The organism is Lysobacter terrae (assembly GCF_054782215.1).
Genome location: NZ_BAAGSX010000008.1, coordinates 508,748 through 566,418, shown reverse-complemented (window position 1 = coordinate 566,418; position 57,671 = coordinate 508,748). Strand labels below are relative to the sequence as shown.

Here is a 57,671-nt window from a genome sequence, read left to right as displayed (position 1 = left end):
GTCTTCGCCTTACTCCGCCACCGCCCCCGTCTGGCACGTCGCCCTGCCCGTGCCGCTGCCGCGCCTGTTCGATTACCGGCCGGGCGAAGGCACCGCGGAAGCAACCGATATCGGCTGCCGCGTGCGCGTGCCCTTCGGTCCCCGCGAGCTGGTCGGGGTCATCGCCGGGGTCGGCGCGCCCGAGGCAGGTGCCCCCGAGCCCAAGACCGGAACGCGCCTGGACGACTCGCCGCTCTTCCACGGCGAACTGCTCGACTCGCTGCGCTGGCTCGCCCGCTACACCCATGCGCCGCTGGGCGAGGTGTTCGCCACCGCCCTGCCGGCGCCGTTGCGACAGGGCGATGCGCTCGCCGACACCCATGCCTGGGCCTGGCGCCTGACCGAGGCCGGCCACACCGGCTTGCCACGGCTGCGTGGCAAGCCGCGGCGGCTGGCCGAGCTGCTGGCGCAGGCACCCCAGGCCGAAGACGTTTTGTCCGAACAACTGGAGGACTGGCGAATTGCGGCACGCGCGTTGGCCGGCCGCAGCCTGGCGGAACGCTATGCACTGCCGCCGACCGCGACGATCGGCATCGCCGCGCCGCCACCGCGGCTCAACGCCGAGCAGCAGGCGGCCACCGAAGCCGTGCTCGCCGCGCGCGGCTTCGCTCCCTTCCTGCTCGACGGCGTCACCGGCAGCGGCAAGACCGAGGTGTATCTGCACGCCATCGCCGATTGCGTGGCGCGCGGCCGCCAGGCGCTGGTGCTGGTGCCGGAGATCGGACTGACGCCGCAGACCCTGCGGCGCTTTCGCGAGCGCCTGGGCGTGCCGGTGCATGCATTGCACTCCGGCCTGGCCGACGGCGAACGCGCGCGGACCTGGGCCGCCTGCCTGCGCGGTGAAGCGTGCGTCATCGTCGGTACGCGCTCGGCGGTGTTCCTGCCGCTGCCCAAGGCCGGGCTGATCGTCATCGACGAGGAACACGACGGCAGCTTCAAGCAGCTCGATGGCATCCGCTATCACGCGCGCGACTTCGCCCTGGTGCGCGCCAAGGCCCTGGACGTGCCGATCGTGCTCGGCAGCGCAACGCCTTCGCTGGAATCGCTGCGCAACGCGCAGGCCGAGCGGTACGACCATTTACGCCTGCATGCGCGCGCCGGCGTGGCGAAGCCGCCACGGGTACGCGTATGCGACGTGCGTAAGCGTCCGCTCGACGCGGGCATGTCGCCGGAGATGTTCGAGGCCATCGCCGCGACGCTGCAGCGCGGTTCGCAGGCGCTCGTCTTCAAGAACCGGCGCGGCTACGCGCCGGTGCTGCTCTGCCACGACTGCGGTTGGAGCGCCCAGTGCACGCGCTGCGACGCACCCATGACCGTGCACGCCGGCGGACGCCGCCTGCAATGCCATCACTGCGGCGCGCGACGCCCGGCGCCGGATGCGTGTCCCGACTGCGGCGGTCTCGCCCTGCAGGCCCAGGGCGCCGGCACCGAACGAATCGAAGAGGCACTGACGAAGCGGTTTCCCGATGTCCCGGTGCTGCGCATCGACCGCGGCACCACGCAACGTCGCGACGCGCTGGAAAAACTCCTGCACGACTTCGGCACACAGCCCGGCATTCTGGTCGGCACGCAGATGCTGGCGAAGGGACACGACCTGCCCAACCTGACGCTGGTCGCCGTCGTAGGTGTCGACGAGGGATTGTTCAGCGCCGACTTCCGCGCGCCGGAGAAACTCGCGCAATTGCTGATCCAGGTCGCCGGCCGCGCCGGCCGCGCGACTCTGCCGGGCGAAGTACTGCTGCAGACGCACCATCCGCAGCACCCGCTGCTGGAAACCCTGCTGAGCGGCGGCTACCACGCCTTCGCCGAAGCCGAACTGGCGCAACGCGAAGCCGCAAGCTTTCCGCCATTCGCGCATCTCGCGCTGTTGCGTGCGGAAGCCAAGCAGTTGGAGGTGACGCACGCGTTCCTGCATGCCGCGCGGGTAGCGCTGCGCGATACCGGCGGATCGTTGGAACTGCACGGTCCCTTGCCAGCGCCGATGCCGCGCCGCGCCGGCTATCAACGCGCACAGCTGCTGCTGTCGGCGACGGAGCGGCGCGCGTTGCATGCGGCGCTGGATGCGGCGCTGCCGGTGATTCATGCGTTGCCGGAAGCGCGACGCGTACGGTGGTCGCTCGATGTCGATCCGGTGGATTTGTATTAGCGATTTCTTAGCCGCCGACCAAAGCCAAACATCAACATCGCATCTCACGAGCGCAGATTTTCCATTAGACGAATCTGAAAATATCAGAGGCGCTTTTCGGCAACGCGCATTGCAATCCCAATGTGGCGCCCGTGTTGCAAGATTGCAAACTATGCGTTCCCAATGCTCCAACCACTAGAGGCACATTCTCGCTGCTAGGGTTCCCACAGGCGATAAGGACCACGGATAGCTCTGGCCAGAATGAGGCATGGAAGTCCGAGGCACTCAACCAAGGGCGTGGGAACAACAAATGATCAAACAATTGTGCGCAGGCGTAATAGCCGTGGTCGTTGCAACGGGTGCGACGCTTGCTGCACCGACCGAAAAGGTAGCTGGCGTCTATTACCTGGCAGGCGCTCAAGAAGTGGGTTCGGAACTGCAACTCAAGGAAGATGGTACGTTTGAGTGGTGGCTTGCTTATGGGGCAATAACCCAGACGGAGAGCGGAACGTATCATTTACAGGGAGATCGCGTGGTCCTTTCCGCAGAGTCTCCCGTCAAGCCCGGCGAGTCGTTTGCATTACAGGAAATGGCTCCCTGGAGTGAGGAACTAGAGGCACGCCTAGCTGAGATCGACCACGCACGAGCCGTCGAGCACTGCCCCTTTCTGCAAGGCACTGATTCCGTATATGGCGCCGACTTTGTAGAGGTAGTACCAAGCGTGTGCGCACGTCCGCCGAAACTACGCAAGACGACGCACATTTCCAGCCCGGGGCAACGACTGCTCGATGAACTCGATTTGGCAGCAGCGAAAGTCAACGAGCAATGCATGGCGATTTCGGAAGCAGTCGGTGCTGCGGAACGGGAAAGCGCTATACGCCAATCGGAACAGGCAATGGCGTCATATCGTGCGACATTGCAAGCAGCGCATGTGGCTTACCGCGAAGTCGCCCAGCCTATGATCCAGGTACTGGACGAGCATCGGAGTGCGATGAAGGAGCTGGCAGAAGAACTGGCTCCGCTCTATCGGGAGAAAGGCCCCGATGAGGCGCTCTTGCCTACACGCGACGAATTGACAGAACGCTTCAAGAAGGAGCTTGACGCCTACCAGACAGGGATTGGAGAACTTAGGCCTCTGGCCACCGAGCTGGGCATAGATCTGCTCCCCCCGCTGGCCACGTTCCCTGCCGAATGCTTATCGTCCAACACTCAGCGGAAGGGCTACGGATACGCTGCAGCCGTTATTGATCAGACCTCATCCGCGTATCTGGATGGCCTCGCCGTTGAGTTTGAGTTCTCCGACGGGTACCGCGAGGTGAGGGAGATCGATCGATCTGGGGCGGCTATGACGCGCGGCAGATCGCGAGGTGTGCTGAAGGCGATTGAATTGCGCCCTGCGAAGCAGTCAGGGCTCCGGCCGCAACGGTTCCAGGTCGAGTCTAGGGAAAGCGGTGCATGGGTGTTCATTTCGGGAGCAATGCCGTTCACGACGATGGAGCTCATTAACAATGATGGAGCGCTCGTCCCACAAGGCAACTGGGGTGGGGGACGCTATGTCAGGGATTGAAGCGTCGGCCACTCATTGCTAACACCCCGCGCGGTGCTGGCTCTGTCGTGCTTTCGGTTCTATCGCAGGCGGGCGGGCCACACCCATGCGGCGAATAAGTACAACGCGGCAGCGATCACCAACGTCGCGCGCAAACCGAACGCCATCGCCAGCAACACCGCCAGCATCGCCGCGATCACCGACGCACAGCCGTTGAGTCCCCACGCCCACGGCACGAACGCCGGCGCTGTGCGCGCCAGCCGCGACAGGCCCAATGCGAAGGGCATGCCCATCGCAAAGGCGAGCGGGGCGATGCCGGTCAGCCCCAGTAGCGCGCGCGTCCACACCGGCCACGTCGCGCCCGCTGTCCACGCCAGGAAAAAAACCAGGAACTGCCACAGCAGGCCAAGCACGATGGCGCGCACCGCCCAACGCACGCGGCCGGCGATACGCGCCTCGTCCGTCGTGGGATCGCGCGCCAGCCAACGCTGCGTATGCAGGCTGCCCGCGCCGGCGCACAACAGGAATCCCGCCAGGCCCACGCTCGCCGCCACCAGCGGATGGCCGAGCAGCAAGGTCAGCCGCGACAACGTCGCGATTTCGATCAACAGGAACGCCAGCCCCAGCGCGAGAAAGTAGGCACCGGCCCGCAGGCGCGAAACCCTCTGCATACCCATGTCCTGGCGCGGGATAAACCACAGCGGCACCAGTACCAGCAGCAGTGCGAGCGGAACCGCCTGCATCAGCGCGGCGATCAGCAGCAGATAACCCGAATCCAGCAGCACCGCGCTGCCCTGCTCGCGCAGCCGCCACAGCTCCGGCAGGCTTTGCCAGCGGAAGAAATGGCCAAAATACGGGCGGTCATCGCGCGCCGGCGCGATCGCGAATTTGTAGTCACGCACGTAGTCGCGTGACTGCGGCGACAACAATGCCTGCACGCCGTCGAAAAGATACGGTGGTTCGAGCACGTGGAAGCGCTGCGCCGGGTCGGCGTGCACGCCAGGCACGTGCACGGGATCGAAGCCTTGCGCCGCCGCGAACGCCTGCAATGCCTGCAGCTCGGCGTCGGTGAACGGTCCCCGCGCCACCAGCCAGGTGCTGGCATCCCAGTTGCGGATCGCCGCCAGTTGCGCGGCCGGATCTGCCGCACCGCTTTCCCGCAAAGCCGCGACCGCGGTGGCGAGAAGCTTCAGTTCGTCGCGCGGCGGTTGCTTGCTCCAGCGCGTGATCGCGAGCATGCCGCGCGGCGTCAAGCGCTGCAGGTAATCGTGCACGGCTTCCACGGTAAGTGCGTACTGCTCCGACGCGGCCTGGGCGCCGGCGCCGCTGCTGGCGAAGGAATCGCCGCCCGCGAGCACGATCAGGTCGTAGCGATTGCGGCTCGCACGCACGAAGGCGCGCGGCTCCGCCACGACGGCGCGAACGCGCGCGTCGCGATAGAGGCCACCGCTGTAGCGGGCGTAGTCCTCGCGCAGCCAACGCACCCGCTGCGGGTCCAGCTCCACGGCATCGACGTGGCTCGTACCAAGCGCCAATGCCTGCATCACTTCCATCCCGCCGCCGGCCGACAGGACCAGCACCGTGCGCGGCACCTGCATGCGGTAGGGCAAGGCCGAGGTCATCGCGCCCAGCCACGACGCCTGCGCCCGCAAGTCTTCGCTATCACGCACGCTCCGGTCATGCACGATCACCGACAAGGCGTCGCCATCGGTGTACAGGCCGAGCTGCGGCGGCGGCTCAACGGCGGCGCTCAGACTCAGGCCCGGCGCATACCGCAACGGCACGCGCGGGCTGTCGAGCACGGCGAGCCAGCCGTACGGCCCGGAGTGTTGTGCGACGAGGTGCGCCCCCGGCATGAGCAGCGCCTTGCTCACGCCCTTGTAGGCATTCGGCCGCGGTGCGAGCGCATGGCCCGGAATGAACGCCAACGTTGCAATGGCGACCAGCATCGCGCCCAGCCAGACCCGCGCCTGCATGGACACCAGCACCGCCGCCACCGGACCGCATAGCGCCGCGAGCAGCAGACCGCGCTCCACCGGCAGATAGGCCAGCGCTGTCGCGGCGATCGCACCGATGCCCGCCCCCGCAAGGTCGGCGCCGTACAACTGCGGAATACGCTCGCCATGGCGCGCGAAGGCCAGCCCGAAGCAACTCGCCGCGAAGAAGAACGGCATCGACAGGACGAGATAGAGCGCGCTCAGCCACAGCGATTGGCGCGGATTCCAGACCAGCTCAAGACCGTTGAAGGGAATACGCGCCGCGATAGCCAATGCCGCCACCGCCGTTGCCGCGAACAAGAGTGCGCAGGCGGCGAACGCGCGCTCGAAATGCCGGCCGAGCCGCACGTCGGCATCCCTGCGCAGCCATAGGCTGAGCCAGGTGCCGCTGGCGCCGTGTCCAAGCAGGGCCAGGCTGATGATCATGGCGGCGAACGGGTACCAGTGCACGATCGCCAGCCAGCGCATCAGCAACAACTGATAGGCGAGCGCAGCGGCGGAGACCAACGCGATGGCGATGGCGAGTCGCGCGGTCGGCGCGACTGCGCCGAGGGCACCCGATTCGGCCCGGTCCGTAGCGTGCAGCGCTCGTGCCGACATCGCCGTAGGCGAATCAGTGGTCGCCGGTCAACGGCACGAATCGCACGGGCAGGATCTGCCGTGTGCGCACACGGCCGGTGCCGTCCTTCTGCACCAGCAGCAGGGTCTGGGTGAGGAAACTGGTGCCGACCGGAATCACCATGCACCCGCCCGGACGCAGTTGGGAGAGCAGGGGCGGAGGCACGGACGAAGCCGCGGCCGTGACCACGATGGCGTCGAACGGCGCGTGCTCCTTCCAGCCGTAATAGCCATCCGCGGTCCGCGTGCTCACGTTGCGATATCTGCGCAGGCGCTGCTCTGCCTGGGTCGCCAGAGGCGCAACGATCTCGATGGTGTAGACCTGCGCACCGGACTCGGCCAGCACCGCCGCCTGATAGCCCGAGCCCGTGCCGATCTCGAGGATCCTGCCGCCGCGCCGCGGCTGCGCGAGCGTGGTCATCAAGGCGACGATGTAGGGCTGCGAGATCGTCTGCCCATAACCGATGCCCAGCGGACGGTTCTCGTACGCATGCGAACGCTGCGCCGGCGGTACGTAGGCATGCCGTGGCACGCGCTCCATGAGCGCAAGCACGGCCGGATCGATGCGGGTGTCACCGCCTTCGCCCGCGGACTCGGCGCGCAGTTCGGCGATCAGCGCGCGGCGGGGAGCGAGATAGGCATCCTGTGCCTGCGCGGCACCCCAGCATGTGGACCCGGCAACGCCAGCGAGCACCCACGCCACCAGCGTGCGTCGCGCGATGCCGGCGATGGTGGCTCCATCCCGCATGGCCGCGAGTCTAGGCGCGCCGGCGTTACGGCTTCGGCAACAACTGCGCGAAGCCGCCTCCGCCAACGCCCTCCTTCGCGCAGGCCCGTTCTTCCTGCAGAATCGGGCTCATGACCAGCCAACTCGAACAACTGCGCGGCCTGTCCGCCGTCGTCGCCGATACCGGCGACATCGAAGCGATCGCCCGCTTCCGCCCGCTCGACGCCACCACCAATCCGTCGCTGCTGCTGAAGGCCGCGGCGCTTCCGGCCTACGCGCCGCTGATCGATGCCGCCATCACCAAGGCTCAGGGTGGCGACACGGCCGCGCGCATCGCCGACGCCGGGGACCGCCTTGCCGTTGCTATCGGTGCGGAAATCCTCAAAACCATTCCTGGCCGCGTCTCCACCGAGTGCGATGCGCGCCACAGCTTCGATACCGCGGCCACCCTCGCGCAGGCGCGCAAGCTGGCTGCGCTGTACGCGGACGCCGGCATCGGCCGCGAACGCCTGCTGATCAAGATCGCCGCCACGTGGGAAGGCATCCGCGCCGCCGAAGTACTGGAACGCGAAGGCCTCCACTGCAACCTCACCCTGCTGTTCTCGTTCGCGCAGGCGGTGGCGTGCGCCGAGGCGGGGGTGTTCCTGATCTCGCCCTTCGTCGGCCGCATCCTCGACTGGCATCTCGCCCAAGGCATGCCGGCGCCGGCCTCGCCGCAAGCGGATCCCGGCGTTGCTTCGGTTACGCGGATATGGAACCACTACAAGCAGCATGGCTACGACACGGTCGTGATGGGCGCGAGCTTCCGCAACACCGGCCAGGTAGTCGCCCTGGCCGGCTGCGACCGGCTGACGATTTCGCCGGAACTGCTCGGCCAGCTCGATGCGAGCGAAGACGCGGTTGCGCGCGCGCTTGTCGACGACAGTTCCCGCCGCTCGCCGCCGGCCGCACTGGACGAAGCAGGCTTCCGCTGGCAGCAGAACGAGGACGCCATGGCGACCGAGAAGCTCGCGGACGGCATTCGCCGCTTTGCGGCCGATCAGGTGAAGCTCGAACAGTTGCTCGCCGCTCGGATGTGAGCGCTCAGGCGTGCGGATGAGCAACGAAGTCCTCACTCCCGCGCGCCGCCTGCGCAGCATCTTCTCCGGGTCGGTCGGCAACCTGGTCGAGTGGTACGACTGGTACGTCTACGCCGCGTTCTCGCTGTACTTCGCCCAGGCATTCTTCCCCAAGGGCGATCGCACCTCGCAGCTGCTCAACACCGCGGCGGTGTTCGCGGTCGGATTCCTGATGCGGCCGCTCGGCGGCTGGTTGCTGGGCCGCTACGCCGACCGTCACGGCCGGCGCCGCGCGCTGATGTTGTCGGTCCTGCTGATGTGCGCGGGCTCGTTGATCATCGCCTTGACGCCCGACTACGCAACGATCGGCGTCGCCGCGCCGGCATTGCTGCTGTTCGCGCGGCTGCTGCAGGGTCTGAGCGTCGGTGGCGAATACGGGACGTCCGCGACCTACCTGAGCGAGATGGCCGGTCGCGAGCACCGCGGCTTCTGGTCGAGCTTCCAGTACGTGACGCTGGTGATGGGCCAGTTGCTGGCGCTGGCGGTGTTGATCGCGTTGCAGCAATGGTTCCTCAGCGAAGAGGAGTTGCGCGCCTGGGGCTGGCGCATTCCCTTCGCCATCGGCGCGCTGGCCGCGGTGACTGCGTTGTGGCTGCGCCGGAACATGCGCGAAACCTCGGCGTTCGACCGCAGCGAACGCGACCCGGCGACCGCGCAGGCCCAGCAAGGCACGCTGCGCGCGCTGCTGCGGCATCCGCGCGAGGTGCTCACGGTGGTCGGGCTGACCATGGGCGGCACGCTCGCGTTCTACACCTACACCACTTACATGCAGAAGTTCCTGGTCAATAGCGCCGGGCTCGACAGCCGCGCCGCGTCCCTGCTCAACGCAGCGACGCTGTCCGTGTTCATGCTGATGCAGCCCGTGGTCGGAGCGCTGTCCGACCGCATCGGCCGGCGGCCGATTTTGATCGCGTTCGGCATGCTCGGGGTCGTGTTCAGCGTTCCGATCCTGGGCACGCTGCAAAACGTGCATACGGCTACGCAGGCTTTCTGGCTGATTCTGGCGGCGCTCACCGTCGTCAGCTTCTATACCGCGATCAACGCAGTGGTGAAGGCGGAGTTGTTTCCAGTCGAGGTTCGCGCACTGGGCGTTGGCCTGCCTTATGCACTGACTGTAGCCGTGTTCGGCGGCACCGCCGATCTGGTCGCCCTATGGTTCAAGCAACGCGGACACGAGAGCGGCTTCTATTGGTACGTTACCGCCTGCATCGCGTGCTCATTGCTCGTGTATCTGTGGATGCCCGACACCCGCCGGACTTCGCGGATCGATCACGACACCGCCTAACCATCCAGCGTATCCAGCAACGCCGCACGCAGACCATCACTGTCACCCGCCTCGACCTGCGACCAAGCCGGTGTTGACGGCAGGCCGCACGCAGATGTGGCGATGACCGGAAGGCCGGCGCTTATGGCGGCAAGCAAGCCACGTGGCTGGTGCTCCACCCACGCGGGCAGCACCGCGACATCCGCTTGATTCAATCCCTCGCGGTAACTGGCAACGCGCCGCAATTGCGCGCGTCCGGCATCCAATTCCGGCTCGCTGTCACCGGGAGGAAGCAGAATTTCGACAGCTTGGTCGCGCATGGCCGCCAACAATTCGAAGACGCCCTTTCGCGCCAATGGCGAGGCCGCGAAGAATATGCGCCGCGCACCCATGTGCGGACTTTTGCCCGATGCTGGCGGACATTGCCAGGGCACTGCGCGCGCCTTTGCACCGGCCAGCGCGCAGACCTGCGCATGCGGACTGATCCAAGTCCCTGCGGCTGCCAAGGCTTCGGTTTCGGCCTCGATCAGCGCATCAGGCGCGCGAAAGTCGCCAAGGGAGCGGCAATGCGGATACAGCTGACGGGCTTGATCCAGCTGCTGCTGCAGCGCGGCCATCGGCAATGCCGTCATCCACACGTCGAAATGCCGGCCGGCCAGCGCGCCCTCGCGCCAGAGGAACGGCAAGAGAGCCTGCGGAACCACTACCCGCGTATCGCGCGTTTCCAGCTGTTGCGCCAGCAAGCGGGCCTCACGTCTGGCCTGGGCCTGAGCTATCTGCGGCAGAGGCTGCCCCTGCCAGCGCGCGAGTCGCCAATGCAGCGCCATGCTCCATCGATGCAAGCCGTGCTGCTGCGGCAGGGGCTCTCCGCTATTGCCGAACACGCGGTCGGCATCGGTGCGTTCCCGTGCGAGATATGTCGCAAACTCCGGCCAGGCGCTCGGCAGCCACCATGCGCGTCGTGTGCTCGATTCCTGTGGCCCGGCATGGCGATGACAATCGACTTGACCACAACCGTGACAGTCCCCGAGGTCGTCCGGCTTGGGCGCGCGCGATGCCACTGCGACCGGCAGGGAGGTCGGCGCATCCGTCACCCCGCGTATGCGCACACGCAAGCGCTCCGTATCCATCGTTGCTTCCAGACGCCACGCGAAACGGCCGCGCAGGCGCAGGTCCACGTAGTTCCAAAATACGGTGGCGTCGCGATCGTGCTCGGCCAACGATCCACTTATGATCCGCGAGTGCCGATGGCGCTCGACGATCGAAAGTCCCGCCCGCGCGGCGCAATCGTAGATCGCATTGGAAAGTTGGCACAGACCTCCGCCAACAGATGGAATCAGGCAACCTTCGCGCAACTCGCGTCCGACCACGAAGCCGCGCCCCTGCGTCGCCCGCCCCAGTTGCTTCCAGAAGCCGAATACCGCATCGGCCGGCACCTCTACACCGTGTAGCGCAAGCACCGCCACTCGCAGGTTCTGGATCTTGCCGACCACAAGCGCGGCATCATTTTCCTCGTGCGGCCATAGCGGGCTTTCGAACTCGGCCAGCACCGGCGCAGCTTGCAACGCCCTCGCGTGCGGGTATCGTCGCGGGCGCTTTCGATCGGCGGCGTCGCGCATGGCTCGTTTCAACCGCAGGCCCCAAGCCTTGGCCGTAAACAGCCAAGCCTGCGACCGGCTGGGTAGCCGTTCCGTGCCAACGACCATCGCAACCCCTACGCGCATCTGACCCGCAGCCATTGTTCCATGGCGGATGGCGCGCGAGCGCAACAGACACGCACATTGCGTTGCGGACTTGGAAACAATGCGTCGCCTACCGCAGCGGGTCATGACGGCCCTGCACGTCGACGCGCCACACGCTGCCGTCGACGAGTAGCGCTGCCTGCAGGCCAACGGTCTCTTGGTCGACATCGAGGCGTAGCAGTCGGCCGCCCTGCTCGAGTACCACCTGCGGCACTCCTGTATGGCCGATCGCCACGCGGCGAACGCCGTAGCGCCGCAATACCGCCTCCAGGTGCGCGACCGGTTCGGCCTCCAGTGCGCGGCCGCGGTCGTGGGGCAAAGCGAGGCCGCGGTACCAGGGCACACCCCAACGGCCGATCACCGGCGCCGCGGCCGCGCTGACGCGGTCGCGTTCCACGTCCAGTTCGCGCCGCGCGATCGCGTTGGCGGTGGCCATATCCAGATTGGCACGCAGGAACACTTCGCTCACGCCCCCGTGCACGACCAGCGTGTCGCCGACCTTCACGATCACCGGACGCGCGCGCAGCCACTGCCCGAGCACGGTGTCGGCGGCGAACACGCGCCGGTTGTCGCCACCGAAAAACGCATCGCGGCTGGCGAACATCCGCTGTGGCGCCGCCGAGAATCGGCCGGCGAGCAACAGCAGTTCATGATTGCCGAGCACCACGTGTACGCGACCGCCGGCGCGTTCGGCCTCGGGCTCCAGGCGATACAGCAGCCATAGCAGAGGCAGGATGTTGGGGCCGTCGTCCATGAAATCGCCGGCGACGACCAGCTGGCCGTTGCCGAAGCGCCAGTGCAGGCCGGAGTCGATCACGCCCTGGGCGATCAGCAGGTCGGCGAAAGCGTCGAAATCTCCGTCCAGGTCGGACAGAAGCAACACGCGGCCGGATGCTCGCACCGTATCCGGCGGTGATATCGCAGGTGCGCGCACAGTCACCTGGAAGCGCGTGCGCTGCGGATTGTCGACGACGACTTCGATTGGCGCCGACGCGGGGGCGACCTGACGTTCGGGGATCCAGTGATCACCGCGCCGGCGCGGGCGCAGGATCTCGATGCGTCCGCCATCGAGGCGGCGAACGTAGGGGCCATCCAGCTGCAGCGGCGGATGGACCGCCTCGTTTACAACCAGCCGCGCCGACGCGTCGTCCCAGGCAAGCAGCACGACGTTGCGGTTGCGGTCGCGCAGTGCGACATCCAGCGGACCCAGCGCCACCACGGCCGCCGCGATGGCGACGATGCATGCCACCGCGGTCAGTTGGAGCCACCTGCTGTGCACGCCCCTTGCCATCCCGCATCGCCACTGTGCGATGCGCGACAATCTGCGCCTCCGGCCCCCGCCGTGCAACCCAGGTGCATCGTGGCTTCAGCGCAGCAGAACGGATCCCTACCTCACGTCGTGATCGTCGGCGGCGGTTTCGCCGGTTTGTGGACGACACGGGCCTTGGCCCGGGACGACGTGCGTATCACCCTGATCGATCGACGCAATCACCATCTCTTTCAGCCCCTGCTGTACCAGGTCGCGACCGCGGGCCTGTCGTCGCCAGATATCGCCGCGCCGCTGCGGCACATCCTGCGCGACCAGCGCAATGTGGAAGTGCGGCTCGGCGAGGTCGTCGGCATCGATGCCGATGCGCATTCGCTCACGCTCGCCGGCGGCGAGGTGCTCAGCTACGACTTCCTGCTGGTTGCGAGTGGCGCGACGCATGCCTACTTCGGCCACGACGCATGGGCACCGCATGCGCCCGGCCTCAAGACGCTCGACGACGCGCTGACCATCCGTCGAAGGCTGCTGCTCGCCTTCGAGCGCGCCGAGGCCGCCGATACGCCGCAGGAACGCGCGGCGTGGCTGAACTTCGCCGTGGTCGGCGGCGGCCCCACGGGCGTCGAACTGGCGGGAACGCTGGCGGAAATCGCGCGCCACACGCTGCGCAACGAGTTCCGCCGCATCGATCCGGCCGAAGCGAAGGTGCGGCTGATCGAAGCCGGCCCGCGCGTGCTCGCGACGTTTCCCGAAGCACTGTCGGACAAGGCACGCGCGCAACTGGAACGCCTGGGCGTGGAGGTCGTGACCGGCACGCCGGTGAGTGCTATCGATGCGGACGGCTACGTGCTGGGCGACACGCGTGTCGCGGCGCATACGGTGCTATGGGCGGCCGGCGTCGCCGCTTCGCCGCTGGGAGCGCAGTTGCAGGCGCCACGCGATCGCGCCGGCCGCGTGCTGGTCGAAGCGGACCTGAGCGTTCCCGGACATCCGGAGATCTTCGTCGCCGGCGATCTCGCCAGCGTGCAGCAGGACGGCAAGCCTGTCCCCGGCGTTGCGCCGGCGGCGAAACAAATGGGGGCGTACGTCGCCCAGGTCATCCGCGCCCGCCTGCACAACAGGACGGCGCCATCGTTCCGTTATCGCGACTTCGGCAATCTCGCCACCATCGGCCGCATGGCAGCCGTCGTCCACCTCGGCCGGCTGAAGCTCTCCGGCCTGTTGGCGTGGTGGTTCTGGCTCTTCATCCACATCTTCTTCCTGATCGGCTTCCGCAACCGCCTCATCGTCCTCATCAACTGGGCGTGGGCGTATTGGAGCTATCAGCGGCATGCGCGGATCATCCTGGGAACGGATCCCGCGCCCCCCGGCGACGAATAGACGCGGCGCGCCTGCGGGACTGGATAGCGTCAACGATCGCGTGATAGCGTCGCGGCGCGGCGGCAATGCCGTCGCATGGGGAACCCGTCGCCACTATTCACGGCAAGCATAGATGCGTGCCGTCGGCGGCGCTTATCTATTTCCAATCAAGGACATCAAGGGAATGCGTAATCTTTTTGCTTTCGTTTCGCTCGCGGTTCTCGGCTGCACGGCCGCTCCGGCCTTCGCCCAAACCACAACGACCTCTCCCTGCACGCAGTGGATTTCGGCCGTACCCTTCAAGATCTCGCAACCTGGCTACTACTGCCTCAAGCAGAGCATCGCCACCAGCGATAACGGCATCGAGATCGCCTCCAGCGACGCTACGTTGGATTGCCGCGGAAGGAGCTTGACCCAGGAGCGCGCCTCGAACGACGCGACTGCGATCTACACCGGCAACGATCCGGTGCAGGACGTCACCGTGCGCTCGTGCAGGATCGTCAATTTCGCCACAGGCATTAATTTCGGCCTCCGCAGCGAGCGCATCCAGATCCTCAACAACGACATCCTCAAGGCGCAGATCGACGGCATCGTGCTGTGGGGCAGCAACTCGAGGATCGTCGGGAACAGCGTCATCAATACCCACAACACGTGGTACGACTACAGCCGCAACATCACCGTCACCGCCTTCGAGCCTGGCGTCCACTCCACGGGCAATTCCATCACCAACAACGTCGTGGCGGGCGCCTACGGAAACGCGACCATCTGGGGCATTCGCGCCGACATGACGGACGACATCCTCATCAACAGCAACCAGATCGCGGACCTTCAGCCCAACGAGGGCGGCTTCGCGGCGGCCATCAACTCGGATGGAACCACCGCACAGGTCATCGGCAACGTCATGATGTCGCGTACTGGCAACAACTACGGCAACCTCAGCAGCGCTGCGCTGTGCACGCGAAACATCGCGATCGGCCTGACCACGCCGGGCTTCGAGTGGTGCGCCAAGTCCGTCAACAATACGGTCCTGCCGTAACGGCCTGGCACCGCAAACGAAAACGGCCCCGAACCGGGGCCGTTTTTTTTTACGCGTCGAACTTAGGCCGCGAACAGCGCCTTCATCTTCTTCAGCGCATTCGCTTCGATCTGGCGGATGCGTTCGGCGGAGACGCCGTATTCGTCGGCCAGTTCCTGCAGCGTGATCTTGCTGTCGGCGTCGAGCCAGCGGCGCTTGATGATGTCGCGCGAGCGGGCGTCGAGGTTGGCGAGGCCCTCACGCAACAGTTCCAGGACGTTGTCCTCGGCGTCGGCGCGTTCGTAGGCCTGCGACGGGTCTTCGCTGTCGGCGCGCAGGTATGCGGCCGGCGACGGCGGGGCGTGCTCGTCGTCCTCGTCGGCGGGTGCGTCGAAGCCGATGTCGCGGCCGGACAGGCGCGATTCCATCTCCAGCACTTCGCGCTCGGACACGTTGAGGTCGGCGGCCACGGCGCGCACTTCCTCGGCATTCATCCAGCCCAGGCGGGTCTTGGACTTGCGCAGGTTGAAGAACAGCTTGCGCTGCGCCTTGGTCGTGGCGACCTTGACGATGCGCCAATTCTTGAGGATGAACTCGTGCATCTCGGCACGGATCCAGTGCACGGCGAAGGAGACCAGGCGCACGCCCTGTTCGGGGTCGAAGCGCTTGACCGCCTTCATCAGGCCGATATTGCCTTCCTGGATGAGATCGCCCATCTGCAGGCCGTAGCCGTTGTAGCCACGGGCGACGTGCACGACGAAGCGCAGGTGCGAGTGCACCAGGTCGCGCGCGGCGTCGAGGTCTTCGCCGTCGCGGAAGCGGCGGGCGAGGGCCTGTTCGTCTTCGGCACTGAGCACCGGGATCTGGTGCACCGCGCCGATGTAGGCGTCCAGCGAGCCGAGCGCGCTGGGGATCGGCAGGTTATTGGCGACGAGAGCAGTGGTGGTCTGGGACATGGCAGGGATCTTAGCAGTCGGGGTATGAGACTGCTAAAGGGTCGGGGAGTTCCGGAGCGTTGCATTCATGGAACGAGGCTGGGGCCCGCCCGCAGTGGGCAGGCCGTCCAGGCCGAAGCCTGGTTCATGGGGTCGTCCAGGCCTTCCAACAAGGCCGCCCGCCCGGGCCGCGGCCCTATTTAAACGCCGGGGACCGGGCTCGCATCTGTATGGATATGCTCGCCGCCGTGACCACCCTCCAGATCCAGGACTCCCCCGACCACGGGGCCGCCGACGAGCGCACGCTGGTCGGTGCGGCCGCCCGGGGCGAAGTCGCGGCCTTCGAGGCCCTGTACCGCCGGCACGTGGGACGGATCCATGGCGTGATCGCCCGGCTGGTCGGCGGCCAGGGCTCGCGGGCCGAAGACCTGACCCAGGACGCCTTCGTCCGCGCCTGGCAGGCCCTCCCCGCCTTCCGTTTCGAATCCGCCTTCGCCACTTGGCTGCACCGGCTGGCGGTCAACACCGCGCTGATGGACCTGCGCAGCCGCAAGAGCCGGCCGCAGGACGAGGGCGACGAAGACGCGTTCGAGGCGCTCGGCACGGCCGATTCGGCCGGCCAGGCCACGGCCCTGTCGATGGACCTGGAACGCGCGGTCGCCAGCTTGCCGCCGCGCGCCCGCGCCGTCCTGGTCCTCTACGACGTTGAAGGCTGGCAGCACGAGGAAATCGCCACCGAGCTCGGCATGGCCGTCGGCAGCTCGAAAGCGCAATTGCACCGGGCCCGCACGCTTCTGCGGACCCGGCTGGAGGCACACGCATGAACACTAACGACAACGAAAACACGCATCTCCCCGATGCCCTGCGTTGGCAGCTGCGGGGCCTGCGCCAAGACACGACGCCTGCCCACGATCTGTGGCCTGGCATCGCGGCCCGGCTGACCACGCAGCAGGCGGCGCAGCCGCGCCCGCAGCACTGGCTGCGATCTGTCGCGATCGCCGCCAGCCTGGTGCTGGTCGCAGGCACCGTCGGCTGGCTGGTCCAGCGGCCGGCCTCGCAACCCACGACGCCCGAACCTTCGGAAGCCACGATTCTGGTCCAGCGCGAAGCCGACAGCCTCACCCGCCAATACCAGGCGGCCCTGCAGGAAGTGCAGGCACCGATGCCGGCCAGCCTGCGGCCGACCGCCGAAGCGCTCGACCGCGACGTCGCCGTCATCCGTCAGGCACTGGCGCGCGATCCCGACTCCGTACGTCTACTGGAACAGCTGCGCCGCACCTACGCCCATCGCCTCGCGCTCGCACAACGCGTGGCCTACACCTGATCCACGCTTCGCCAATTCCTGATTCGGTCCGATTCGATTTACTGGTTCCATCGATTCCATAAAAAGTTGTCCCGGAGAATTCCCATGTCCCGACTCCTCATCCTCCTGATCGCCGGCGTGCTTGCAGCGCCATCGCTGTGCGGCAGCGCGCAGGCCGCTACGCCGATCAATGAAACCCGCCCGCTGGACGCGCGCGGCCACGTCACCATCGACAACCTGAAAGGCAGCATCGAAGTGCGCGCATGGGACCGTCGCGAGGTGAGGATCGAAGGCAACCTTGGACAAGGCGTGGAGAAGCTGGAAATCACCGGCGACGCGCAGCACCTGTCGGTCAAGGTGAAGTATCCGAAGACCGGCGGTCTGGGCTTCTTCTCCGGCAGCGACAAGAGCGAACCTTCGCAGCTGCAACTGATGGTGCCGTTGCAGGCCGACCTCGACATCGACGCGGTGTCCGCCGACGTCGACGTCAACGGCATGGCCTCGGGCGAACTGCTCATCGACAGCGTCAGCGGCGACATCAACGTCGTCGGCGCGCCGCGCGAAGCGACCATCGACAGCGTCAGCGGCGACATCAAGCTGATCCTCAACAGCGCCAAAGTCAGCACCGAGAACGTCAGCGGCGACATCGAACTGCGCGGCCGCCTCAGCGGCGACGTGCACGTCGAAACGGTCTCCGGCGACATCAACGTGGCCGGCCACGAAAGTAGCCTGCGCAAGCTCAGCGGCAACACCGTGTCGGGCGATCTGACCGTCGGCACCGGCCTCGCCCCGGGCGGTCGCATCGGCCTGGAAAGCGTGAGCGGCAACCTCACCCTGCGCGTGCCGGCCAATCTGTCGGCGCAGGTGCAGGGCAAGAGCTTCAGCGGCGAGCTGGTCGCGCCGGATGCGCAGATCAGCCGTCCCAAGCACGGCCCGGGGGCGAGCTTCGAGCATCGCTATGGCAACGGCGACGGCGAGATCACGATCGAATCGTTCTCCGGCGACGCGCGGCTGCAATTCGACTGATCTTCCCGCGAACGGAATCAAGAAAGTGCCGGCACGTCCGGCACTTTCTGTTTTGGCGCCAGCGCGATCAGCCCAGCGATGCGCGCGAGGGCAGTGACCAGTCGATCGGCGTCATGCCGTGCTGCGCGAGATAGCGGTTGGCCGCGGAGAAATGCCCACAACCGATGAAGCCCCGATGCGCCGACAACGGCGAGGGATGCGGCGCCCTCAGCACCAGATGCCGGCGCGAATCGATCACCCGCCCCTTCGCCTGCGCGTAGCTGCCCCAGAGCATGAACACCAGGTGTTCGCGTTCGCGGTTGAGCTTGTCGACGACGTGGTCGGTGAAGCCTTCCCAGCCCTTGCCCTGGTGCGCGCCGGCGCGGCCTTCTTCCACCGTCAGCACCGCGTTGAGCAGCAGCACGCCCTGCTCGGCCCAATGCGTGAGGCAGCCGTGGTCCGGACGTGGAATGCCCAGATCGCGCTGGATTTCCTTGTAGATGTTGTCCAGCGACGGCGGCACCGCAGTACCGGGCTGCACGGAGAAGCACAGGCCATGCGCCTGGCCGAAGCCGTGATAGGGATCCTGGCCGAGGATGACTACCTTGACGCGTTCGAACGGCGTGGCTTCCAGCGCGGCGAAGATCTGCGGACCCGGCGGAAATACGCGCGCTCCCTGCGCCTTGCGTTCGCGCAGGAACGCCGACAACTGCTGCATGTCGTCGCGCTGCAGATAGTCGCCGATGTGCGCCTTCCAGGACGGTTCGAGTTTGATGCGTTCGGCGGCTTCGTTCATGCCTTAAAGCATAGCCGCACAGCCTGCCCTACGCGTCCAGCCTGCGCTGCTCCGGCATCCGCGCTACGCGCAACTGGAACAAGGTCTTGGTGACCAGCAAGCGTTCTTCGATCGGCTTGAGCACCAGATCGTTGGCGCCCATGCGCAGCAGCTCGCTCTGGTTGTCGGGATTGGCGTCGCCGGTCATCACCAGCACCGGCAGGCGGCGCTTGCCGTAGCCGAAGTCGTTGCGGATGCGCTTGAGCAGGTCGCTGCCTTCCAGCTCACCCTTGAGATAGACGTCCGTGAGCACGAGGTCCGCGCCGGGGTCGTCGTTGCCGCGATGCTGCTCCAGGTAGTCGAGCGCTTCCTCCACGCCGACGAAATGGACCACCGACAAGCCGCTGCGTTCGAGCATGCGCTTTGTCGCCAGCGCGACCACCTTGCTGTCTTCCACGTACAACACGCGCGCGCCGGGAATCGGTTCGGGCTGCACATAGCCGCGGATGAACGCCGCCAGCGCGCTATAGCCCAAGCCCTTGTCGAAGTAGTCGGTGACGTCTTCGGTGAAGCGGCGCGCTTCCAGCGCATCCTGCGCATTGCCGGACACCACGATGATGGGTACGTACGACTGGCCCGATGCCTCGCGCACCGTGCGCGCCAGCGCAATGCCGTCGCCATCGGGCAACACCAGCGAGGTAGTGACGAGATTCACGGCGCCCAGCGCCAAGGCGCTGCGCGCTTCTTCGATGCTGCTGCAGGCGACGAGTTCGGCTTCGGCGACTTCACGCACCAGCATGTCGCCGATCATTTTGCGCACCAACTTGCTGCCATCCACCACCATCACGCGCGGGGCGGCATTGTCGAGGTGGCGCAGATCCTGCGATGACATGAGAACTTCGGCAGCAACGGGCGAGTCGCGAGTGTACGCGCTGCGCCCGGGCTTTACGCGACGGACTTGCGACGCCGGTCGGGTTTTCGCTTAGGTTTCCGTCGGGCGGGTCTGGCGAAGGTAATGACCGGTTACGAAACCGGCGCCGATCCATCCAAGCACGCCGGCACCGAGCACGACGGCCGCGGCCTGCGGCGGTCCGAAGCCCTGCAGGATGAAACCGCTTCCATAACTGCGCGCCAGTTCGGCCAGCGGTGCGCGCAGCGCGACATCGGCGCCCGTCAGCATTGCCAGCGCGAGCAAGCCCGCCAACACGCCATAGCAAGCGCCCAGATACAGGAACGGCCGGCGGATGAAGCCGTCGCTGGCGCCCAGCAATTGCAATACACCGATTTCGTCGCGCCGCGATTGAATGTCCAGGCGCACGGTGTTGCCCACCACCAGCAACGCGCCCAGCCCCAGCAACGCGGCGAGCACCCAGGCGAGGCGCCCACCGAACAGCAGCCATTGATCCAGTCGATCGCGCCAACCGGCATCGTGCTGGACGACGTCTGCTTCAGGCAGTTGCTGCAGCGATTGCGCGAGCTCGGCTTCGTCGCGCTTGGGCGTGACCAGCAACAGGCTCGGCAACGGATTGCTTTCGAGCGCCGTGAGCGATTCGCCCAGGCCGCGCTGGCGCAGTTCGTCCAAGCCCTGTTCCGGCGTGCGCACTTCGACGCCCGCGACATCGGGGCGCGCCTTCAACTCGTCGGCGAGTGCTTGCGCCCGCGCCAGCGACACATCGGTCTTCAAGAACAGGCCGATCTGGCGCGACTGCTGCACATCTCCGGCGAAACGCTCGACATTCTGCAATGTCGCCCACAAGCCAAGCGGCAACGCCAGCGCCACCGCCATCACGCCGACGGTGAGCGCGGTCGCCCACGGCTTGCGCAGCAGGCGGCCCAGGCTGGCGACCAGGCTGTAGAGGTGGTGATCGAACCAGGTGCCGAGACGGGATTGGATTTCGGCGCTCATTCCGCCAGCTCCTCGGGCGCAATATCGTCGACCAGCCGTCCCTCGTTGAGCACCAGCACGCGCTTCTTCATGCGCTTGAGCAGGTTGAGATCGTGACTGGCGACGAGGACGCTGGTGCCGCGTTCGGGCAGCGAAGCGAACAGATTGAGGATCTCGGCGGAAAGCGTTGGATCGAGATTGCCGGTCGGCTCGTCGGCGACCAGCAGCTTGGGCTCCGCGACTATCGCGCGGGCGATGCCGACGCGTTGCTGCTCACCCGCGGAGAGCTGGCCGGGGAACGCGTTCGCGCGCGCCGCCAACCCGACCTTCTCCAGCACGCTGCGCACGCGCTTGGCGATCTCGCCGCGGCGCATGCCGCGCAGCACCAGCGGCAGACCAACGTTGTCGGCGACCGTGCGATCGGCGAGCAGGCGGTGATCCTGGTAGACCACGCCCACGTCGCGACGATGCAGGGCGACGCGGCCGCCGCGCACCTTGGCCAGATTCTTTTCGCCGAACAGCACTGCGCCGCGGCTGGCGCGCTCGCTGAGGTGGATGAGCTTGAGCAGCGTGCTCTTGCCGGCACCGGAGTGGCCGGTGACGAAGAGCATTTCGCCGGGCGCGACTTCAAAGCTGATGTCGGTCAGCGCGTGGTGACCGCTGTCGTAGCGTTTGCTGACGTTGTCGAAGCGCAGGACGCTCATCGTTTCCGGGATGGCGGCGAAGTCAGCGGCAAGTATCGGGGGCGCGGAGCGGGCTGGCTAGTCGATCCCCGCCTTCGCGGGGACGACGACAAATGCCAACGGCGACGAGCCGGCCCAGATTCAGTGCTGCGAGCTGGGAGCGCGCGTGATCAGCTTCTTCAGCCCGTGGCCGATACGCGCGAACAGGCCCGGCTTCGCCGATGCCGCCGACGCTGTTGGCTTGGCAGGCTTGGCCGGCACGTTCACCGGTGCCTTGTTCACGGACGACACGGCACCCTCGGCACCTTCGATGCGCTGGCCGCCACGACGGCGGCGGCGCTTGCGCGGCGCGCGTTCGCCCTCGGCTGCCGGCACGGCGGCGGCACTCGCAGCGGCGGGTTGCTCCGCACGCGGCGGACGCGGTGCGCGGGCTTCTTCACCGGTGCGCTCGCGGCGCGGCTGCCCGTCACGGGCTCCGCCGGCGCGAGATCCGCCACCTTCGCGACGCCCAGGACCGCTACGGCCACCGCCGCGGCTGCTGCGGCCACCGCCGCGACGCTCCTCGTCGGCCGCACGCTGTTCGCGCGCTTCCTTGAAGATCGCGCCGATGCTTTCGCCTTCGGCGTCGGCTTCGGTACCAGCCGGCAGTTCGCGCGGTGTGCGCGGCAGGGCGATGAGCAGGTCGGGCTCGACCGCGCCGACCGGAAGCTTCTGCTCGATGTAGCTTTCGATATCGGGCAGCGACATCGCATAGCGCTCGCAGGCGAAGCTGATCGCATCACCCTCTGCTCCAAGACGAGCCGTACGGCCGATGCGGTGCACGTAGTCCTCGGCGTCGAACGGCAGGTCGTAGTTGTAGACGTGCGAGACGCCGTCGATGTGCAAACCGCGCGCGGCCACGTCAGTGGCTACGAGGATCTCGAGCTGGCCCTTCTGGAAGCGGTTGAGCAGCGACTCGCGCTTCTTCTGCGGCACGTCGCCGCTGAGCACGCCGACGCGATAGCCGGCCTTCTCCAGCGAGCGCGCGACGCGCTCGACGAAGGCCTTGGTGTTGACGAACACCATCGTGCGCGCGCCCTCGCTGCGCGAGAGCAGGCCCAGCAGCAGCGGCAGCTTCTCCTCGTCGGACGGGAAGAACACCTTCTGGCGCACCTTGGCCGCGGTGATGAACTCCGTTTCGACGACGATCTTTTCCGGCTCGTTCATGTGCTCGTACGCGAGCTCGAGCACGCGATGGCTCAGCGTCGCGGAGAACAGCAGAGTCTGGCGCGTGGTGCGCTCGGGCATGCGCCGCAGCAGGAAGCGGATGTCCTTGATGAAGCCCAGGTCGAACATGCGGTCGGCTTCGTCCAGCACGCACATCTCGCAGGCGTGCAGCGATACGACCTTGTGCTGCTTGACATAGTCGATCAGGCGGCCCGGCGTGGCGATGATGACATCCGCGCCTTTCTGCAGGATCTCGCGCTGCTTGTCGTAGTCGACGCCGCCGTAGACCAGGGCGAACTTGAGGCCCAGCTCGCTGCCGAACTTCACCGCGTCCTTGTGGATCTGGATCGCCAGTTCGCGCGTCGGCGCCAGGATCAGTGCGCGCGGATCTTCCGGCTTGCGTTCGGCCAGTGCCGGACGCGTCAGCAGACGGTTCATCACCGCCACGAGGAAGGCCAGGGTCTTGCCGGTGCCGGTCTGCGCCTGGCCGGCGACGTCGCGCCCGGTCAACGCCAACGGCAGAGTCATCGCCTGAATTGGTGTGCAGCGCGTGAAGCCGGCGGCTTCGAGGCCGGCCAGCAAGGTGGGGTGCAGTTCGAATGAATCGAACGTGATATCGGTTAGGGGCTTATCGCTCATCTGTGTTTCATTCGTGCGCGCAGTGCGCGCTTGCATGGTGGCGGCCTGCATCGCAGACTGCCGGGGCCGGCTTGGCGGGCATGACGGGTTCCGTACCTCGTTCAGCCAGGCCGGTCCGGTTGGCGCCAGGGACTTGAAGCCGGCGCGAAACGCCCCAGTTTAACCCAGACCTTCGCCCCGGCCCGTTTTGTCGGGGCGCCGTCCTTCAGGAGATTCGCGTGAGCGAGAAAATTGTGCATGTCGGCGATGCCGATTTCGATGCCGTCGTGCTGGGCTCGTCGGAGCCGGTCCTCGTCGATTTCTGGGCCGAATGGTGCGGCCCGTGCAAGATGATCGCCCCGGCCCTGGACGAGCTGGCCGACACCTACGCCGGCAAGGCCAAGATCGTGAAGCTCAACGTCGACCACAACCGCGCCAGCGCGATGAAGTACCACGTGCGTTCGATCCCGATGCTGCTGCTGTTCAAGAACGGCCAGATCCACTCCCAGCAGATCGGCGCGGTGGGCAAGGCCCAGCTGAGCCAGATGATCGAAAAGGCGCTGTAAGGCCTGAAAGCCCTCTCCGGCCTGGAGTGGGCTTGACCCTGCTCCATCCGCGATGCCGCGCTCGGACGAGCTGCTGGGCGCTTTGCGAACAGCCGGTAGCCTACTTTTACCCCTCGCTGCGGCTCGTTCATCCTTACTAGGGCTGAACTTGTATCGAGGCGCCCTTGCCGCCGCGCGGCGGCAGTGCTAGTTTCGCCACGCAGGCTAGCCGGACCTGTATCGATGCCCGGCGCCGCGCCCCTCTTCTTCCATGACCCACGTCCCTGACGTAACGCTCGCCCACCGCGAGCGCTCGCCGCTTAGCGAGGATTCCCTGCTTGTCCGATAACACCCCCGATTCCGGCGAAACCGCCGAGAAGCGCGTGCGCAAGGCACGCGTCGTGAAGGCCGACGCCCCGGCCGCCCCCGAACAGACCGCTCCGGCCCCCGCCGCACCGCGCGAAGCCGCACCGCCACCCCCGCCCGTCGCCGAAGCCCCGGCCCCGGCCCCGGCCGCTGCTTCCAGCGAGCAGGCCCCCGCCGGCAATGGCGGCGACGGCCAGTCGCGTGAACAGCGCGATTTCGAAGGCGGCGGCCGCAACAACCGCCGCGACCGCTTCCGCAACCGCCGCGACCGCCAGCGCGAGCGCTACCGCGAAGGCGGCATGCAGGACGACGGCGGCAACGCCGAAACCTTCGTCCCGCGCCCGCACCCGCAGGTGCCGGAAGGCTTCCCGAGCTATTCCCTGGGCGACCTCAAGCGCATGCCGGCCAACCGGCTGCTGGAAATCGCCGACCAGCTGCAGATCCAGGAGGGCGTCGCCCGCGCCCGCAAGCAGGACGTCATCTTCGCCCTGCTCAAGGTCCTCACCCGCCACGGCGAAGGCGTCGCCGCCGACGGCGTGCTGGAAATCCTCCCCGACGGCTTCGGCTTCCTGCGCTCGCACGAGGCCAGCTACCTGGCCGGCCCGGACGACACCTACATTTCGCCCAGCCAGATCCGCCGCTTCAACCTGCGCACCGGCGACCACCTGTCCGGCCGCATCCGCTGGCCGAAGGACGGCGAACGCTATTTCGCCCTGGCCGTGGTCGACACGATCAACGGCGAGCCGCTGGAAGCGTCGAAGAACAAGGTCCTGTTCGAGAACCTCACCCCGCTGTTCCCGCGCCGCAAGTTCAAGCTCGAGCGCGCCGACGGTTCGACCGAAGACATCACCGGCCGCATCCTCGATCTGATGGCGCCGCAGGGCAAAGGCCAGCGCGCGCTGATCGTCTCGCCGCCCAAGGCCGGTAAGACGATGATGATGCAGCAGGTGGCCACGGCCATCACGACCAACCACCCGGACGTGCACCTGATCGTCCTGCTGGTCGACGAGCGTCCGGAAGAAGTGACCGAAATGCAGCGCACCGTGCGCGGCGAAGTGGTCTCCTCGACCTTCGACGAACCCGCCGCCCGCCACGTGCAGGTCGCCGAAATGGTGATCGAGCGTGCCAAGCGCCTGGTCGAGCACAAGAAGGACGTCGTGATCCTGCTCGACTCGATCACCCGTCTGGCCCGCGCCTACAACAACGTCGTGCCGTCCTCGGGCAAGGTCCTCACCGGCGGTGTCGACGCCAACGCCCTGCATCGCCCGAAGCGCTTCTTCGGCGCCGCGCGCAACGTCGAGGAAGGCGGTTCGCTGACCATCATCGCGACCGCGCTGATCGATACCGGCTCGAAGATGGACGAGGTGATCTACGAAGAGTTCAAGGGCACCGGCAACTCCGAAGTGCACCTGGACCGTCGTATCGCCGAAAAGCGCGTCTACCCGGCGATCAACATCAACCGCTCGGGCACCCGCCGCGAAGACCTGCTGATCGAGCCGGAGCTGCTGCAGAAGATCTGGATCCTGCGCAAGCTGCTGCACGGCATGGACGAAATCGGCGCGATGGAATTCCTGCTCGACAAGATGAAGACCACCAAGTCGAACGACGAGTTCTTCAGTTCGATGAAGCGCTGACCCGGGAACCCCCGGGGAAACGGGCCCCAAGCCTCATAGGCGGGGCCCGTCCCTCAAGGAGGAGGGAAGCGGGGTTTGACCCCCGACTTTGACCACCGTGCAGCTAGAGCCCCCTGACCATGAAGGAAGGGGCGCGTGCGCAAGACGCAGTATCTGCAACGGCTAGGGCAATCCTGGTACCTACGCGTGAAAGTCCCGGCCACCCTGCAAGGGCGCGTCGGCAACACGCATATCCGGCGCGCGCTTAAGACGCGGGACCTGGACGAGGCCGTGCGCCGCAAGTGGACCGCGCTTGCGCAGGTCAGGAGCTATCTGGATGCGTTAGCAGCCGGCCTCCCATCCGCAGCCGCCCCGATTGCAATTAATTGCAATCGCTCACCTGCTCGGCCAGTGCAATTAATTGCAAATTCAGAAGAGCGGCCCACCACCGGCCTCGATGCCTTGCTGGATAGGTGGCTGGAGAGCACCAGCAGCCTCAAGACCACGCGGTTTCAGCGCCGGCAGGCCTATATGGAGCTGCGCGCCTTCCTTGATGGCGACTGCTCACCGGAAGCCGTTACGGATGCCGTAGCGGCCGACTACGTCGACGAGCGTCTAGCGAAGTCCCCCGACAGCCCAAGCACGCGCAGGCGCAAGCTCAGCGCGTTGGGCGCGTTCTGGGAGTGGATGGCGACGCGACGTTTTGTGCCTAGGGGGACTAACCCGTGGAAGGGCTTTCGACTGGTCGCCAAGGATCACGAACGCAAGAAGCCGAAAAAGCGGCCGTACACCATGCAGGAGTTGGTACAGCTGTTCTCCGGTTCCCCGACCTATCCCGCCTTGCGGGAAGTCATGGCATTGGGTCTGTACACCGGAGCCCGCATCGACGAGCTGTGTTCTCTAGCCCAAGGTGACCTCCGCTTTGAGCGCAACGTGGTCTATGTGCGCATACGAAAGAGCAAGACGGATGCGGGTGCGCGCACGCTGGCAGTGGCGCATCCGATCCCGCTCTCCATTCTTCGCGCCCGATTACGCAAGCGCGCGCCATCGGTCTCGCAACTATTCCCTGAATTGAAGGGCGGGGGCTATGACAAGAAGTTGTCCTGGCATGTCGGCCAAGCCTTTCGATATCACCGAAACAAGCAAGGCCTCACCGGTGAGACGGACTTCCACTCGCTGCGCCGTACCTTCATCACATGTCTAGAGAACTTGGGCGTGGATCAGGTGCGGATCGCCCGTTACGTAGGCCATCAGCTGCCCACGCTAGCTTTTACTGTGTATTCCGGCGGAAGCACGGAGACAACGCAGCGCGCGACCGGCAAGGCCGTGCATTTCCCGCGCGACGTTGAAGTAGCCGTGCGCAGATTTCTGCTGGACTCATCTCAGACCGCTGAGTGTTGATCAATAGCGAGCATTTCCGGTGACTGCTATCGGCCAGAAGCGGACATGCACTCAACACATGAATTAAGCCGAGCCGAAGCGGCTTCGGCTTGAATGAAATTGTTAGATCGCAAAGCCGAACAGGCTGCCAATTGCGATCTTGTCCTCCATTTGGAGGATGTGGTCGAGCCGTCCAGTCACGACACTCAGCCTGCCAGCCCCTCCTGGCTAGCGAAGCGAGGGTGTCATGTCGCAGTGTGTCCGTACCGGCCGTGTGGCCTTTGGTTGGAGCGCGATTTCGCGCGTGCTGCTGCTGAGCCTGCTGTGGGCTATCGCCTTCGCAGCCCGGGCTGTGACGCCGGCGATTGTGACGGAAGATTCCACCAACTGCTTGCTTCGCCAAGACGGCAGCGTTTCGTGCTGGGGCTACAACGGCAACGGGCAGGCGGACCCACCGGCGGGGCCGTTCGAGCAGATCAGCATGGGAACGTGGTCAGGGTGCGGCCTGCGACTATCCGGACAGGTGGAATGCTGGGGCGGTCAAAACACCAGCTATCCGACGAATGCATGGCTCGACATCCCTGCCGGGACCTACACGCAGGTCGATGCGGGCAGCAACTTCCACTGCGCGATCCGCGACGACCAGAAGATCGTCTGCTGGGGGCCACTGTTTCCAGGTGGTTACATTCCCTTCCCCGCCGATGACGATCACTTCATTCAGGTCAGCAAGAGCGACGGCTTCTGTGCGGGACATGCAATATATTCATTGGGGGCGCCCATGTGTGGGCAGCCGCTTAGCAGGCCGATAAGAGAGGCACCCGCAAGAATTCGCACGATCGGAACAGGTCGATTCGGACGGGACATGGTGTGCCCCCTACTTGACCCGACGGGTCATTGAGAACAGGGAGGATGTTCGGCCGCACGCCGTGACGCTGGCGAGAAGCGAGCCGGTCTATCCGATCTGCAATCACCACGTGAACCGCAGTACCTACGGCGGAGGTGCGGCATCTGCCAGCAGCTAGGCCACGTGTTTGCGATGGACCCCTTTGCGAGTCCTATTGCGGCCGCGCCGAACCTGCGGCGCGTGTGTGTCATCCAGAGGGAGCGTGACAACGAACTGGCTGCCAAGCCCGGTACCCGCACTGGTCGCGACCACGGTGCCGCCATGCGCTTCGACCAACTCGCGCACTACCGTAAGTCCAATGCCCAAGCCCGCGCCGTTGAATCCAATGGCGTGCTTGTCTTGCACGAACGGCTCGAAGATCTTGGGCAAGGCTTCGGCGGTAATCCCGATACCGCTGTCAGACACGGTCATCGCAAGGGCACCGTCCCTCACGACGACCGAAAGCCCGATCTCGCCACCATTGGGCGTGTACTTGGACGCGTTGTCGAGCAGGTTGCGAAGAATCTGCGCGAGGCGGATCGGATCCCCTTGCATTTCCAGAGCACGCGAGGGCACCTGGACGGTGAAGCGTTGCAGGCGGGTGTCCATCGCAGGTCGGCAGGCGTCGACCGCCTCGTCAATGATGCCGGTCATGTAAACCGCCTGATGTTCCAGCCTCAGCTTGCCGGTGTTGCCGCGGGAAACGTCGAGCAGGTCACTCACCAGGCGCACCATGTGCTCGACTTCTTGTTCGATGACGGCTTGATAGCGCGGTATTTCTTCCGCACGCACCAAGCCCAGCATTTCGGCTGCAATGCGAATGGGCGTCAGTGGGTTGCGCAGTTCGTGCGCCACGACGGCGAGGAACTCCTTCTGCTGGCGCTGCGCCAGTTCTGCGGCGGCCTGCAATTCCTGCGCGCTGAGCGCAGCCAACACCAGTTCCCCGTTCGCTTCCCGCAGCTGTACGTATCGCCGTTCTCGCTCGGCCGCTGCAACTTCGTAATGGGTAAAGGGCCGCTGCAACGACGCAAGTGCCGGCAAAGGCAGGCTTCGTGCACTTGGGTGTTCCTCGCCATGAAAGATGAAACTACTGCCCCCGAGCCGCTTGGCGCGGTACATGGCGGTGTCCGCGCGGTCAATGAGCGTCTCGGCATCTTCGCCATCATCAGGGTAGACGCTGATTCCGATGCTCGCGGTGAGGCGCAGCACGTGATCGCGTACACGGCTGGGGACGGCGAGGGCCGCGATCACCTTGTCGGCGACAAGGGCTGAGTCGGACGCATGAGACACCTCGGTGAGCAGGATCAGGAACTCGTCGCCACCGTAGCGACTGACCATGTCCTCTTCGCGAACCAGGGACACGAGCCGATGCGCGGCCAGCTTGAGCACCTCATCGCCGGCGGCGTGGCCGAGCGTGTCGTTGATCTGCTTGAAGTTGTTGAGGTCCAGGAACAGCAGTGCCATCCGGGTGCCATGACGCTTTGCATGGGCGATGGCACCCGCGAACCGGTCAAGCAGCCGCACGCGATTGGGCAATGCCGTCAGCGTGTCGAGTTCCGCCGATCGCGACAGTTCTTCCAGCGCCCGCGACGCAGCCTCAGCATCGCTCTGCGCACGCAACGCGGCAAGCACCAATTGTTCGTTGGCCTCGAGCAACCGGGCCGACTGGCTGCTGTCCAGGAGGTGCTCGGCCTCGACCACCTCCCGGTGCAAGCGGGTCAGCGCCGCACGCGCCTGCTCGGCTTGCTGCTGCAATTGGGCGAGTTCGCGCTCGGCCTTCGTCAGGGCGCGCGTTTTTCGGGGCGGGGCTTTGTTCATGGCGACATGACTCAACTATTTGTCGGTACCCTCGATCGGGCCTGACAAATCGGAGGCACGCTTTCTCGTCGGCCTGCCGCCGAGCAGCCCCTCCTGGGCGGGGAGCATCTCGCCGATTCGGATGCCGTCGTCGTCGATGCTGAACTCGCGCAACTCGTCCGAATGGGCGCTCGCCCGAACCTTGACCACCGCCATCACGCGCCGCAGCCGGCTGTCGACCTCGATGTAACGCTGCACGATGATCGCGTCGGTCAGGAAAGCGGTGCCATACGGGCTGAAGCGCAGATCGGAGTAACGGTCCTCGAGCTCGGAGGTCATCAGCACGGTGGCACCTGCGCCTGTCAAAGCAGTGACCAGGCGCAACAGCGATTCGCGAAAGTCTTCTCGGAAGGTCGGCGCCAGGGCGAGCTCGAACGCTGAGAGCGAATCGATGACGACGCGACTCGCATTGAGCCGACGGATCTCGTTCAGCAGCAACAACACGATCTCATCGATCGAAAGGTCGGGTGCGCGACTGTCCACCAGTCCCACGCGGCCGCTTTCGACCAGGTCGGTAAGCACAGGGTTGCGCGATCGGTTGGGACGCTGCTCGAAGACCGCAATGACGCCGGTTTCCCCGCAGCGCGCCCCCTCTGCCAGGAAGGCCGCTGCGAGAATGCTCTTGCCCGATCCCGACGGCCCGGCCACGAGCATTGAGTAGCCGCGCGGCAAACCGCCGCCCATCATGTCGTCCAGGCGCGGCACGCCCATCAACAGACGCGGGCCAAGCGATCCCGGACTCGCTTCGGCATGCGCGGGAAGCGCCACGCGTGCGGGCGCGAATACTTCAAGGCCGGCCGTGCTGATGCGGAACGTGTGCAGCCCCGGCAATGTCGGTTGCCCGCGCATTTTCATGATCTCCATTTTTCGCACCATGGAGTTGCGCTGCACGCTCTGGCGCAGCCAGATCAGTCCGTCGGCTACGGTGAGTACCGGGTTGGCGTCGGTTTCAGTGTCGGTGTCGGTGAAGTACTCGCCAATCAGGAAGGTCGTAGCCTGCCAGCTGGTCATCAGCATGCCGAGCTGCTGCACGAACTGCTGCAGATTGTTATGGGGGTTGCCCTCGCCACGGCTCGCGTGCACCACGGATCGGAAGGAGTCCACGAACACCAGCGCAGGATGGTGTGCCTCCACCTCAGTGACGATGCGCTGCAGCACCTGGTCGAGGTCGCCTGCCGACGCATCGTCCGACAGGTTGATGAAATGGATCGAGCGGTTGATCAACTTGCTGTCGAAGAAATCGAATTGCTGCTGGTAGCGCAGCATCTTCAAGGGGGGCTCGCCGAGTACGGTGAAATAAAGCGCCGGGCGCTCGGGTGTCGCCAGCGCGAACATCATCTGGTGCGCCAGCGTGGTCTTGCCGCAGCCGGGCGGCCCCGCGATGAGGTTGAACGAGAATTCCGGCAATCCACCGCCCAGCACCTCGTCCAGGCCCGGCACGCCGGTGGCCAGGCGATTGATGGTGACTTTGGAGTTCATGGCGAGGTGTCCTGCGCGGGCGGGCCGCTTGGAAAGTGGGCCCATACGGGACGAAGCAATTGCTCGGTGAGCGCGGGCCCCACCAGGCTGGCCAGCAAGTCATGGAACGTCTGCAGAAAGGCGCCACCCGCCGCGGCGGCGTCGGTACTGTTCTGCTGCGCAAAAACATATTTCAGCGCCGCCAGATCCACGGCCGTCGGACCCCCTTCATGCATGCCCGCCAGCCACGGGTGGGCGGGACCGATGAGGTAGAGGCTGCGCTTGAAGAGCATGGCGACGCCCCGCTGTCCGACGATGGGGCTCAGGACGGCCTCAATTTCTTGCCATGCCGACACGATCGCGTCGGCGATTTGCGCGGCATTCGCACCGCTTTCGACCCGGTCTGCAAGAGTCGTTGCGATCCGATGGCTGTCTGGACTTTCCACAGGCGACCAGTCATGACCGTTGGGTGCAGGCGTTCCGATACTACGCCTTTGCGCTCCCCGCTGCCCAAAAGGCTCCGGAAGAGGCGTCACCGCCGCGGCCAAGAGCAAGAGCGATTGTTCTTCGTTGCCTTTGACCGAAGCCTGTCAGCACATCTTGCATCTCCCCTTCGGCGCACCGTTGGCGAATGGGACGAATACGACCTTGTAGCCACTCAGTTGCTTCCGATTCCAGGCCTGTCGCGGGGATGGGTGTCGCGCCGTCGGGCCAACCCTTGGCCGGCGCTTTCACCCCCAAGCGCCCCAATTGTCGAAACGACCCCTGAACGCGCCTGCCAATCCGCGCTGCACTGGTGCGCAGTTCAGCGTGGGCATGCGTTTGAAGGGCTTTGCGCACACTGCGCTGACTGATCACCGGTGACACTGCATATGCATCGATCGATGCAGACTCGTGTCACCGTAATGAAAGCCTTATCTACTGTCTTTGCCCTCTCCGTTCTGGCCATAAGTCTGGGCCTGCATCCGTCACCGGCTGCAGGCGATATCCAGCGATGCGAAACCGAGGATGGCGAGCGAATCTATACCGACCGCGCCTGCGCCCTATTCGCTGCCACTGCTGCGCCGATGTCGGGAGAACTGTTGGGCCGGATCGCCCACGAAGAAGCTCAGTCACTCGCTGCTGCCATAGAGCAAGGTGCTGCGATTGAGGTGGACTTGCCGACAGAGTTCGGTCGGCGCCCGGTCGCCAGCGGCTGCGCGCGCACGCCGACGCAGCTGACAAAGGATTTGCAGGGTTCGTTCGCGCTCGGCAACGTCAATCGTGTTGCCGAAAGCTACCATTGGGTTGGCCTCGATAATGCTCACGGGCAGCGCATCTTGGATCGCCTCGAGCATATGGGCCAAAAGCCGCTCACCGACAGCCGCTATTACGCCGCTCAGATCTTCGCCGCAGATGACGCAAACGCCTGGCTAGCAAGCACGGGTGCGCTCGGTAGCGGCGGCGTGATGCAACTCGTATTTGGCGATGGGAGTTCGAGTTCAGTGACCGACTTCCACGTTGTGCGCTATGCAGGTTGCTATTTCGTCAAGTTCTGAACGCCGTCACGCCCGTTGTGGCATGCCCAGCCGCGAGGCTATGACACCTTTAGTGATTGCTAGCGGCGTCCATTGGCACCGCTCATTGGCTGCGGCCCTCCATATGGAATCTGTGCAGGATGCGATGCGCGACCGGGGCGAGAATGACGCCTGCCGCAAAAATGACCGCCAGGCCGCAGTAGAGCGCATACAATCCGGCAAAGAGCTTGCCGCCCGCGGTAACCGGCACATCGACCGGGCCCATGCCCCCCAGAAGCATGGACGCGTTGAGAAAGGCATCGATCCAGCGCAAATCTTCCAGCGTGTGGTAACCAATCATGCCGATGAAAAGAGAAACGGCAATGAGCGCGATTGCAATGATGCTGCTGTAAGCCAGCCGGACAATAAACTGTCGCAGAGGTATGACGGGTTGCGCCCGATGCTCGAAAATTGGAAGCACCTTGTTCACCGATGGCTTTACGCCTGAATTAAGCCGAGTCACGAAACGGCTGGACTTGATGGATGGTTAGGCGTTGTTCGCCGACGACCAAGTCTCTAGCTGTTCCAAGGCGAATGTAGCGTTCTCGTATGCCTCAACGGCAGCTTCGGCAAGCTTCTTCTTTCGATCGCCAGATGCGCGACCACCATCTGTGTGTTTGGTGGCCAGCTCCGCCGTTCGCTCCGCGACTTCGCGGTCCAGGAACTGAGAAAATACAATCTTATAGACTTCGTTGCGGTCCACGATCGTCTCCTCGAGATGCCTAACGCCTGAATTAAGCCGGGCCACAAAGGCGGCTTCGGCGCGAATGAATCGTTACGGCGTGTGTTCCTGCCTGTTGAACCAAAAAAGCATCAATTCACCAGCCTAGAGTCACTGGCTTGGCCTGAGCATTACCCATTTCGCGAGTCATCTCCGCCATGGTCGCTCCGTCATGTTGTTGCATGGCATTTCGGTAGGCCCCGAATATGGGTCGGGCTTAACCCCGATGAATCCTACCCGGAAGAGATCAGGCGCCCAACGGTCGGCACGAGCACGGGGAAGCAGCATGGCGGCTAGCGTCGGCGGGCTCATTCGACATTAGACCGTGGGCGTTCGCATTGCGAGTGACATTGTATCGCCAGATGCATTCGGTCCCCAGCTGACGTCGGCCAGCGGCCGCTTTGGGTCGTTAGTTGTCAGCCAGCACTTCAATCAACGCACGTGAAGCGGCCGAAAGGCGGCGATGTGGGGCATAGATCAACGAAAACGAACGTGATCGGCCACGCGTTCCCGGCATGACCTCGACGAGATGGCCGCGTTCGATGCGATCGCGAACGATGAAGTCGTAACTCTGGCAGATGCCGATGCCGTGTGCGGCCAGTGATACCACGCCGAGCACGTCGTCGGTTATTTCGAACCGCGTCGGGGGCGGCCACTCAACGTCTTCGCCATCGACGCAAAACACCCACGGCGCCACGCGGCCAGAGCTGGGCATCACGAACGACAAGCAGATGTGCGACGCCAGGTCGTCCAGGTTGCGCGGGGTGCCGTTGCGGTGCAGATACTCCGGCGATGCGACAAGGCACAGCGCGGCGTCCTCGAGCTTGCGCGCCACCAGTCCGCCATCCGGCAAGGTCCCCAGGCGAATCGCAAGGTCGAAACCTTCGGCGACCAGGTCGACATTGCGGTTGGTGATGTTCAGTTCGACCTGCACGCGCGGGTATTGCGCAGCGAAGCGCTGCAGCAACGGCGGCAACCGGTAATGGCCATACGTCGTCGGCACGCTCAGCCGCACGCGTCCGCTGAGTTCGCCCTCCTGTCCCTGGATGGCGCGCTCTGCATCATCGATCAGCGAGAACGCCGCGCGGGTCTGTTCCAGATAGACGCGGCCTGCTTCTGTCAGGCCGATCTGGCGCGTGGTTCGCCGCAGCAACTGGCTGCCCAGCCGTGCCTCGAGCCGCGCGATCGCCCGGCTGATCACCGACGGCGTGGTCGATAGCGCCACTGCGCCGGCGGTCAGCGAGCCGTGTTCGACCACGGCTATGAAGGCTTCGACATCGCCGAGGTGATCGAATCGCCGGCCCATTATTGCCTCGCAAGCAAGGATTATTTGTCGGAAAGCCAGTTTATCGCCGCAGAAGGTGGCAATACAGTGCCGCCACCCTCCCTACAGGTGAAGACCATGAGCCGTTCCACTTCCGCCAGGACCCTGCTGAACAAGCTGGCCGTCGCGACCGTGTTCGCGCTGGCTGCCTCCTCCGCTCAGGCCGCCAACGTGCTGGTCGTGCTGTCCGATGCCGACCACCTCGACCTCAAAGACGGCAAGGTCTTCCCGACCGGCTTCTACCTCAACGAACTGATGCAGCCGGTCAAGCTGCTGCGCGACGCCGGCCACCGGATCACCTTCGCCACGCCGAGCGGCCAGGCGCCCACGGTGGACCAGAAGTCCGTCGACGCGATGTATTTCAACAACGACGCGACCGACCTGCAGGCGCACCAGGTGCTGCTCGACGAGCTTGCGCTGACGTCGAAGGAGACCTCGCCGGTGGTGAGCCTCTCGCGCATCGAACAGATCGGTTACGACCGCTTCGATGCCGTCTACATCCCCGGTGGCCACGCGCCGATGCAGGATCTGTTGAAGAGCCCCGCACTCGGCCGCCTGCTGATCGACTTCCACAATCGCGGCAAGACGACCGCGCTGGTGTGCCACGGCCCGATCGCGCTGCTGTCGACGCTGCCCGACGCGAACGCATTCGTCGCATCAATGGAAAGCACCGGCAAGGCCGAGCGCGCGCCGGAGTGGATCTACAGCGGCTACAAGGTCACGGTCATCAGCAACCAGGAAGAACTGCAGGCCAAGCCGCAGCTCAGCGGTGGCGAGATGAAGTTCTATCCGCAGACCGCTTTGCAGCAGGCCGGCGCGCAATACCGCAGCAACACGGCGCCATGGACCGCGAACGTGGTCGTCGATCGCGAACTGATCACGGGACAGAACCCGGCGTCGGCCGTCGGCGTTGCCAAGGAACTGCTCGACCGTCTCAGGTAGGCACGCCGCACTAGTCGCGCCCGTTTTCCCATCTGCCAAGCGCCTGTCGAAGCCAGCGCTTCATTTCTTACGCTCGAAGGAACCCCATGGATCTGTAACTCAAAGGCAAGACCGCCATCGTCACCGGTGCGACCGCCGGCATCGGCCTGGCCATCGCCAGCACGCTGGCCCGGGAAGGTGTGGAAGTGACCATAACGGGTCGCAGCCAGGACAAGCTCGACGCCGCCGCGGCAAAGATCGCTGCTGATGCTAGCGGCAGTCGCGTTCGCACGATCATGGCGGACCTCGCCAATGCGCACGGTGCCGCTGCGCCGATCGAGGGCCAACCGGACGCCGACATCCTGATCAACAACCTGGGCTATTACGAAGCCAAGCCGTTCGCCGACATTGCCGATGACGACTGGCTGCGAATGTTCGACGTCAATGTGATGTCCGGCGTGCGTCTGTCGCGTCATTACTTCCCGCGCATGCTTGCCCGCGACTGGGGGCGGGTGATTTTCATCTCCAGTGAAGTCGGCGCCTTCACGCCGCCGGACATGGTGCATTACGGCGTGAGCAGGTCGGCGCAGCTGGCCGTTTCGCGCGGCATGGCCGAACTGACGAAGGGCACCGGCGTCACCGTCAACAGCGTGCTGCCGTCCGCGACCCGCTCCGATGGCATTGTCGAGTACCTGCGCCAGACGGCGCCGCGCCCCGGCATGAGCGATGCGGACATCGAAGCGCACTTCTTCGAAACCTATCGCCCCAGTTCGCTTATCGCGCGGATGATCGAAGCCGACGAGATCGCCGCGATGGTGGCGTTGCTAGCAAGCCCATTGGGAGCGGCATCCAACGGCGCGGCCGTGCGCGTCGAAGGCGGCACGTTCCGGTCGATTCTCTAGGGACAGCGACCATGTCCGAACTCACCATCGTTGCGCTCGTCCAGGCGAAACCCGGCCATGAAGCCGCGCTGGTCCATGCCCAGGCACATCTGGTTACCGTGGTCCGCACCTTGCCGGGCTGCATGAGCTACGAACTGCACGAAGCCTTGGATCGGCCTGGCCAGGTAGTCTTCTTCGAACGCTGGAAGGACCACGCTTCGTGGGAGCGCCATATGCGCGGAGCGCACATGGATGCGTTCCGCGCGAAGGTAGGCGCGATGATCGGGGGCTTCGAGCTCCTGCAAATGCGCAAAGTAATCTGACCGCGTGCGCTAGTTGATCACTAAACAACAGGCCGCTTCCGGCCAGAAGCAGTCACCGGCCGCTTCTGGCAGACCTTCTTGACCGCAGCCTGAGCGTCCATCCGACGCAGCCGTCAGCCTTCATCGACTCCCTTAGCCTGCCTCCGGAACTGACGAGGCGTTATCCCGAATCGCTGCTTGAAGGCAGAAGTCAGGTGGCTGTGACTGGAGAATCCTGTTGCCAGAGCGATGGTCATTATGTCTTGACGGGTGCTTTCCAGCAGGGTGCATGCGACTTGGAGTCTTTGTGAAATGACGTACTGAAGAGGAGTCATCCCAAAGGATCGGCGAAATGCTGCAATCAGATGATGCGGCGTCATCCCCGCCAGAGCTGCCAGCTCATCGATGGACAGATGCTGGTCCAGGTGTGAAACGATGTAGTCCTCGAGCCTCTTCCTTGAACGACCGGAAAGCTTTGGACCGGCGTCAGACGACAGATCTGCGGGCGCTCGGATGGCGTACTCGCGCAGCAGATGCAGCCCAAGCACTTGCGCGATCGATTCCCGCAGCATGCCGGACATGTCGTCGTTATCGTTGCCGAGTTGTATCAGGCGTCCGGTGAGTCCGTGCAGCAACGGATCGCGCAACTTCATCAGCGGACGCAATGCGCTGGTCTGGGGCTTATCGCCAACGAGTGCCCTGAGCCAAGCTTGGCTGATGTGATATTCGGCGTAGGCAATGCTGCCGCCCAAGGCGCGGCCGACATAGTGCGCCCCCGCCGGAATGAGCCAGATCTCCCCGGTCTTGGCGGGCGCGCGGCACGTCTCGCCCCGGCCGATCCGGGTTTCGAGCCGCCGCATTTCGCCTTCCAAATGCACGATCAGGGTGTGTCGGTCCTGCTCGATCTCCCACTGCGTTGGCTCGGCAATGTCCTCCGAGGCTACCGACAGCTCTCCCCCCGCGAATGGCAGCGACGCGTTCGCGATCATCTTTCGCCACCGATAGCCCGGAGCGAGCCCATTGCGATTGCGCGCCAACTGCCCCAGCGCCGCCTCTCCGGCGGCTAGCGCAGTCGCGGAATAATTTGACAGTTTGTCGGACATTCTAGAAGCGGCGCCGCAGGCGCCTCCCTATAAAGATCGGGCACTCTGCTCAGCTCAGGCCCGTCAAGTGGCAACAGTTCCAGCGCCGAGCATACATCCGTCGAGTGTCAGTGATTCACCGCACCGCATCTGACGATCGGTCCATCGGCAAGGAGATCCTATGGCCACAACGACGCTGCCGCCGCCGCTAGACGCCTTCGTGGCGGAGGTGAACCGGGGCGATGCGGATGCCGCCTTCGCGCTGTTCGCACCGGATGGCGAAATCAACGACTGGGGACGGCTTTTCGCCGGTCCCAAGGCAATGCGCGACTGGAGCGACGAGGAATTCATCGGCGCGAAGGGCCACATGACGGTGACCAGGGTCGAGCAAGCCGGTAACCAGGTAACCGTGGATGCCGACTGGAAGAGCAACTACTACTCCGGCGCCAGTCGCTTCGTTTTCACGCTCACCGACGGACGCATCAAGCAGATGCGGATCGTGGGCGAATGACATCCACCCCCAACCCGAAGCGGGAGATTCACCTTATGACCGACCATAGCATCAAGGGCAGAGTTGTCCTCATCGCCGGCGGCGCCAAGAACCTGGGCGGGCTACTGGCCCGCGACCTTGCAAAAAACGGAGCCAGTGCCGTCGCCATCCATTACAACAGCGCGGCTGCCGCAAAGGACGCCGAGGAAACCGTAAGGGCGGTCCAGGCCGCCGGAGCCAAGGCCGTGTCCTTACAGGCCAACCTGACCACAGCGGGCGCAGTCGAAAAGCTATTTGCGGATACCGTGGCTGCTGTCGGCAAGCCGGACATCGCAATCAACACCGTTGGTAAGGTGCTGAAGAAGCCGATGGCGGACATCAGCGAGGCTGAGTACGACGAGATGTCTGCCGTGAACTCCAAGTCCGCCTTCTTTTTCCTCAAAGAAGCGGGCAAGAACCTCAACGACAACGGCAAGGTCTGTACGGTGGTCACCTCGCTATTGGGAGCATTTACGCCCTTCTACTCTTCGTATGCAGGCACAAAGGCGCCGGTGGAGCATTTCACTCGCGCGGCTTCCAAGGAGTTCGGCGACAGGGGCATCTCGGTAACAGCCATCGGGCCGGGCCCCATGGACACGCCATTTTTCTATCCCGCAGAAGGCGCTGACGCGGTGGCGTATCACAAGACGGCCGCCGCGCTGTCGAAGTTCTCCAAAACCGGCCTGACCGACATTGAGGACATCGTGCCTTTCATCCGATTCCTCGTCTCGGACGGCTGGTGGATGACGGGCCAGACCATTCTCGTCAATGGCGGCTACACCACCAAGTAAGTCGCCGGGTGGCCGGGCATTGCCCCGGCCAACTGCCCGCGGCGCTTGCCGGAGCTCCGACCATGGAGAATAGGTTTCAACCACTCCTAGACGCCCAGAGGGAGCACTTCCTCACAGACGCGACGAAGAGCTACGAATGGCGGATCGACCAACTCGACCGCATGGAGCGGATGCTCCTCGACAACAAGGACGCGTTCTTCGCAGCGCTCTATCAGGATTTCGGCAAACCGCCGTTTGAGCAACTCTTCGAGATCACCGTCCCGAGCGGGGTGATTGACTACTATCGCGAGCACTTGAGCGAATTGATGGCGCCACAGGTGGTGCCGATTCCGGCTGGTCTGGAAGCGACCGGCAATCGCGGCGTGATCTACAAGGAACCCTACGGCGTCACGCTGGTTATTGGCCCGTTCAACGCGCCAATCCTGCTACTGCTCGATCCCGCGATCGCCGCACTTGCGGCCGGCAACACCGTGATCCTAAAGCCAGCAAACACAACCCCAGCAACGGCGGCCCTCTTCCAGAAACTGGTGCCAGAGTATTTCGCGCCGGAGAACGTCACGGTCGTCACCGGCGGGCGCGAAGAGATCAGCGCGCTCCTGGAACTTCCCTTCGATTTCATCTTCTTCACTGGCTCCTCGGCCGTCGGCAAGGTGGTGATGCGCGCGGCCGCCGAGCATTTGACACCTGTACTGCTCGAACTGGGCGGGCAGAACCCGACCATCGTTGACGAAACAGCCAACCTCGATACTGCCGCTGACCGCATCGCTTGGGGGCATAACGCCATCTCCGGCCAGTGGTGCATCGCCCCGGGCTATGTCTGCGTGCATGAGCGCATAGCCGACGCCTTTGTCGCCAAGCTCAAGGCGTCGATTGTGAAGATGTACGGCGAGGATCCGAGCAAGAGCCCGGACTTCGCCCGCATGATTAGCACGCACGATGCCGAGCGCGTTGCTTCGTACATCCTGGCCGATAAGGTGGTGCACGGCGGGCGTTGCGATGTCGCCGGCCGCTATGTCGAGCCGACCCTACTATATCCTTCGAGCTGGGATGACCCGGCCCTGCAGCAAGAAGTGTTCGGCCCGGTGCTGCCAATCCTGGCCTATTCCGATCTCGGTGCACTGCTAAACATCATCAAGCGCAAGCCGAAGCCGCTGGCCGCCTACATCTTCAGCAAGAACCAGGGAATGATCGACCAAGTGCTCGCCAGCCTTTCGTTCGGTGGCGGCTGCGTCAATCAAACCAACCTGCATTGCTGGATCGATAGCCTGCCTTTCGGCGGCGTCGGCAACAGCGGCATGGGCAAGTACTACGGCAAGGCAGGCTTCGACGCGCTAAGCAACATCAAGGCGATGCTGATCGGCAATCCCGACGTCGAACTCGATGTCTTCCCACCTTACGCGGGCAAGGACATCGCAAAGAACCTCAGCGTGTTTTCTTGAGAGGATTGCATATGCACATGGCGATGGTGATCGGTAGCGGCTTCGTTCTGTTCGGCCTTTTCATGCTGTTCGGCAAGTTATGGGGTGGCACCGCCGCGGATCTAGGCCTGGCGGCAAAGTTGTTTGTGCCCGTCTGGCTCATTGTATCGCTCACCAACATGTGGATCGGGGTGACGAAGGCCGGCTACTCGGTGCGGGAGGAGTTGCCGATCCTTTTTATCGTTTTCGCACTGCCAGCCATGGTCGCCGCCATCGCGATCTGGCGGCTGGCGCGATGAAGGCTCAGACATGCCTGCTCAGCCAGCCGAGCTCCATCCGCTCCTGCGCCGCCGCGATGGCCATCATGCGCGCGTCACCTTCGAGGAGCTGTTCTTCGACCTCGTCTATGTCTTCGCAGTTACGCAGCTCAGTCATGAGTTGCTGCACAACCTGACGCCGACCGGCGTCGCGGAGACGTTGATCCTCTGGTTCGCTGTCTGGCTAGGTTGGCAATACACCTGCTGGGTCACCAATTGGTTCGATCCCGAGACGCCGCGTATCCGTCGTCTGGTCTTTGTCATCATGTTCGCGGGGCTCCTCATGGCCTCCACGATCCCCGCCGCCTTCGGCGAGCGTGGGCTGGTATTCGCGCTTGCCTATATCGCGATCCAGGTTGGACGTACGGCCTATATTGTTTGGGAACTAGGTCAGGATCACCCGCTATCGGCAAACTATCGGCGCATGCTGGGCTGGGTCTCGATTGCGGCCGTGTTCTGGATTTCGGGTGCATTCTCTGAGCATTGGACACGCGCCGCCCTATGGGCCGTCGCGGTTACCTGCGAATACGTCTCGCCGATGTTCGGCTTCGCCCTTCCTGGCCTCGGCCGTTCTAAGACCAGCGATTGGACGATTGAAGGCGGGCATTTGGCCGAGCGCTGCCAACTCTTCGTCATCGTCGCGCTGGGAGAAACCCTTCTTGCGACGGGCGCCACTATGGCGAATGCCGGAACTTGGGACGTGGCCATTCTGTCGGCCCTCTTGGCCGCGTTTCTGGGCACGTTGGCCATGTGGTGGCTGTACTTCGGAACGTCGAGCAAGGATGCCACCGACACTATCACTCGTTCCGATGATCCTGGCCGGATTGGTGCCTACTTCCACTATGCCCATGCCATCTTGGTCGCAGGCATCATCGTGACCGCCGTGGGCAACGATCTCGTGCTCGCCCATCCCCATGATTCGGTGAAAGCAGCCTATGCCATCGTCCTCTGCTCCGGATCGGCGATCTACCTGCTAGGCAGCGCCGTGTACAAGAGCGTCGTCTATGGTGTGGTCCCCACCTCCCATGTGGCGGGGATTGTCGCGCTCGTACTCGTGCTGCCTGCCGCGTACTCAGCCAATCTGCTGGCCGCGGGTTGGTTAACCACAGCAGTGATGCTCGCTATCGGATTCTGGGAAGGCCAGATGTTGCGCAAGCGACATCCTAATGGCCATTTGCAGGAGTCCCCTCCTCGATAGGCGGCATAGGGTTCCGAAGGCAGGCCTAGAGCTTGCTACCGCAATGGCTTGCGCGGGTGCTCAGCCTCGAAGGGATTACGTACTGCTACTCAAAGCATACGTCCCCACTGGCTTTGCCCTGAACTACGAGGTTTACGCAGCGCATACGGTTGACCTCAGTAGAGCATGTTCCGGTTGTGGAAACGCCGAACTGGGTTGAGGGTGGGGCGTTGCAGGTTCCTTGGCACTGCGATCCGTCGGTGCAGGATTTTCCGCCGTCGGTGGTCGAGCGAATGCACCCTTCAACGCCGGTCAGGATCTGTCCCACGTTTCCGCCTTGCAATGCGCACTTGGCTCGCTCATCGGAAGAGACCGGCCTGCGCCCATCTCGAGGCATGGGCTGGCGAGCACAGCCAAAGCATGCGAGAAGCAGAGTGACGACTAACAAATAGTGCCTGAGCACGTCTGGCGCCTTAGTTCAGCCGAGCCGCGAAGCGGCTTCCGCTTGAATTGTTAGGCGGACAGCTTGAGCGCATAAAAGCGGGTGCCACAGGTGCCGGCAAGCCCGCTTCCGCGATAGGCAGGCCGGACGTACAGACGCTTCATTTCCCCGATCTGCGAATCCAGCGTTCGCAGACCAACACAACCAGAGACATCACCATCGGTGTACGCGACGAGCAATGCCCCAGCGGGATGTTGGTAGGGCGACGGGAGTCCTGCGAGCTCAGCGGCAAATCCTTGGCACTCAAGATCCGTGGCGATCCCCTGTTCGTACTCACGGAAGAGCATGCGGACCGTCTCTACGTGTTCGCCGTCGACCACAGGCTGAAGCGTGAACTCAATCATGGGCGAATGCCTTCCAGGTTCCGGCGGCGAGGATCTTACGCGGAGTGCCGGCGCTCGTTCCAGGCCAGGTAGAGCAGTACGGCCGCCATCGCGATGGTATGGATGACGTCACCGTTGAGCGCAAGCAACTGGGCGAAAAACGCACCGGCACAGATCACCGCCAACAGGAGCGCGCCATACATGGAGGTCCGCGGGGCCAGCAAGGCGATTGCACCGATGACTTCCAGAACCCCCGTGAAGTAGCGAAACCATTGGCCGAGCCCCACGGTTTCGAACTCCGTGATCATGGCTGGCGGGCCATAGAGTTTTCCGCAACCCGCACCGAGGAAAGCGAGCGCGAAGACGATCTTTATGACCTTCACGGCAATTGTCTTTTTGCCACCGGAAGCCGGTGAGAAGGTGGAGTTCATGGGCTTTCCTGAATCTTTATCGGGTTGAGGTAGTCGAGCCAGCGCCTTCTGAAACGGGCCGCCCGATCTCGAATTGCATGTGGTCGAAGTCGAGCGTGTAGGAGTCGAATGCGCTCAACACGTCCTGACCTAGGACGCCAAAGTTCTTCGCGGAAACGTCTTTCGATTCATCGATCTCAACCGCGATCTCGGGAATCAATGCGCTATGGTGTCCGATAGACACTCGGACATTGGGCCAACTGACTACCTTCTGTTCGGTGACTCCGCCCGCTCCGCCCTTGTGCACCGTCTTCGGATCCAGTGCAGAGAACAGATGCCGGTGCCGTTCGGCGAACAGTGGCGACATGGCGGACTTTGCCGCCCCGGTGTCGAGTAGAACGGGAGCTAGAATGTCGTTGAAGGTTACGTCGACGAACAGGTCGCTGCCGGACAACCGCAAGGGCGAAGCATTCTCCGATGGCGCTCGGACCGCTGGCTCGGGCGTAATGGTCTCGTCGCGTCCAAAACGGACACGCCCCAGGTCCCGGAGCAACGGGAAGCCGATAATGGCGTCGATCCGGTAGCCGGGGATGGGCGCGAGTTGCGCATCGTCAAGTACGATGAAGACGACGTTGGCGAAGGTGATGCCGGCAAACTTGGCCTCTTTTGCCACCCCCAAGCTAACTGGGATCGAATCACGGGAGCCGGTCGCCACAGATCCGCTCCCTTCGATCATCCGCAACTTGAGGCGCATTGCAGTCGATCTGGAGACGACCGACAAGTTGGCACCGGTATCGACGACGGCGAAAATCTCTTGGCCGTTGATTCGTGCAAGGGCTCGGCGCAGTCCGACTGTGTCGCGAGTCGTCTGGAGCGTTCGTGGGGATCGGGCCAGAACGCGTTGTCTGGGAATGTCAGCCAGAAGTCTGCTCAGCCCAGCCAATCGGTTGGCATCGGATAGCTCGTCGACAACTGCCAGCTCAGTCAGTTCGCTTTGCCACCGTAGTGCCGCCTCTGCGGCGTGGGCGTAGTCCCCTTGGGCAAATGCTGTGTTGGCTTCAACGCCGTCGGCCCATGCGCGTTCCCTGGGCGGGAGATCGCGCAATTGCCCGACGCGCGCCAATGCACGCCTGACCGACGGATAGTCGAGGCTGGCGGCAGCGCGGCGGGCCTGTGCCAGGAGCGAGCGCGATGCATGAGCTCGCGTGACGGCAATGGCTTCGAGTGGCTTGAAGTCCCCACGATCTGCAGACCGCCATGCCTCCGAAATGTCCAGCGCCGCTGGCTCTTCTGGGAGTGAAGGCGTCAACTCGTCTCCGGGCCCGCCCCCTTGAGAAATCGAGCTCCGCGCTGCATGCCCGGTTTCCGAGAAACCGCCTACCGCCATGGATGTCACGACCGCGGCCAGGCATTTCAGCCAAACGCTCAAAGGGGATGCGCTCCTATGGGGTTTCACGGTTGTGCGATGACGTGGTTTCATTTTGAGTGCATTCCAACGATTGACCCGCTGTTCGACAGCGCCAGAAAGCACCCACGCTCGTTTCACGATGCGCAAGGGCCTGGCGGTATGACCTGCACTTCCATCCCAGGACGTCAGCGGCCTTGCAGTCCATTCAGCCAGGCCGCAATCGCGGCACCGATGTCATCCGGTGCATCCTCCTGCGGGTAGTGGACCCCTGTAACGACCACTTCCTTCTGGTTCGGCCAACTACGCACCTGCGCAAGCAGACGCGGGCTATAAGTGCCGGGATCGGCGCGCAACCAGAGCTTTGGGATGGGCGTGCTCGCCAGCCATGCGCCGTAGCCTTCAAAAATCTTGACGACGTTCGCCGGCTCGCCATCGATCGGAATCTGGCGAGGCCACGTCAGCATCGGACGACGCCCCTCGCCTGGCTCCAGGAACGGGCGGCGGTACTCGGTCAGTTCCTCATCCGTGAACTGCCTGAGGGTGCCCTTGACCAGACTTTGCTCGATGAAGATGTTCTGCTGCAGCACCAGTTCTTCGCCAGCGGCAGATCGAACTGACTGAAATCGCGAGCGCGCGACTTCCGGTATTTCTTCCAGGTCGATCGGGGCGACCAGGGTTTCCATGTGAACGATCGCCTTCACCGCTTCGGGATGACGCCGCGCCCAGTCGAAGCCTAGCGCTCCACCCCAGTCATGGACTACCAGAGTCACACCCTCTTTCAGATCGAGCGCGTCGAAGAAAGCATCCAGATAGCGCCGGTTTTCCTCGAACGTGTAGGAATTCGCGTCGGGGTTCGGCAACTTGTCCGAGTCGCCCATGCCGATCAAATCCGGTGCGACGATGCGACCAAACTCATATACATAAGGAATGATATTTCGCCACAAATAGGAGGACGTCGGATTACCATGGAGGAACACGATCGGATCTCCTGATCCAATGTCGTGGTAGGCCATAGAGAGGCCCCCGATGTCGATGCGTTGCTTGCTTGTGACCATGTGTTCTCTCCAACCAGTTGGTAACCATCGTGCTAATCTGACAACATGCTGTCAAGATGGAGTATTGCTACAGATATGGAACAGAGTGATCCGAGGACGCCGGCAGGTGCGGCGATAAGCGAATTGATCCTTACGGTCTTTCGGCTCAACGGGCGTTTCTTAGCCGCCGGCGACCGCCTGGTGGAGGAATTCGGGCTCACCAGCGCCCGTTGGCAGGTCCTGGGCGCCGTTGTGATGCATCCCACGCCGGAGACGGTGGCCCGACTTGCCCGCAACATGGGCTTGCAGCGGCAGGGCGTGAATCGCATCGTCAACGAGCTCGCTTACGAGGGTTTCCTTGAATTCAGGGATAACCCGCACCACCGCAGCGCGAAGCTCGTTGTGCTGACTGCAAAGGGCAATCGCGCACTCAATGCTTCTATGCGAGTGCAAGCGCCATGGGTGAACGAATTGGGAAAGGGCCTTGACGCGAAGACCATTAAGGCCGCCCACAACCTGCTAAAAGACCTGCAGCAGCGTCTGGAGCGGCAAGCAGCGGCGGAGAATGCCGACTAGGCGTCATGTGGCGGCAGCGAAGCGAGCGAAGGTGATCTCGCGAGATTTGGAGGAACCCGAGTCGATGGCTAGGGAATGCAACGCATGGGGCTGACGTTATCGACCGCTCTCGGCGTTTGGCGACGCCTTGTTTTTGATCATCACCCAGCACACTGGCTTTATTGAGGGGAAACCATATGCGGACTCAGCGCATCCTGGCGGCAATCCTACTGGTGCTCGGCGGAAGCTGTTGGGCGAGTGAGTTCGAAGGACGGAAACCACAGGTGTTCAGTCCTGGCAATATTTCCGGGCCCGCACACGACTCGGCCCCCACCTTTACCCCGACTGGCGACACCGTCTACTTCGGCCGCAGTAATCCGCAGCAGTCGGTGATATTGGTTTCGGACAGCGATGAGAACGGCGGGTGGACGAAGCCCGAAGTTGCGCCCTTCTCAGGCCAGTGGAATGACATGGAGCCTGCCATGTCGCCGGATGGCAATTTCATCGTCTTTATTTCTAATCGACCAGATGCTGAGGGAGGCGCACCGGTCGAAGGATTTTTTAGCGGGAAGAGCCAGAAGGGCGGCCGCCTGTGGCGTGCTGATCGGACGCGAGGCGGGTGGAGCAAACCGTATCGGTTGCCCGATCGCGTCAACTCAGGGAGCTCCATCTACGCGCCTAGCGTGGCCGCAGACGGCAGCATCTACTTCATGACGACGGACAAGACTACTGGTCGATTTCGGCTATACCGTTCTCAGTATCGCGAAGGGACCTATCAGAGCCCGACGACCCTTCCTTTCAGCGATGGATCGTTCACCGACGTCGATCCAGCTATTTCGCCCGACGAGTCCTTTCTGATCTTCGGCTCGAGTCGGAAGGCTGGCAGAGGGATTGATCTCTTTGTTGTCCTTCGAAAAGCGGATGTTTGGGGCGAGCCAGTGCATCTGGGAGACGAGATCAACTCCCCGCTGTCGGATGCAGAACCGCGTCTGTCGCCCGATGGCAAGGATCTGTACTTCAGCAGCGAACGCACACTTCCCGTGCAATTTCCTCGGTCCGAAGTCCAGGCCACTGAGGATACTAAACGGATGGAACAGTGGGATAACGGAAACTACAACATCTGGAAGGTGCCGCTGGTGAGCAGCATCGCGGCGGCTATTGAACCGTAGTCTTCCTGCGCCGAGAATTGTTGTCCGTTATGGGTCGGAAGACATACCTCTAGCAGAAAGCTTGCGCTAGCAAGCCGTGTGTAGGCAGGGGAGTTTGGAGGTTCTACGGTCATTGAACGCAAGGTGCGGTGCAGCGGGCATCACTGCTCAGCCACGCCCTAGATCTCGTTGCAATGCGTGCAATTGGAGTTACAAATGACCAGTAAGGCCACCGGCGACAAAAAGAAGCGACGCAATTCCGACAAGCTCGATTCGCGCCAGCTCAAAGCGACGTACCTGATTACGGCCGGCTTCCCGCTCTCTCAGATTGCGGAGCAGCTGAATGTCTGCCGCCAGACCCTGAGCGAGTGGAAGAATCACCACCCCCTGTTCCGCGCCAAGCTGGAAGAGCTGGACGCCGAAAGGGATGAAGAGGTGCGCTACGCCCTGTCGGCCACGCATACCGTCATGCTGAGCGAGCTGCGCAAGCTGATGCAGGAAGGGCCGCACGCGGATCGTCTGAAAGCCATCCAGTATTGCCACGACCAAGTCCTTCGATCCAACGAAGACTCGGACCGATCCAGCCCACTGCTGGGCAGCAGCAACGAAATGCTGCGTCGCGTACTCGGCAAATACACAGCTCGGGAGGGTGCATGAACCTTTTTGGCCGCACCGATAGGGACTTGCCGCTGCTGCGCTTGAGCGCTTCCGAACTAGCTACGGCGGATCAGAAGTCCCTGCATACACAGATCAATCATCACTGCACACGCTTGGCATGGAAGCAACATGCGCGCACCGGCGCCCCCGTTCGTGATCATTTGAACGCCATCGCCGGGGCGGCCTATATCCGTCTCAACGAGGCGAATCCCGATGTCGAGTTCGATGACGATTTGTTGGGGTTGTACCTTGAGGAGGCACAACACTTCAATGAGATCGAAGTCTGCTTCGGCTTCCTCGTGCAACGCGAATGCTTTTTGCAGGCCAAGGCGGCACTGAGCGAGGACACCTCAACACGGCTCAACAGCATCCTTTGGAGCCCGAGGCTCGCCTGCATGATGTTGGTGCTTCATACGATGTACCCAAATCGCCTTCGTGCAGGGCGCGCAATCCTGGAACGTCTGAATGACTACTGGCATGCAAACCGTCGCCGCGTAGCAATGGACTCGACCGCCCGCGAAACCGTGAGGATCGTCACACAGGCGACTGGGAGAGACCCCGCCTTGTCGGAATGTCTCGCTCTGAGCAGCTGCCTGTATCTGACGCGCTGCTGGTCTGAACAAATCGCAGAGATCCACCCCCGATTGGTCTTCGAGGAAAAGACCCTGGAGCAGGTCGTGGATATGTGGGCCGAGCTGGGCCCGCCCTTCGTTGGAGAGACCTAGCGCACACCGAGCATCGATCGGATAGCAGAGGCGTGGTACGGATTTCCCCGACCGTTGCGATGGCCCTGCACCGCGAGCTGCGCGGCAATATCGCGATAGCTTGGAGGCTTCCCGGTTACTTTCTTGCGCCGGAGTTTGCGGGCCAGAGCGACCACCTCTGGCCGCACCTCCTGATGGGACTTATGTCATCCCCTGGGTGGAGCTTAGCGTGAGGCGGGCGTTGTGGGCGTCCTGCTCATCAGCCTGCTAATCGGCTTCAAGGCTTGCTCAAGCTCTTCGTCTGAGCCGGGGAGCGCAGCGGTAGCAGCCCCCGAGGGGACAGCTAACACCGCGGAAGCGTGGGCGTACATGGAGCAGTTCGTGAAGCAGCGACTTAAGTCTCCCGCCACGGCCGACTTCCCTTTCGGAGGCCATCGTGACGTTGAGGCGTTGGGAGACAACCGCTACCTGGTCCGCTCCTATGTGGATTCCCAGAATTCGTTCGGGGCCCAGGTCCGTACGCATTTCAGTGGCGTCATCACGGAGACCCCCACTGGGTGGAAACTGGAGTCACTCGAACTTCAACAGTGATGGAAGACCTCGCAGTGCAATTAATTGCAAAGGCCCCTTCGCGGGGCCTTTTTCACTTTCGCGAGGGCGTCGGGGCCGAGATGGCATCAATGACAGCTTCCGTGGGGCTCTTCGGTAGAGAGAGAACCCGACAAAACCCGACGGAACCCGACACTAGCTGGCGGGAGCCAGCGGAACCAACTCCTTCCCGGAATCACTGAGAGAGGGTTGACTAGAGGGGGAGTGAGAGCAGATTCTTGACCCCCAACCTTGACCCCCGACGGGGCCAAAGAAATATCAAAACCGCTAAAAACAAGGGCTTTTTGCTGCACGGCATGGACGAAATCGGCGCGATGGAATTCCTGCTCGACAAGATGAAGACCACCAAGTCGAACGACGAGTTCTTCAGTTCAATGAAGCGCTGAGTTCACCGCGATTGCACTACCACGACGCCGGCTCTTGCCGGCGTCGTCGTTTTGACCCACTGCATTTACCCCTCGCCCCGCTTGCGGGGAGAGGGACCGCGTTGCGTAGCAACGCAGGGTGAGGGGCCGTGCTACCGCGCTAAAAGCGCCCCTCATCCGCCCTTCGGGCACCTTCTCCCCGTAAACGGGGAGAAGGACAAGCCCCGCTGAGCGGGGAGAAGGGAGAACCCCGGCTTGCCGCCGCGCGCTCCTTTCCGACTACACTCGAACGGTCCGTCACCGACGCTTCCGCATGCGCAGCAAGAAATCCCGCGCCACCTCCGTCGATATCGCCCACCGCGCCGGCGTCTCCCAGGCGACCGTGTCGCGCGTGCTGCGCGGCAGTCCCCTGGTGAATCCGGAAACTCGCGAGCGCGTGATGGAGGCGGTGCGCGAGCTCAATTACAAGGTCGACCACCGTGCCTCCAGCCTGCGTACGCAACGCTCGGGCACGCTGGCGCTGCTGCTGTTCGAGGATCCGACGCCGGACGAGTCGCACATCAATCCGTTCTTCCTGTCGATGCTCGGTTCGATCACGCGCGCCTGCGCGCGCAACCGCCACGACCTGCTGGTGTCGTTCCAGCAGCTCTCCGACGACTGGCACGCCGACTACGAAGACAGCATGAAGGCCGACGGCCTGATCCTGCTCGGCTACGGCGACTACATGACCTACCACAGCAAGCTGGAGCAGCTGGTCGAACAGGGCACGCACTGCGTGCGTTGGGGCCCGGTGCTGCCGGATCAGCCGGGTATCTCGATCGGCTGCGACAACTTCCGCGGCGGTCAGCTGGTGGGCGAGCATCTGATCGAAATGGGCCGCAAGCGCGTGGCCTTCCTGGGCAATGCCTCGAACCACTCGCCGGAGTTCTTCGACCGCTATCGCGGCTGCGACGCCGCGCTGCAGAAGGCCGGCGCCTCGATGCACGCCGATCTGCAGGTGGATGCGGAAAGCTCCGAAGAAGCCGGCCATGCCGCAGCCATCACGCTGATGGAGCGCGGTCGCCCCTTCGATGCGGTATTCGCCGCGAGCGATCTCATCGCGATCGGCGCGATGCGCGCCTTGAACGAACACGGCCGCCATGTGCCCTGGGACGTCGCCGTGGTCGGCTTCGACGACATTCCAATGGCGCGCTTCGCCAGCCCGCCGCTCACCTCGGTGATCCAGGACACCACGCGCGCGGGCGAACTGCTGGTGGAAACCCTGCTGAAGCAGGTGCGCGGCGAACCCGTCGACAGCGTGATGCTGCCGCCGACGCTGGTGGTGCGGCGCTCCAGTAGCGCGGCCTGAAGACTTCTCCTCCCGCCGCCCGCGAGATCACCCGCGCGGATTCGCTCCTACCTGCGCGCGCCCGAGCGCCGCCCGCAATTGCGGATTGGTGACGGTCGCGTCGAGCAGATAGACCTCGACACCGTGCGCCGGCACCGTGGCCTTCAGCACACCGCCTTCGGCAACATCGACATCGCCGCCCGCGAGCGCAGCACGCCAACGGCCCGCCTGCACATCCTTCAGGTCGAACGCCGCCGGCGCGCCGCCCTTGTTGAGCAGCACCAATGCGATCTGATGCGTGTCGCCCTGCTGCAGCACGCGGTAGAAAGCGGCACGTTCGCCCTGCATCAGCACATTCACCTGCAGGCCGCGCTGCAACGCCGGCGTCGCGGCGCGCAGCTGACCGATGCGCTTGAGCGCCTGGTAGATCGGGCTCTTTGGCGCGGCGTCGATGCGATCTTGCCCGAAGTAGTTGCGATTGCCCGCATGCTCCGCGGTGCCGCGCTCGAAGCCGGTTTCCGAGCCGTAGTAGACGACCGGGATGCCGCGCGCGGTAAACAGGAAGTTGTTGGCGTCGATGAAGCCTTCATCCGTCGCGTCGATCCGCGCCATGTCGTGATTGTCGTAGAAGGTCATCAGCTCGTACGGGTTCTGGTACGGGCCGTCTTCCAGATACAGGCGCTCGGCGATGCGCTCGAAACCGCCGCCCTGGCGGCCGAACACTTCGGCGACGCGCTCCTTCAGCGGGAAGTCGAGTACGCTCACCCCCGCATTCCGCGCGAACGTGTGCGGCGCGATGCTCGCGGCGTCGTAGTTGAACGCCTCGCCGAACATGAAGAAGCCCGGATGCTTCTCGCGGATGCGCGTGGTGAAGGCATGCCAGTACGCATGCGGCATCCACGGAATGGTGTCGATGCGGAACGCGTCGGCGCCCTGGTCGATCCATTGCGAATACGCGCCGACGAAGTATTCCAGCACCTTCGGGTCGTTCTCGTTGATGTCCGACAACTGGGCCAGCCCGGGCGTGGTGTTGTAGAACGCGTGCAGCGGGTTGTGCTGCGGATCGAGTTGCTCGGGCCGCAGGTTCTGGTGGTCCGCGATCAGCGTGCCGTCCTTGTCGTAGATCTCGCCGAACTTGGGCTGATCCTTCGGCATCGTGTAGGACGGCGAGCCGTGATTGCAGACAATATCGAGCACCGTCTTCAGCCCATGCTGCTTCAGGCCCTTGGTCAGCCCGGCGAAGTCGAGATTCGCGCTCGGCAGGTGCTCGTCGAGCTTGTAGAAGTTCACGCCCCAGTAGCCGTGAAAACCGGTCTTGCCCTGGTCGGTGAACATGCCGCCCCACTTCACCGCATCGCCGCCGGTAAAGGCTTCGTCCGGGTTGTCGACGATGGGCGTGACCCACACGGCGCCGAAGCCCATATCGCGAATGTACTGCGCGTTGTCGAGCAGCCCCTTGAAGTCGCCGCCCAGGTAGCCGACGTTGTCCGAGCGTCCCGCGGGCGCGCCCGGCACGGGACGATCGAAGGAGTGATTGGGGCCGGCCGCCTGGTCGCGCTGGTCGTTGCCAGGATCGCCGTTGACGAAGCGGTCGGTGAGGACGAAGTACACCGCATTCGCAGCGAAGGGCTCGCGAGTTCCGACGTAGTCTCCGGCGCTCGCCTGTGTGGCTGTCGCGCTGGCTTCAGCCGCCTTCTGCGGTGGCACGGCATCGTTTACGCATCCGGCGACGAGCAGCGCGCACGCTGCGGCGATCAGTCGACGATCCATGCATTGTTCCTCAAGAGTTTGCGGCAGCGACGGCCGGCTGGTGTCCGGGCTCGCGCACGCGCAGCACGCATAGGCCGGCCACGAGCAGACTGATGCCACCGATCACCAGCGCATAGATCGGATGGCTGCCGAAGAACAGCTTCAGCAGCACACCCAGCAAGCTGGCCGCGACCAGCTGCGGAATGACGATGAAGAAATTGAAGATGCCCATGTACACGCCCATCTTCTGCGCCGGCACGCTGTCCGAGAGCAGGGCGTACGGCAACGACAGGATCGAGGCCCAGGCAAAGCCGACGCCGACCATCGACAGGAGCAGCCACTGCGGATCGCGGATGACGACGAAGGACAGCAGTCCCAGGCCGCCCAGCGTCGCGTTGATCAGGTGCGATATGCGCAATCCCCAGCGCTTCACCATCCATGGAATCAGCACCGCGGCGATGGCCGCAAACCCGTTGTAAGCGGCAAACAGCACGCCGACCCAGTTGGCGCCTTCGTTGTACGCCTTGGACGTGGTGTCCATGCTGCCGTAGTGCACGCTGGTCACGGCACCCGTCGTGTAGATCCACATCGCGAACAACGCGAACCAGGAGAAGAACTGCACGACCGCCAGCTTCACCATCGCCGGCGGCATGTCGTGCATGTCGTCGATGATGTCGGTGAAGGCGCTCTGCCCTTGCAGGAAGGTCCGCAGGTAAAACGCGGCACCGAAGCCCACGAACAAGGCCGCGAAGACGATGAGCGCCTTGTCCAGCCCATAGCCCACGACCGCCGCGATCCCCGCCGCGCCAACGACGATGCTGGCCAACGACAAGGCGCGGATGCGGCCCGCGTTGCGCTGCCTCTGGCGCAGCTGCGGCGCTTCGTCCCAGGCATGCAGTTGCTCCGGCGGATATTCGCGGGTGCTCAGGACCGTCCAACCGATCGCGCCCAACAGCACGGCGCCGCCCGCATAGAAGGCATAGCGCACGGTGTCCGGAACCTCGCCCGGCCCTGCCGTGTTGGCCATGCCAAGCTTGGCCAGCAGCCACGGCAACAGGCTCGCCACCACCGCGCCCACGCCGATGAAGAAGCTCTGCATCGAATAGCCCGTCGCGCGCTGCTTGACCGGCAGCTGGTCGCCGACGAAGGCACGGAACGGCTCCATGGAGATGTTGATCGAAGCATCCAGGATCCACAGCAGGCCCGCCGCGATCCATAGCGACGGCGAGTTCGGCATGAAGAACAAAGCCAGTGTGGTCAGCACCGCGCCGGCCAGGAAGTAGGGCCGGCGCCGGCCAAGCGGCGTCCAGGTTCGGTCGGAGAAGTGCCCGACGATCGGTTGAACCAACAGTCCCGTCAGCGGCGCGGCAACCCACAGGATCGGGATGTCGTCGATCGACGCTCCCAGCGTCTGGAAGATGCGGCTGACGTTCGCGTTCTGCAGCGCGAAGCCGAACTGGATGCCGAGGAAGCCGAAGCACATGTTCCAGATTTGCCAGAACGACAGCTGTGGTTTGCGACTGTCGCTAGCTCCCTGTGCGAGAGCCCCCTGCTCGGCGCTTTGCTTCATCTGGTTTCCTCGATCGATGCGGCACGCATGGTAGTCATCGCCCGCACTGCACAATGAAATGTAATCGTATTCAAGCTACACCATGACCGGACGCCCGCTCGTCCGAGCATGCGGCATGGAATAGTCGCGGCTCTGCAGGAATGGGGCCCGAGTCCGATGGCAACGAATCGCTGGTGGCGTGGCGCGGTGATCTATCAGATCTACCCGCGCAGCTTCCTCGACACCAACGGCGACGGCGTCGGCGATCTGCCCGGCATCGTCGAGAAACTCGATTACGTCGCCAGCCTCGGGGTCGACGCGATCTGGATCTCGCCATTCTTCAAGTCGCCGATGGCCGACTTCGGCTACGACATCGCCGACTATCGCGACGTCGATCCGCTGTTCGGCACCCTCGCCGACTTCGAGCGCTTGCTGGCGAAGGCGCATGCGTTGGGCCTGCGCGTGATGATCGACCAGGTGCTCAGCCACACCTCAATCGAGCATGAATGGTTCAAGCAGAGCCGCGAGAGCCGCGACAACGCCCGCGCCGACTGGTACGTGTGGGCCGATGCGCAGCCGGACGGCACACCGCCCAACAACTGGCTGTCGATCTTCGGCGGCGTGGCGTGGAAGTGGGAACCGCGGCGCGGCCAGTACTACCTGCACAACTTCCTCTCCTCGCAGCCGGACCTGAACTTCCACAATCCGGCCGTGCGCGAAGCCACGCTGGACAACGTGAAATTCTGGCTGGAGAAAGGCGTCGACGGCCTGCGTCTGGACGCGATCAACTTCTGCTTCCACGACAGGCAGCTGCGCGACAACCCGCCCAAGCCGCCGGAGCTGCGCACCGGGCGCGGCTTCAGCCCCGACAACCCGTACGCCTTCCAGTACCACCACTACAACAACACGCAGCCCGAGAACCTGAAGTTCCTCGAGGATCTGCGCGCGTTGCTCGACCGCTATCCACAAGCCACCACGCTCGGCGAGATTTCCTCGGAAGACTCGCTGGCGACGATGGCCGAGTACGTCAACGCCCAGCGCCTGCACATGGGCTACAGCTTCGAGCTGCTGGTCGACGACTTCAGCGTCGCCTACATCCGCGGCACCGTCGAGCGGTTGGAAGCGAGCATGCGCGAAGGCTGGCCGTGCTGGGCGATTTCCAATCACGACGTGCAGCGCGCGGTGACGCGCTGGGGCGGCCCCGAGGCCAACGGCACGTTCGCGGCGCAGCTGGTCGCGCTGGTGTGCTCGCTGCGCGGCTCGGTGTGCCTGTACCAGGGCGAGGAACTCGGACTGCCTGAGGCCGATGTCCCGTTCGAAGCGCTGCAGGATCCTTACGGCAAGACCTTCTGGCCGAACTTCAAGGGCCGCGACGGCTGCCGCACGCCGATGCCTTGGGACGACTCCGCGCAGGCTGGCTTCAGCGCGGGCAAGCCGTGGCTGCCGATTCCTGGCGAGCACGGGGTGCGCAATGTCACCGTGCAGGATGCCGATCCGCGGTCTGTGCTCAATGCCGCACGCGCCTTCCTGCGCTGGCGCAAGACGCAACCGGCGCTGCGCGAAGGCACGATCCGCTTCCTCGACACGCCCGAACCGGTACTCGCGTTCGTACGCGAGTGCGAGGCGCAGAAGATGCTGGTGGCCTTCAACCTTTCGGGCGAAGCGGTGGCCTGGCCGCTCCCGCGCGACTTGCATGCCACGGGCACGCCTGCGCCCGGCGTCGCCAACGGCCGCCTGGATGGCGATACGCTGCAGCTGGCGGCGCATGGCGCGTTCTACGCCACGCTCTGAGCCTCCACCCTCGCCCCGCTTGCGGGGAGAGGGACAGCGTCGCGCAGCGGCGCAGGGTGAGGGGGCGTGACGATCGCAGCATCAAGCCGCTTGCGTCTCCGGCGCAATCGCGCAATGGCGCGCAATGAAGGCGTCGTGCGACGGCATCGCCTGCACGCACTTGCCGATCACGCCGCGAACGTTCTCCAGGTATTCGGCGATCTTCTCTTCGGAGTAGACGTCGACCAGCGCGTGATAGCTCTGCGGATGGATGCGCTGACCGAACATGACCTGGACCCAGCTCGGCTCGGCGAACATCTCGTTGTTCTCGCGGAAGACACGTCCGTTAGTGCGGAACAACTCCATGCGCCGGCGCAGCGTCTCGGGCACGTCCATGGTCCTGCAGTGATTCCAGAACGGCGTGTCGTCGCGCTCGGTGGCGTTGTAATGCAGGATCAGGAAGTCGCGGATCCGGTCGTACTCGAAGTCGGTGTGCGCGTTGTACTCGTCGATGTCGGCCTGGTCGAAACCGGCGTGCGGGAAGAAGGCGGTCAGGCGCGCGATCGAGGACTGGATCATGTGGATGCTCGTCGACTCCAGCGGCTCCATGAAGCCGCTGGCCAGTCCCATGGCCACCACGTTCTTGTTCCAGAATTTCTTGCGCTTGCCGGTGACGAAGCGCAGCACGCGCGGCTCGGCCAGCAGTTCGCCTTCGAGATTGCCGACCAGGCGTGCGGTCGCTTCGTCTTCGCTGATGTAGCGGCTGGAGAACACGTAACCGTTGCCGACGCGATGCTGCAGCGGGATGCGCCACTGCCAGCCGGACTCGAGCGCGGTGGAGCGGGTGTAGGGCGTGATCGGACCCGTGCCGGCGCAGGGCGCGGCAACGGCGCGATCGCACGGCAGCCACTGCGTCCAATCCTCGTAGCCGCTCTTGAGCGCCTGTTCGATCAGCAAGCCGCGGAAGCCGGAGCAGTCGATGAACAGCTGGCCGGCGATGCGCTCGCCGCTCTGCAGCTGGATGGCATCGACGAAGCCGCTTTCGCCATTGAGCTGCACGTCGACGACCTTGCCCTCGGTGCGGATCACGCCGCGCGCCTCGGCATAACTGCGCAGGTAGCGCGCGTAGAGCGCCGCGTCGAAGTGATAGGCGTAGGCGATGTCGGCGAGCGGCGAGTTCGGCCGGTCGGTCACCGCGCGCATGAATTTGTCGTGG

At 64.2% G+C, this 57,671-nt stretch carries 52 protein-coding genes (2 of these 52 running past the window's edge); 28 read left to right on the top strand and 24 right to left on the bottom strand.

Going from position 1 to position 57,671, the window contains the following annotated elements:
- Positions 1-2,185 carry the 3' portion of a primosomal protein N' gene (locus ACYVJ8_RS14225; RefSeq protein ID WP_460713500.1) on the top strand. It extends 2 nt beyond the left edge of the window, so the window shows 2,185 of its 2,187 coding nt (coding positions 3-2,187); only part of the start codon is in view: it crosses the left edge, with 1 base visible at position 1; the stop codon is at positions 2,183-2,185.
- A 289-nt stretch (positions 2,186-2,474) separates the two neighbouring features.
- A complete protein-coding gene (locus ACYVJ8_RS14220) occupies positions 2,475-3,731 on the top strand; it encodes a hypothetical protein (protein WP_460713498.1) in 1,257 nt (418 codons plus the stop codon).
- Positions 3,732-3,790: 59 nt separating this feature from the next.
- Here ACYVJ8_RS14220 and ACYVJ8_RS14215 read toward each other — a convergent pair whose 3' ends face one another.
- Positions 3,791-6,307 (bottom strand): spermidine synthase, encoded by a 2,517-nt coding sequence (locus ACYVJ8_RS14215; protein WP_460713496.1) that lies wholly within the window; start codon positions 6,305-6,307, stop codon positions 3,791-3,793.
- Positions 6,308-6,320: 13 nt separating this feature from the next.
- Positions 6,321-7,073 carry a protein-L-isoaspartate(D-aspartate) O-methyltransferase gene (locus tag ACYVJ8_RS14210; RefSeq protein WP_460713494.1) on the bottom strand — a complete coding sequence of 251 codons (753 nt, stop codon included), beginning with the start codon at positions 7,071-7,073 and terminating at the stop codon, positions 6,321-6,323.
- Between the two features lie 110 nt (positions 7,074-7,183).
- On the opposite strand from ACYVJ8_RS14210, the gene tal reads away from it, so the two are divergent.
- Positions 7,184-8,131 (top strand): transaldolase, encoded by a 948-nt coding sequence (gene tal, locus ACYVJ8_RS14205; RefSeq protein WP_460713492.1) that lies wholly within the window; start codon positions 7,184-7,186, stop codon positions 8,129-8,131.
- Between the two features lie 16 nt (positions 8,132-8,147).
- Positions 8,148-9,455 carry an MFS transporter gene (locus ACYVJ8_RS14200; protein WP_460713490.1) on the top strand — a complete coding sequence of 436 codons (1,308 nt, stop codon included), beginning with the start codon at positions 8,148-8,150 and terminating at the stop codon, positions 9,453-9,455.
- On the opposite strand, the gene ACYVJ8_RS14195 is transcribed toward ACYVJ8_RS14200, so the two are convergent.
- Complete coding sequence (locus ACYVJ8_RS14195; protein ID WP_460713488.1) at positions 9,452-11,053, bottom strand: VanW family protein; 1,602 nt, start codon at positions 11,051-11,053, stop codon at positions 9,452-9,454. The two genes, ACYVJ8_RS14200 and ACYVJ8_RS14195, sit on opposite strands and share 4 nt — an antisense overlap.
- Positions 11,054-11,246: 193 nt before the next feature.
- On the bottom strand, positions 11,247-12,455 hold the full coding sequence (locus ACYVJ8_RS14190) for a metallophosphoesterase (RefSeq protein WP_460713486.1): 1,209 nt from the start codon (positions 12,453-12,455) through the stop codon (positions 11,247-11,249).
- 81 nt (positions 12,456-12,536) lie between these two features.
- Here ACYVJ8_RS14190 and ACYVJ8_RS14185 point away from each other — a divergent pair, with 81 nt between their 5' ends.
- Entirely contained in the window at positions 12,537-13,820 is a 1,284-nt protein-coding gene (locus ACYVJ8_RS14185) for an NAD(P)/FAD-dependent oxidoreductase (protein ID WP_460713484.1), read from the top strand.
- A gap of 112 nt (positions 13,821-13,932) precedes the next feature.
- Positions 13,933-14,835, top strand: a complete 903-nt coding sequence (locus tag ACYVJ8_RS14180; RefSeq protein WP_460713482.1) for a right-handed parallel beta-helix repeat-containing protein — start codon at positions 13,933-13,935, stop codon at positions 14,833-14,835.
- Between the two features lie 62 nt (positions 14,836-14,897).
- On the opposite strand, the gene rpoH is transcribed toward ACYVJ8_RS14180, so the two are convergent.
- Positions 14,898-15,770, bottom strand: a complete 873-nt coding sequence (rpoH, locus tag ACYVJ8_RS14175) for an RNA polymerase sigma factor RpoH (RefSeq protein ID WP_460713480.1) — start codon at positions 15,768-15,770, stop codon at positions 14,898-14,900.
- 215 nt (positions 15,771-15,985) lie between these two features.
- Here rpoH and ACYVJ8_RS14170 point away from each other — a divergent pair, with 215 nt between their 5' ends.
- From ACYVJ8_RS14170 to ACYVJ8_RS14160, 3 genes are all read left to right on the top strand, one after another.
- Positions 15,986-16,573, top strand: a complete 588-nt coding sequence (locus ACYVJ8_RS14170; RefSeq protein ID WP_460713760.1) for an RNA polymerase sigma factor — start codon at positions 15,986-15,988, stop codon at positions 16,571-16,573.
- Positions 16,570-17,073, top strand: a complete 504-nt coding sequence (locus tag ACYVJ8_RS14165; protein ID WP_460713477.1) for a hypothetical protein — start codon at positions 16,570-16,572, stop codon at positions 17,071-17,073. Before ACYVJ8_RS14170 ends, ACYVJ8_RS14165 begins: the two co-directional genes overlap by 4 nt.
- A gap of 84 nt (positions 17,074-17,157) precedes the next feature.
- A complete protein-coding gene (locus tag ACYVJ8_RS14160) occupies positions 17,158-18,078 on the top strand; it encodes a DUF4097 family beta strand repeat-containing protein (RefSeq protein WP_460713475.1) in 921 nt (306 codons plus the stop codon).
- Positions 18,079-18,145: 67 nt separating this feature from the next.
- On the opposite strand, the gene ung is transcribed toward ACYVJ8_RS14160, so the two are convergent.
- From ung to rhlB, 5 genes are all read right to left on the bottom strand, one after another.
- Positions 18,146-18,853 carry a uracil-DNA glycosylase gene (ung, locus tag ACYVJ8_RS14155; RefSeq protein WP_460713473.1) on the bottom strand — a complete coding sequence of 236 codons (708 nt, stop codon included), beginning with the start codon at positions 18,851-18,853 and terminating at the stop codon, positions 18,146-18,148.
- Positions 18,854-18,881: 28 nt separating this feature from the next.
- Positions 18,882-19,724, bottom strand: coding sequence for a response regulator (locus ACYVJ8_RS14150; RefSeq protein WP_460713471.1), 843 nt, complete (start codon positions 19,722-19,724; stop codon positions 18,882-18,884).
- Positions 19,725-19,814: 90 nt separating this feature from the next.
- Positions 19,815-20,738, bottom strand: a complete 924-nt coding sequence (gene ftsX, locus ACYVJ8_RS14145; RefSeq protein ID WP_460713469.1) for a permease-like cell division protein FtsX — start codon at positions 20,736-20,738, stop codon at positions 19,815-19,817.
- Positions 20,735-21,421, bottom strand: coding sequence for a cell division ATP-binding protein FtsE (gene ftsE / locus ACYVJ8_RS14140; protein ID WP_460713467.1), 687 nt, complete (start codon positions 21,419-21,421; stop codon positions 20,735-20,737). The genes ftsX and ftsE overlap by 4 nt, the downstream gene beginning before the upstream one ends.
- Positions 21,422-21,541: 120 nt before the next feature.
- Entirely contained in the window at positions 21,542-23,245 is a 1,704-nt protein-coding gene (gene rhlB, locus ACYVJ8_RS14135) for an ATP-dependent RNA helicase RhlB (RefSeq protein WP_460713465.1), read from the bottom strand.
- Positions 23,246-23,463: 218 nt separating this feature from the next.
- Between rhlB and trxA the strand changes: the two genes are divergently transcribed.
- From trxA to ACYVJ8_RS14115, 4 genes are all read left to right on the top strand, one after another.
- Positions 23,464-23,790, top strand: a complete 327-nt coding sequence (trxA, locus tag ACYVJ8_RS14130; protein WP_460713463.1) for a thioredoxin — start codon at positions 23,464-23,466, stop codon at positions 23,788-23,790.
- A 317-nt stretch (positions 23,791-24,107) separates the two neighbouring features.
- Positions 24,108-25,769 (top strand): transcription termination factor Rho, encoded by a 1,662-nt coding sequence (gene rho / locus ACYVJ8_RS14125; protein ID WP_460713461.1) that lies wholly within the window; start codon positions 24,108-24,110, stop codon positions 25,767-25,769.
- A 135-nt stretch (positions 25,770-25,904) separates the two neighbouring features.
- On the top strand, positions 25,905-27,149 hold the full coding sequence (locus ACYVJ8_RS14120) for a tyrosine-type recombinase/integrase (protein WP_460713459.1): 1,245 nt from the start codon (positions 25,905-25,907) through the stop codon (positions 27,147-27,149).
- Positions 27,150-27,432: 283 nt separating this feature from the next.
- Complete coding sequence (locus tag ACYVJ8_RS14115) at positions 27,433-28,026, top strand: hypothetical protein (protein WP_460713456.1); 594 nt, start codon at positions 27,433-27,435, stop codon at positions 28,024-28,026.
- Positions 28,027-28,146: 120 nt separating this feature from the next.
- Here the strand turns inward: ACYVJ8_RS14115 and ACYVJ8_RS14110 are convergent, their stop codons facing one another.
- Genes ACYVJ8_RS14110 through ACYVJ8_RS14100 form a run of 3 tightly spaced genes read right to left on the bottom strand, consistent with a single transcriptional unit; the run spans position 28,147 to position 31,772 of the window.
- Entirely contained in the window at positions 28,147-29,829 is a 1,683-nt protein-coding gene (locus tag ACYVJ8_RS14110; RefSeq protein ID WP_460713454.1) for a diguanylate cyclase domain-containing protein, read from the bottom strand.
- Positions 29,830-29,844: 15 nt separating this feature from the next.
- Entirely contained in the window at positions 29,845-31,347 is a 1,503-nt protein-coding gene (locus ACYVJ8_RS14105; protein ID WP_460713452.1) for an ATPase domain-containing protein, read from the bottom strand.
- On the bottom strand, positions 31,344-31,772 hold the full coding sequence (locus tag ACYVJ8_RS14100; protein WP_460713450.1) for a hypothetical protein: 429 nt from the start codon (positions 31,770-31,772) through the stop codon (positions 31,344-31,346). Before ACYVJ8_RS14100 ends, ACYVJ8_RS14105 begins: the two co-directional genes overlap by 4 nt.
- Before the next feature lie 438 nt (positions 31,773-32,210).
- On the opposite strand from ACYVJ8_RS14100, the gene ACYVJ8_RS14095 reads away from it, so the two are divergent.
- Positions 32,211-32,864 carry a hypothetical protein gene (locus ACYVJ8_RS14095; RefSeq protein ID WP_460713448.1) on the top strand — a complete coding sequence of 218 codons (654 nt, stop codon included), beginning with the start codon at positions 32,211-32,213 and terminating at the stop codon, positions 32,862-32,864.
- 82 nt (positions 32,865-32,946) lie between these two features.
- Here the strand turns inward: ACYVJ8_RS14095 and ACYVJ8_RS14090 are convergent, their stop codons facing one another.
- From ACYVJ8_RS14090 to ACYVJ8_RS14080, 3 genes are all read right to left on the bottom strand, one after another.
- A complete protein-coding gene (locus ACYVJ8_RS14090) occupies positions 32,947-33,312 on the bottom strand; it encodes a hypothetical protein (RefSeq protein WP_460713446.1) in 366 nt (121 codons plus the stop codon).
- A 57-nt stretch (positions 33,313-33,369) separates the two neighbouring features.
- Positions 33,370-33,585, bottom strand: coding sequence for a hypothetical protein (locus ACYVJ8_RS14085; protein ID WP_460713444.1), 216 nt, complete (start codon positions 33,583-33,585; stop codon positions 33,370-33,372).
- Positions 33,586-34,012: 427 nt separating this feature from the next.
- Positions 34,013-34,909 (bottom strand): LysR family transcriptional regulator, encoded by an 897-nt coding sequence (locus tag ACYVJ8_RS14080; RefSeq protein WP_460713442.1) that lies wholly within the window; start codon positions 34,907-34,909, stop codon positions 34,013-34,015.
- Between the two features lie 96 nt (positions 34,910-35,005).
- On the opposite strand from ACYVJ8_RS14080, the gene ACYVJ8_RS14075 reads away from it, so the two are divergent.
- The 3 genes from ACYVJ8_RS14075 (at position 35,006) to ACYVJ8_RS14065 (ending at position 37,052) form a co-directional block, all read left to right on the top strand.
- A complete protein-coding gene (locus ACYVJ8_RS14075; protein ID WP_460713440.1) occupies positions 35,006-35,869 on the top strand; it encodes a type 1 glutamine amidotransferase domain-containing protein in 864 nt (287 codons plus the stop codon).
- Between the two features lie 116 nt (positions 35,870-35,985).
- Positions 35,986-36,750 carry an SDR family NAD(P)-dependent oxidoreductase gene (locus ACYVJ8_RS14070; RefSeq protein WP_460713758.1) on the top strand — a complete coding sequence of 255 codons (765 nt, stop codon included), beginning with the start codon at positions 35,986-35,988 and terminating at the stop codon, positions 36,748-36,750.
- Between the two features lie 11 nt (positions 36,751-36,761).
- Entirely contained in the window at positions 36,762-37,052 is a 291-nt protein-coding gene (locus ACYVJ8_RS14065; protein WP_460713438.1) for a putative quinol monooxygenase, read from the top strand.
- 113 nt (positions 37,053-37,165) lie between these two features.
- Here the strand turns inward: ACYVJ8_RS14065 and ACYVJ8_RS14060 are convergent, their stop codons facing one another.
- Entirely contained in the window at positions 37,166-38,134 is a 969-nt protein-coding gene (locus tag ACYVJ8_RS14060) for a helix-turn-helix domain-containing protein (RefSeq protein ID WP_460713436.1), read from the bottom strand.
- 160 nt (positions 38,135-38,294) lie between these two features.
- On the opposite strand from ACYVJ8_RS14060, the gene ACYVJ8_RS14055 reads away from it, so the two are divergent.
- The 5 genes from ACYVJ8_RS14055 to ACYVJ8_RS14035 all read left to right on the top strand — a co-directional run bounded on the left by ACYVJ8_RS14055 (position 38,295) and on the right by ACYVJ8_RS14035 (position 42,366).
- Positions 38,295-38,624, top strand: a complete 330-nt coding sequence (locus ACYVJ8_RS14055) for a nuclear transport factor 2 family protein (RefSeq protein ID WP_460713434.1) — start codon at positions 38,295-38,297, stop codon at positions 38,622-38,624.
- Between the two features lie 35 nt (positions 38,625-38,659).
- A complete protein-coding gene (locus ACYVJ8_RS14050) occupies positions 38,660-39,433 on the top strand; it encodes an SDR family oxidoreductase (RefSeq protein ID WP_460713432.1) in 774 nt (257 codons plus the stop codon).
- A 62-nt stretch (positions 39,434-39,495) separates the two neighbouring features.
- Positions 39,496-40,872, top strand: a complete 1,377-nt coding sequence (locus tag ACYVJ8_RS14045; protein ID WP_460713430.1) for an aldehyde dehydrogenase family protein — start codon at positions 39,496-39,498, stop codon at positions 40,870-40,872.
- A 17-nt stretch (positions 40,873-40,889) separates the two neighbouring features.
- Positions 40,890-41,150, top strand: coding sequence for a hypothetical protein (locus tag ACYVJ8_RS14040; protein WP_460713428.1), 261 nt, complete (start codon positions 40,890-40,892; stop codon positions 41,148-41,150).
- Positions 41,151-41,160: 10 nt separating this feature from the next.
- Complete coding sequence (locus ACYVJ8_RS14035) at positions 41,161-42,366, top strand: low temperature requirement protein A (protein WP_460713426.1); 1,206 nt, start codon at positions 41,161-41,163, stop codon at positions 42,364-42,366.
- Positions 42,367-42,858: 492 nt separating this feature from the next.
- Here the strand turns inward: ACYVJ8_RS14035 and ACYVJ8_RS14030 are convergent, their stop codons facing one another.
- The 4 genes from ACYVJ8_RS14030 to ACYVJ8_RS14015 form a co-directional block, all read right to left on the bottom strand.
- Positions 42,859-43,191, bottom strand: coding sequence for a GNAT family N-acetyltransferase (locus tag ACYVJ8_RS14030; protein ID WP_460713424.1), 333 nt, complete (start codon positions 43,189-43,191; stop codon positions 42,859-42,861).
- A 35-nt stretch (positions 43,192-43,226) separates the two neighbouring features.
- Positions 43,227-43,601 carry a DoxX family protein gene (locus ACYVJ8_RS14025; protein WP_460713422.1) on the bottom strand — a complete coding sequence of 125 codons (375 nt, stop codon included), beginning with the start codon at positions 43,599-43,601 and terminating at the stop codon, positions 43,227-43,229.
- A 16-nt stretch (positions 43,602-43,617) separates the two neighbouring features.
- Positions 43,618-45,009, bottom strand: coding sequence for a pepsin/retropepsin-like aspartic protease family protein (locus ACYVJ8_RS14020; RefSeq protein WP_460713420.1), 1,392 nt, complete (start codon positions 45,007-45,009; stop codon positions 43,618-43,620).
- 164 nt (positions 45,010-45,173) lie between these two features.
- Complete coding sequence (locus ACYVJ8_RS14015; protein WP_460713418.1) at positions 45,174-46,043, bottom strand: haloalkane dehalogenase; 870 nt, start codon at positions 46,041-46,043, stop codon at positions 45,174-45,176.
- A 75-nt stretch (positions 46,044-46,118) separates the two neighbouring features.
- Here ACYVJ8_RS14015 and ACYVJ8_RS14010 point away from each other — a divergent pair, with 75 nt between their 5' ends.
- From ACYVJ8_RS14010 to ACYVJ8_RS13990, 5 genes are all read left to right on the top strand, one after another.
- Entirely contained in the window at positions 46,119-46,598 is a 480-nt protein-coding gene (locus ACYVJ8_RS14010) for a MarR family winged helix-turn-helix transcriptional regulator (protein ID WP_460713416.1), read from the top strand.
- Positions 46,599-46,774: 176 nt separating this feature from the next.
- Entirely contained in the window at positions 46,775-47,746 is a 972-nt protein-coding gene (locus tag ACYVJ8_RS14005) for a hypothetical protein (RefSeq protein ID WP_460713414.1), read from the top strand.
- 195 nt (positions 47,747-47,941) lie between these two features.
- Complete coding sequence (locus tag ACYVJ8_RS14000) at positions 47,942-48,382, top strand: hypothetical protein (protein ID WP_460713412.1); 441 nt, start codon at positions 47,942-47,944, stop codon at positions 48,380-48,382.
- On the top strand, positions 48,379-49,107 hold the full coding sequence (locus ACYVJ8_RS13995; protein WP_460713410.1) for a hypothetical protein: 729 nt from the start codon (positions 48,379-48,381) through the stop codon (positions 49,105-49,107). The genes ACYVJ8_RS14000 and ACYVJ8_RS13995 overlap by 4 nt, the downstream gene beginning before the upstream one ends.
- Before the next feature lie 1,266 nt (positions 49,108-50,373).
- Positions 50,374-51,408, top strand: a complete 1,035-nt coding sequence (locus tag ACYVJ8_RS13990; RefSeq protein ID WP_460713408.1) for a LacI family DNA-binding transcriptional regulator — start codon at positions 50,374-50,376, stop codon at positions 51,406-51,408.
- A 27-nt stretch (positions 51,409-51,435) separates the two neighbouring features.
- On the opposite strand, the gene ACYVJ8_RS13985 is transcribed toward ACYVJ8_RS13990, so the two are convergent.
- Positions 51,436-53,157 carry an alpha-amylase family glycosyl hydrolase gene (locus ACYVJ8_RS13985; protein ID WP_460713406.1) on the bottom strand — a complete coding sequence of 574 codons (1,722 nt, stop codon included), beginning with the start codon at positions 53,155-53,157 and terminating at the stop codon, positions 51,436-51,438.
- Between the two features lie 10 nt (positions 53,158-53,167).
- Positions 53,168-54,706, bottom strand: a complete 1,539-nt coding sequence (locus ACYVJ8_RS13980) for an MFS transporter (protein WP_460713404.1) — start codon at positions 54,704-54,706, stop codon at positions 53,168-53,170.
- A 156-nt stretch (positions 54,707-54,862) separates the two neighbouring features.
- Here ACYVJ8_RS13980 and ACYVJ8_RS13975 point away from each other — a divergent pair, with 156 nt between their 5' ends.
- A complete protein-coding gene (locus tag ACYVJ8_RS13975) occupies positions 54,863-56,476 on the top strand; it encodes an alpha-glucosidase family protein (protein ID WP_460713402.1) in 1,614 nt (537 codons plus the stop codon).
- 81 nt (positions 56,477-56,557) lie between these two features.
- Here ACYVJ8_RS13975 and ACYVJ8_RS13970 read toward each other — a convergent pair whose 3' ends face one another.
- Positions 56,558-57,671 carry the 3' portion of a tryptophan halogenase family protein gene (locus ACYVJ8_RS13970; protein ID WP_460713400.1) on the bottom strand. It continues 422 nt past the right edge of the window, so only the last 1,114 of its 1,536 coding nucleotides appear in the window; its start codon lies beyond the right edge, outside the window; it ends in the stop codon at positions 56,558-56,560.

Coding starts and splice junctions, on each gene's coding strand:
- ACYVJ8_RS14220 (WP_460713498.1), top strand. CDS start 2,475: ATGATCAAACAATTGTGCGCAGGCGTAATAGCCGTGGTCGTTGCAACG.
- ACYVJ8_RS14215 (WP_460713496.1), bottom strand. CDS start 6,307: ATGTCGGCACGAGCGCTGCACGCTACGGACCGGGCCGAATCGGGTGCC.
- ACYVJ8_RS14210 (WP_460713494.1), bottom strand. CDS start 7,073: ATGCGGGATGGAGCCACCATCGCCGGCATCGCGCGACGCACGCTGGTG.
- tal (WP_460713492.1), top strand. CDS start 7,184: ATGACCAGCCAACTCGAACAACTGCGCGGCCTGTCCGCCGTCGTCGCC.
- ACYVJ8_RS14200 (WP_460713490.1), top strand. CDS start 8,148: ATGAGCAACGAAGTCCTCACTCCCGCGCGCCGCCTGCGCAGCATCTTC.
- ACYVJ8_RS14195 (WP_460713488.1), bottom strand. CDS start 11,053: ATGCGCGACGCCGCCGATCGAAAGCGCCCGCGACGATACCCGCACGCG.
- ACYVJ8_RS14180 (WP_460713482.1), top strand. CDS start 13,933: ATGCGTGCCGTCGGCGGCGCTTATCTATTTCCAATCAAGGACATCAAG.
- rpoH (WP_460713480.1), bottom strand. CDS start 15,770: ATGTCCCAGACCACCACTGCTCTCGTCGCCAATAACCTGCCGATCCCC.
- ACYVJ8_RS14170 (WP_460713760.1), top strand. CDS start 15,986: ATGCTCGCCGCCGTGACCACCCTCCAGATCCAGGACTCCCCCGACCAC.
- ACYVJ8_RS14165 (WP_460713477.1), top strand. CDS start 16,570: ATGAACACTAACGACAACGAAAACACGCATCTCCCCGATGCCCTGCGT.
- ACYVJ8_RS14160 (WP_460713475.1), top strand. CDS start 17,158: ATGTCCCGACTCCTCATCCTCCTGATCGCCGGCGTGCTTGCAGCGCCA.
- ung (WP_460713473.1), bottom strand. CDS start 18,853: ATGAACGAAGCCGCCGAACGCATCAAACTCGAACCGTCCTGGAAGGCG.
- ACYVJ8_RS14150 (WP_460713471.1), bottom strand. CDS start 19,724: ATGTCATCGCAGGATCTGCGCCACCTCGACAATGCCGCCCCGCGCGTG.
- ftsX (WP_460713469.1), bottom strand. CDS start 20,738: ATGAGCGCCGAAATCCAATCCCGTCTCGGCACCTGGTTCGATCACCAC.
- ftsE (WP_460713467.1), bottom strand. CDS start 21,421: ATGAGCGTCCTGCGCTTCGACAACGTCAGCAAACGCTACGACAGCGGT.
- rhlB (WP_460713465.1), bottom strand. CDS start 23,245: ATGAGCGATAAGCCCCTAACCGATATCACGTTCGATTCATTCGAACTG.
- ACYVJ8_RS14110 (WP_460713454.1), bottom strand. CDS start 29,829: ATGAACAAAGCCCCGCCCCGAAAAACGCGCGCCCTGACGAAGGCCGAG.
- ACYVJ8_RS14105 (WP_460713452.1), bottom strand. CDS start 31,347: ATGAACTCCAAAGTCACCATCAATCGCCTGGCCACCGGCGTGCCGGGC.
- ACYVJ8_RS14095 (WP_460713448.1), top strand. CDS start 32,211: ATGCAGACTCGTGTCACCGTAATGAAAGCCTTATCTACTGTCTTTGCC.
- ACYVJ8_RS14080 (WP_460713442.1), bottom strand. CDS start 34,909: ATGGGCCGGCGATTCGATCACCTCGGCGATGTCGAAGCCTTCATAGCC.
- ACYVJ8_RS14075 (WP_460713440.1), top strand. CDS start 35,006: ATGAGCCGTTCCACTTCCGCCAGGACCCTGCTGAACAAGCTGGCCGTC.
- ACYVJ8_RS14065 (WP_460713438.1), top strand. CDS start 36,762: ATGTCCGAACTCACCATCGTTGCGCTCGTCCAGGCGAAACCCGGCCAT.
- ACYVJ8_RS14060 (WP_460713436.1), bottom strand. CDS start 38,134: ATGTCCGACAAACTGTCAAATTATTCCGCGACTGCGCTAGCCGCCGGA.
- ACYVJ8_RS14055 (WP_460713434.1), top strand. CDS start 38,295: ATGGCCACAACGACGCTGCCGCCGCCGCTAGACGCCTTCGTGGCGGAG.
- ACYVJ8_RS14050 (WP_460713432.1), top strand. CDS start 38,660: ATGACCGACCATAGCATCAAGGGCAGAGTTGTCCTCATCGCCGGCGGC.
- ACYVJ8_RS14045 (WP_460713430.1), top strand. CDS start 39,496: ATGGAGAATAGGTTTCAACCACTCCTAGACGCCCAGAGGGAGCACTTC.
- ACYVJ8_RS14040 (WP_460713428.1), top strand. CDS start 40,890: ATGGCGATGGTGATCGGTAGCGGCTTCGTTCTGTTCGGCCTTTTCATG.
- ACYVJ8_RS14035 (WP_460713426.1), top strand. CDS start 41,161: ATGCCTGCTCAGCCAGCCGAGCTCCATCCGCTCCTGCGCCGCCGCGAT.
- ACYVJ8_RS14030 (WP_460713424.1), bottom strand. CDS start 43,191: ATGATTGAGTTCACGCTTCAGCCTGTGGTCGACGGCGAACACGTAGAG.
- ACYVJ8_RS14025 (WP_460713422.1), bottom strand. CDS start 43,601: ATGAACTCCACCTTCTCACCGGCTTCCGGTGGCAAAAAGACAATTGCC.
- ACYVJ8_RS14015 (WP_460713418.1), bottom strand. CDS start 46,043: ATGGTCACAAGCAAGCAACGCATCGACATCGGGGGCCTCTCTATGGCC.
- ACYVJ8_RS14010 (WP_460713416.1), top strand. CDS start 46,119: ATGGAACAGAGTGATCCGAGGACGCCGGCAGGTGCGGCGATAAGCGAA.
- ACYVJ8_RS14005 (WP_460713414.1), top strand. CDS start 46,775: ATGCGGACTCAGCGCATCCTGGCGGCAATCCTACTGGTGCTCGGCGGA.
- ACYVJ8_RS14000 (WP_460713412.1), top strand. CDS start 47,942: ATGACCAGTAAGGCCACCGGCGACAAAAAGAAGCGACGCAATTCCGAC.
- ACYVJ8_RS13995 (WP_460713410.1), top strand. CDS start 48,379: ATGAACCTTTTTGGCCGCACCGATAGGGACTTGCCGCTGCTGCGCTTG.
- ACYVJ8_RS13990 (WP_460713408.1), top strand. CDS start 50,374: ATGCGCAGCAAGAAATCCCGCGCCACCTCCGTCGATATCGCCCACCGC.
- ACYVJ8_RS13985 (WP_460713406.1), bottom strand. CDS start 53,157: ATGGATCGTCGACTGATCGCCGCAGCGTGCGCGCTGCTCGTCGCCGGA.
- ACYVJ8_RS13980 (WP_460713404.1), bottom strand. CDS start 54,706: ATGAAGCAAAGCGCCGAGCAGGGGGCTCTCGCACAGGGAGCTAGCGAC.
- ACYVJ8_RS13975 (WP_460713402.1), top strand. CDS start 54,863: ATGGCAACGAATCGCTGGTGGCGTGGCGCGGTGATCTATCAGATCTAC.